The organism is Streptomyces sp. TRM70350 (assembly GCF_019219825.1).
Classification (GTDB): domain Bacteria; phylum Actinomycetota; class Actinomycetes; order Streptomycetales; family Streptomycetaceae; genus Streptomyces.
In genome coordinates this window covers 56702-112990 of the sequence record NZ_JAHUXH010000013.1, presented here as the reverse complement: position 1 = coordinate 112990, position 56289 = coordinate 56702, and the positions used below count along the sequence as shown (strand labels likewise).

At 70.9% G+C, this 56289-nt stretch carries 53 protein-coding genes, 2 pseudogenes and 1 riboswitch (2 of these 56 only partly in view); of the genes and pseudogenes, 12 read left to right on the top strand and 43 right to left on the bottom strand.

All coding sequences use genetic code 11. The features are described from left to right. The 6 genes in view from KWI83_RS21140 to KWI83_RS21115 are tightly spaced (at most 53 nt apart) and all read right to left on the bottom strand, a layout consistent with a single transcriptional unit that may run on beyond the window. Nucleotides 1–1082, bottom strand: partial view of an FAD-binding oxidoreductase gene (locus KWI83_RS21140; RefSeq protein WP_218515931.1) — the 5' portion only. 355 nt of this gene lie to the left of the window's left edge; 1082 of the gene's 1437 nt are visible here — the first part of the coding sequence; it begins with the start codon at nt 1080–1082; its stop codon lies off the left edge, out of view. Nucleotides 1083–1104: 22 nt separating this feature from the next. Beyond that, nucleotides 1105–1905, bottom strand: a complete 801-nt coding sequence (locus KWI83_RS21135) for an ABC transporter permease (RefSeq protein ID WP_218515930.1) — start codon at nt 1903–1905, stop codon at nt 1105–1107. Beyond that, on the bottom strand, nt 1906–2832 hold the full coding sequence (locus KWI83_RS21130; protein ID WP_218515929.1) for an ABC transporter permease: 927 nt from the start codon (nt 2830–2832) through the stop codon (nt 1906–1908). Beyond that, nucleotides 2832–3995, bottom strand: coding sequence for an ABC transporter ATP-binding protein (locus KWI83_RS21125; RefSeq protein WP_218515996.1), 1164 nt, complete (start codon nt 3993–3995; stop codon nt 2832–2834). The genes KWI83_RS21130 and KWI83_RS21125 overlap by 1 nt, the downstream gene beginning before the upstream one ends. An 8-nt stretch (nt 3996–4003) precedes the next feature. Further along, nucleotides 4004–5248 carry a spermidine/putrescine ABC transporter substrate-binding protein gene (locus KWI83_RS21120; RefSeq protein ID WP_218515928.1) on the bottom strand — a complete coding sequence of 415 codons (1245 nt, stop codon included), beginning with the start codon at nt 5246–5248 and terminating at the stop codon, nt 4004–4006. Nucleotides 5249–5301: 53 nt separating this feature from the next. Then, on the bottom strand, nt 5302–6837 hold the full coding sequence (locus KWI83_RS21115) for a gamma-aminobutyraldehyde dehydrogenase (RefSeq protein WP_218515927.1): 1536 nt from the start codon (nt 6835–6837) through the stop codon (nt 5302–5304). A 211-nt stretch (nt 6838–7048) separates the two neighbouring features. Between KWI83_RS21115 and KWI83_RS21110 the strand changes: the two genes are divergently transcribed. Then, on the top strand, nt 7049–7627 hold the full coding sequence (locus tag KWI83_RS21110) for an NADAR family protein (RefSeq protein WP_218515926.1): 579 nt from the start codon (nt 7049–7051) through the stop codon (nt 7625–7627). 48 nt (nt 7628–7675) lie between these two features. Here KWI83_RS21110 and KWI83_RS21105 read toward each other — a convergent pair. Both KWI83_RS21105 and KWI83_RS21100 read right to left on the bottom strand, forming a co-directional pair. Beyond that, nucleotides 7676–7867 (bottom strand): annotated as a pseudogene (locus KWI83_RS21105) (DUF4190 domain-containing protein); the annotation flags it as partial. Beyond that, entirely contained in the window at nt 7861–8517 is a 657-nt protein-coding gene (locus KWI83_RS21100; RefSeq protein WP_218515925.1) for a DUF4190 domain-containing protein, read from the bottom strand. The gene KWI83_RS21100 and the pseudogene KWI83_RS21105, both read right to left, overlap by 7 nt. A gap of 260 nt (nt 8518–8777) precedes the next feature. Between KWI83_RS21100 and KWI83_RS21095 the strand changes: the two genes are divergently transcribed. Further along, nucleotides 8778–9839: an adenosine deaminase gene (locus tag KWI83_RS21095; RefSeq protein WP_374106340.1), complete on the top strand. Its 1062-nt coding sequence runs from the start codon at nt 8778–8780 to the stop codon at nt 9837–9839. Between the two features lie 20 nt (nt 9840–9859). Further along, nucleotides 9860–10573, top strand: a complete 714-nt coding sequence (locus tag KWI83_RS21090) for a glycerophosphodiester phosphodiesterase (RefSeq protein WP_218515923.1) — start codon at nt 9860–9862, stop codon at nt 10571–10573. A gap of 131 nt (nt 10574–10704) precedes the next feature. On the opposite strand, the gene KWI83_RS21085 is transcribed toward KWI83_RS21090, so the two are convergent. The 4 genes and pseudogenes from KWI83_RS21085 to KWI83_RS21070 all read right to left on the bottom strand — a co-directional run bounded on the left by KWI83_RS21085 (nt 10705) and on the right by KWI83_RS21070 (nt 15149). Next, nucleotides 10705–12384, bottom strand: a complete 1680-nt coding sequence (locus tag KWI83_RS21085) for a sigma-70 family RNA polymerase sigma factor (protein WP_218515922.1) — start codon at nt 12382–12384, stop codon at nt 10705–10707. A gap of 286 nt (nt 12385–12670) precedes the next feature. Next, the gene (locus tag KWI83_RS21080) at nt 12671–13180 is read right to left on the bottom strand and encodes a DinB family protein (RefSeq protein ID WP_218515995.1); all 510 of its coding nucleotides are present in this window, start codon (nt 13178–13180) and stop codon (nt 12671–12673) included. Next, nucleotides 13178–13561: pseudogene (locus KWI83_RS21075) on the bottom strand (spermidine/putrescine ABC transporter substrate-binding protein); the annotation flags it as partial. The pseudogene KWI83_RS21075 and the gene KWI83_RS21080, both read right to left, overlap by 3 nt. A 148-nt stretch (nt 13562–13709) precedes the next feature. Then, nucleotides 13710–15149: a gamma-aminobutyraldehyde dehydrogenase gene (locus tag KWI83_RS21070; RefSeq protein ID WP_218515921.1), complete on the bottom strand. Its 1440-nt coding sequence runs from the start codon at nt 15147–15149 to the stop codon at nt 13710–13712. A gap of 165 nt (nt 15150–15314) precedes the next feature. On the opposite strand from KWI83_RS21070, the gene KWI83_RS21065 reads away from it, so the two are divergent. From KWI83_RS21065 to KWI83_RS21035, 7 genes are all read left to right on the top strand, one after another. Beyond that, on the top strand, nt 15315–15812 hold the full coding sequence (locus KWI83_RS21065) for an Lrp/AsnC family transcriptional regulator (RefSeq protein WP_218515920.1): 498 nt from the start codon (nt 15315–15317) through the stop codon (nt 15810–15812). A gap of 2 nt (nt 15813–15814) precedes the next feature. Then, the gene (locus tag KWI83_RS21060; RefSeq protein WP_218515919.1) at nt 15815–17179 is read left to right on the top strand and encodes an aspartate aminotransferase family protein; all 1365 of its coding nucleotides are present in this window, start codon (nt 15815–15817) and stop codon (nt 17177–17179) included. A 193-nt stretch (nt 17180–17372) separates the two neighbouring features. Further along, nucleotides 17373–18113 carry an ABC transporter ATP-binding protein gene (locus KWI83_RS21055; RefSeq protein WP_218515918.1) on the top strand — a complete coding sequence of 247 codons (741 nt, stop codon included), beginning with the start codon at nt 17373–17375 and terminating at the stop codon, nt 18111–18113. Next, nucleotides 18095–19588 carry a hypothetical protein gene (locus tag KWI83_RS21050; protein WP_218515917.1) on the top strand — a complete coding sequence of 498 codons (1494 nt, stop codon included), beginning with the start codon at nt 18095–18097 and terminating at the stop codon, nt 19586–19588. The genes KWI83_RS21055 and KWI83_RS21050 overlap by 19 nt, the downstream gene beginning before the upstream one ends. A 97-nt stretch (nt 19589–19685) precedes the next feature. Beyond that, entirely contained in the window at nt 19686–20093 is a 408-nt protein-coding gene (locus KWI83_RS21045) for a VOC family protein (RefSeq protein WP_218515916.1), read from the top strand. 26 nt (nt 20094–20119) lie between these two features. Then, nucleotides 20120–21250, top strand: a complete 1131-nt coding sequence (locus tag KWI83_RS21040) for an LOG family protein (protein ID WP_218515915.1) — start codon at nt 20120–20122, stop codon at nt 21248–21250. 168 nt (nt 21251–21418) lie between these two features. Continuing rightward, complete coding sequence (locus tag KWI83_RS21035) at nt 21419–22123, top strand: LAETG motif-containing sortase-dependent surface protein (RefSeq protein WP_218515914.1); 705 nt, start codon at nt 21419–21421, stop codon at nt 22121–22123. A 432-nt stretch (nt 22124–22555) separates the two neighbouring features. Here the strand turns inward: KWI83_RS21035 and KWI83_RS21030 are convergent, their stop codons facing one another. The 9 genes from KWI83_RS21030 to rpsB form a co-directional block, all read right to left on the bottom strand. Next, entirely contained in the window at nt 22556–23578 is a 1023-nt protein-coding gene (locus KWI83_RS21030; RefSeq protein ID WP_218515913.1) for an ABC transporter ATP-binding protein, read from the bottom strand. Beyond that, the gene (locus tag KWI83_RS21025) at nt 23578–25251 is read right to left on the bottom strand and encodes an iron ABC transporter permease (protein ID WP_218515912.1); all 1674 of its coding nucleotides are present in this window, start codon (nt 25249–25251) and stop codon (nt 23578–23580) included. Before KWI83_RS21025 ends, KWI83_RS21030 begins: the two co-directional genes overlap by 1 nt. Continuing rightward, complete coding sequence (locus tag KWI83_RS21020) at nt 25227–26309, bottom strand: thiamine ABC transporter substrate binding subunit (protein WP_218515911.1); 1083 nt, start codon at nt 26307–26309, stop codon at nt 25227–25229. The genes KWI83_RS21025 and KWI83_RS21020 overlap by 25 nt, the downstream gene beginning before the upstream one ends. Nucleotides 26310–26387: 78 nt before the next feature. Continuing rightward, a riboswitch (TPP riboswitch) is annotated at nt 26388–26506 on the bottom strand. Nucleotides 26507–26539: 33 nt separating this feature from the next. Next, the gene (gene rlmN / locus KWI83_RS21015) at nt 26540–27646 is read right to left on the bottom strand and encodes a 23S rRNA (adenine(2503)-C(2))-methyltransferase RlmN (RefSeq protein WP_218515910.1); all 1107 of its coding nucleotides are present in this window, start codon (nt 27644–27646) and stop codon (nt 26540–26542) included. Between the two features lie 96 nt (nt 27647–27742). Continuing rightward, nucleotides 27743–28867, bottom strand: coding sequence for a phosphatidate cytidylyltransferase (locus KWI83_RS21010; RefSeq protein WP_218515909.1), 1125 nt, complete (start codon nt 28865–28867; stop codon nt 27743–27745). After that, nucleotides 28867–29424 (bottom strand): ribosome recycling factor, encoded by a 558-nt coding sequence (gene frr, locus KWI83_RS21005; RefSeq protein ID WP_014675285.1) that lies wholly within the window; start codon nt 29422–29424, stop codon nt 28867–28869. Before frr ends, KWI83_RS21010 begins: the two co-directional genes overlap by 1 nt. A gap of 183 nt (nt 29425–29607) precedes the next feature. Continuing rightward, entirely contained in the window at nt 29608–30366 is a 759-nt protein-coding gene (gene pyrH, locus KWI83_RS21000; RefSeq protein ID WP_218515908.1) for a UMP kinase, read from the bottom strand. Nucleotides 30367–30576: 210 nt separating this feature from the next. Continuing rightward, nucleotides 30577–31413 carry a translation elongation factor Ts gene (tsf, locus tag KWI83_RS20995; RefSeq protein WP_218515907.1) on the bottom strand — a complete coding sequence of 279 codons (837 nt, stop codon included), beginning with the start codon at nt 31411–31413 and terminating at the stop codon, nt 30577–30579. 156 nt (nt 31414–31569) lie between these two features. After that, on the bottom strand, nt 31570–32472 hold the full coding sequence (gene rpsB / locus KWI83_RS20990; RefSeq protein ID WP_218515906.1) for a 30S ribosomal protein S2: 903 nt from the start codon (nt 32470–32472) through the stop codon (nt 31570–31572). Between the two features lie 274 nt (nt 32473–32746). Here rpsB and KWI83_RS20985 point away from each other — a divergent pair, with 274 nt between their 5' ends. Beyond that, nucleotides 32747–33334, top strand: a complete 588-nt coding sequence (locus KWI83_RS20985; protein ID WP_218515905.1) for a M23 family metallopeptidase — start codon at nt 32747–32749, stop codon at nt 33332–33334. 312 nt (nt 33335–33646) lie between these two features. Here KWI83_RS20985 and KWI83_RS20980 read toward each other — a convergent pair whose 3' ends face one another. The 17 genes from KWI83_RS20980 to KWI83_RS20900 all read right to left on the bottom strand — a co-directional run bounded on the left by KWI83_RS20980 (nt 33647) and on the right by KWI83_RS20900 (nt 47089). After that, entirely contained in the window at nt 33647–34201 is a 555-nt protein-coding gene (locus KWI83_RS20980; RefSeq protein WP_218515994.1) for a TetR/AcrR family transcriptional regulator, read from the bottom strand. Nucleotides 34202–34295: 94 nt separating this feature from the next. Continuing rightward, nucleotides 34296–35138: an RNA polymerase sigma factor WhiG gene (whiG, locus tag KWI83_RS20975; protein WP_218515904.1), complete on the bottom strand. Its 843-nt coding sequence runs from the start codon at nt 35136–35138 to the stop codon at nt 34296–34298. A gap of 283 nt (nt 35139–35421) precedes the next feature. Then, nucleotides 35422–36582 (bottom strand): DNA-processing protein DprA, encoded by a 1161-nt coding sequence (dprA, locus tag KWI83_RS20970; RefSeq protein WP_218515903.1) that lies wholly within the window; start codon nt 36580–36582, stop codon nt 35422–35424. Continuing rightward, entirely contained in the window at nt 36579–38204 is a 1626-nt protein-coding gene (locus tag KWI83_RS20965) for a YifB family Mg chelatase-like AAA ATPase (RefSeq protein WP_218515902.1), read from the bottom strand. The genes dprA and KWI83_RS20965 overlap by 4 nt, the downstream gene beginning before the upstream one ends. A gap of 1 nt (nt 38205) precedes the next feature. Beyond that, the gene (locus KWI83_RS20960; RefSeq protein ID WP_218515901.1) at nt 38206–38568 is read right to left on the bottom strand and encodes a YraN family protein; all 363 of its coding nucleotides are present in this window, start codon (nt 38566–38568) and stop codon (nt 38206–38208) included. A 129-nt stretch (nt 38569–38697) separates the two neighbouring features. Beyond that, on the bottom strand, nt 38698–39006 hold the full coding sequence (locus tag KWI83_RS20955; protein WP_003993268.1) for a DUF2469 domain-containing protein: 309 nt from the start codon (nt 39004–39006) through the stop codon (nt 38698–38700). A gap of 56 nt (nt 39007–39062) precedes the next feature. Then, complete coding sequence (locus tag KWI83_RS20950) at nt 39063–39584, bottom strand: NUDIX hydrolase (protein ID WP_218515900.1); 522 nt, start codon at nt 39582–39584, stop codon at nt 39063–39065. After that, complete coding sequence (lepB, locus tag KWI83_RS20945) at nt 39574–40338, bottom strand: signal peptidase I (RefSeq protein ID WP_218515899.1); 765 nt, start codon at nt 40336–40338, stop codon at nt 39574–39576. Before lepB (KWI83_RS20945) ends, KWI83_RS20950 begins: the two co-directional genes overlap by 11 nt. Nucleotides 40339–40903: 565 nt before the next feature. Next, nucleotides 40904–41872: a signal peptidase I gene (gene lepB, locus KWI83_RS20940; RefSeq protein WP_218515898.1), complete on the bottom strand. Its 969-nt coding sequence runs from the start codon at nt 41870–41872 to the stop codon at nt 40904–40906. Further along, nucleotides 41760–42854 (bottom strand): signal peptidase I, encoded by a 1095-nt coding sequence (gene lepB / locus KWI83_RS20935; protein WP_218515897.1) that lies wholly within the window; start codon nt 42852–42854, stop codon nt 41760–41762. The genes lepB (KWI83_RS20940) and lepB (KWI83_RS20935) overlap by 113 nt, the downstream gene beginning before the upstream one ends. Next, on the bottom strand, nt 42847–43563 hold the full coding sequence (gene lepB, locus KWI83_RS20930; RefSeq protein WP_218515896.1) for a signal peptidase I: 717 nt from the start codon (nt 43561–43563) through the stop codon (nt 42847–42849). Before lepB (KWI83_RS20930) ends, lepB (KWI83_RS20935) begins: the two co-directional genes overlap by 8 nt. Before the next feature lie 45 nt (nt 43564–43608). After that, nucleotides 43609–43959 (bottom strand): 50S ribosomal protein L19, encoded by a 351-nt coding sequence (gene rplS, locus KWI83_RS20925; RefSeq protein ID WP_141311117.1) that lies wholly within the window; start codon nt 43957–43959, stop codon nt 43609–43611. Between the two features lie 135 nt (nt 43960–44094). Continuing rightward, complete coding sequence (gene trmD, locus KWI83_RS20920; protein ID WP_218515895.1) at nt 44095–44928, bottom strand: tRNA (guanosine(37)-N1)-methyltransferase TrmD; 834 nt, start codon at nt 44926–44928, stop codon at nt 44095–44097. After that, nucleotides 44928–45470 carry a ribosome maturation factor RimM gene (gene rimM, locus KWI83_RS20915; protein WP_218515894.1) on the bottom strand — a complete coding sequence of 181 codons (543 nt, stop codon included), beginning with the start codon at nt 45468–45470 and terminating at the stop codon, nt 44928–44930. The genes trmD and rimM overlap by 1 nt, the downstream gene beginning before the upstream one ends. An 82-nt stretch (nt 45471–45552) precedes the next feature. Further along, entirely contained in the window at nt 45553–45792 is a 240-nt protein-coding gene (locus KWI83_RS20910; RefSeq protein WP_003973401.1) for an RNA-binding protein, read from the bottom strand. A gap of 2 nt (nt 45793–45794) precedes the next feature. Beyond that, nucleotides 45795–46214, bottom strand: coding sequence for a 30S ribosomal protein S16 (rpsP, locus tag KWI83_RS20905; protein ID WP_218515893.1), 420 nt, complete (start codon nt 46212–46214; stop codon nt 45795–45797). Nucleotides 46215–46492: 278 nt separating this feature from the next. After that, nucleotides 46493–47089 (bottom strand): hypothetical protein, encoded by a 597-nt coding sequence (locus KWI83_RS20900; RefSeq protein ID WP_218515892.1) that lies wholly within the window; start codon nt 47087–47089, stop codon nt 46493–46495. Nucleotides 47090–47705: 616 nt separating this feature from the next. Here KWI83_RS20900 and KWI83_RS20895 point away from each other — a divergent pair. Continuing rightward, nucleotides 47706–48587 (top strand): class I SAM-dependent methyltransferase, encoded by an 882-nt coding sequence (locus KWI83_RS20895; protein ID WP_218515891.1) that lies wholly within the window; start codon nt 47706–47708, stop codon nt 48585–48587. A 66-nt stretch (nt 48588–48653) separates the two neighbouring features. On the opposite strand, the gene ftsH is transcribed toward KWI83_RS20895, so the two are convergent. From ftsH to KWI83_RS20870, 5 genes are all read right to left on the bottom strand, one after another. Next, nucleotides 48654–50594, bottom strand: a complete 1941-nt coding sequence (gene ftsH / locus KWI83_RS20890) for an ATP-dependent zinc metalloprotease FtsH (protein ID WP_218515890.1) — start codon at nt 50592–50594, stop codon at nt 48654–48656. Nucleotides 50595–50771: 177 nt separating this feature from the next. Continuing rightward, a complete protein-coding gene (ffh, locus tag KWI83_RS20885) occupies nt 50772–52322 on the bottom strand; it encodes a signal recognition particle protein (RefSeq protein ID WP_218515889.1) in 1551 nt (516 codons plus the stop codon). 82 nt (nt 52323–52404) lie between these two features. Beyond that, nucleotides 52405–54849: a [protein-PII] uridylyltransferase gene (locus KWI83_RS20880; protein ID WP_218515888.1), complete on the bottom strand. Its 2445-nt coding sequence runs from the start codon at nt 54847–54849 to the stop codon at nt 52405–52407. A gap of 25 nt (nt 54850–54874) precedes the next feature. Further along, nucleotides 54875–55213, bottom strand: a complete 339-nt coding sequence (locus tag KWI83_RS20875) for a P-II family nitrogen regulator (protein ID WP_003997576.1) — start codon at nt 55211–55213, stop codon at nt 54875–54877. After that, nucleotides 55210–56289: the 3' portion of an ammonium transporter gene (locus tag KWI83_RS20870; RefSeq protein WP_218515887.1), read on the bottom strand. 261 nt of this gene lie beyond the right edge of the window; only the last 1080 of its 1341 coding nucleotides appear in the window; its start codon lies beyond the right edge, outside the window; the stop codon is at nt 55210–55212. Before KWI83_RS20870 ends, KWI83_RS20875 begins: the two co-directional genes overlap by 4 nt.

Genomic DNA, 56289 nt, shown 5'->3' with positions numbered 1-56289 from the left:
CCCTCCAGCTGCGGAAAGCAGGTGAAGAAGTGCCCGGCGAGCTTGGCGTACGTCTGAGGGCGGTCGTCGTACTCGGCGCGCACCCGGCCGCCGTACGGGTAGATCGCGTCGTAGCCGCCCCACAGGATGCGGTGGTCGGCGGAGAGCCGGAAGTAGTGGAACTGGTTGGCGCTGTCCCCGAGGCCCTGCCGGTTCTTCCAGCCGATCGCCCCGAGTTGCTCGGCGGTGAGCGGTTCGGTCATCAGGGCGTAGTCGTAGACCGGAACGGTGTACGCGCGGACACGTCTGACCAGGCTCGGGAAGATGTTCGTGCCGAGCGCGACCTTGCGGGCGCGGACCTGGCCGTAGGGGGTGCGTACGGCCATCCCGGCGCCGTACGGCTTCAGGGTGAGGGCGGGGGTGTGCTCGTGGACGCGCACGCCGAGGTCGAGGCAGGCCCGCTTCAGGCCCCAGGCGAGCTTGGCGGGGTGGAGCATGGCGACGCCGCGGCGGTCCCAGAGGCCCGCCTGGAAGGTCGGTGAGTCGACCTGTGCCCGTACCGCTTCGGCGTCCAGGAACTCCACGCCGTCGGCGAGGCCCTTGCGCTCCATCTCCTCGTACCGGTCGCGCAGTTCCCACGCCTGGTAGGTCTCGGTGGCGACGTCGAGCTCGCCGGTGCGCTCGAAGTCGCAGTCGATGGAGTAGCGGGCGACCGCCGCCTCGATGCCGTCGAGGTTGCGGGCGCCCAGCTCCTGGAGCTTGTGGATCTCGTCGGGCCAGCGGGTCAGGCCGTTGGGCAGGCCGTGGGTGAGGGAGGCGGCGCAGAAGCCGCCGTTGCGGCCGGAGGCGGCCCATCCCACCTCGCGGCCTTCCAGCAGGACGACATCGCGCCCGGGGTCGCGCTCCTTGGCGTTGAGCGCGGTCCACAGTCCGCTGTAGCCGCCGCCGACGACCAGCAGGTCGCAGGTCTCGGCGCCGGTCAGCGCGGGCTCGGGGTGGGGCCTGCCGGGATCGTCCAGCCAGTACGGGACCGGCTGGGCTTCGGAAAGGGACGTCGTCCAGTTGTCGTTGTCGTTGCCACGGCTCATGGCGCTTGGGGCCATGATTTCAACTCCCTACGATGCGTTACGCCTTCTGGCGCTTTCGGCGGCTGCCGATGGCCATGGAGGCCAGGACGAACAGTACGGCGACGACGAACATGGCCGTACCGATGACATTGATCTGGACGGGCGTGCCGCGCTGTGCCGAGCCCCAGACGAACATGGGGAAGGTGACGGTCGAACCAGCGTTGAAATTGGTGATGATGAAATCGTCGAAGGAGAGCGCGAAGGCGAGCAGCGCGCCCGCGGCGATTCCGGGGGCGGCGATCGGCAGGGTGACCCGGACGAAGGTCTGGAACGGGCCTGCGTACAGATCGCGCGCGGCCTCCTCCAGCCTCGGATCCATCGACATCACGCGCGCCTTGACGGCCGTCACGACGAAACTGAGGCAGAACATGATGTGCGCGATCAGGATCGTCCAGAATCCCAACTGCACCCCCATGTTGAGGAAGAGCGTCAGCAACGAGGCCGCCATCACCACCTCGGGCATCGCCATGGGCAGGAAGATCAGCGAGTTGACGGCGCCCCGCGCGCGGAAGCGGTACCGCACCAGCGCGAAGGCGATCATCGCGCCGAGGACCGTGGCGCCGAGCGTCGCCCAGAGGGCGATCTGCAGGCTCAGGGAGAGCGAGCCGCACAGGTCGGCGACCCCGCACGGATCGGTCCAGGCGGCCGTGGAGAATTCCTGCCACTCGTAGTTGAAACGGCCCTTCGGCTGGTTGAAGGAGAAGACCGTCACGACCACGTTCGGAAGCAGCAGGAATCCGAGCGTGAACAGCCCCGCGACGACGACGAGATGGCGCTTGAGCCAGTTGACGAAGGCCATTTAAACCAGATCCTCCGTGCCGGACTTGCGGATGTAGAGCGTCACCATGATGAGGATCGCGAACATCAGGATGAAGGACAGCGCCGCGGCCGTCGGATAGTCCAGAATCCGCAGGAACTGCGACTGGATGACGTTTCCGATCATGCGGGTGTCGGTGGAGCCGAGCAGATCGGCGTTCACGTAGTCACCGGCGGCCGGGATGAAGGTCAGCAGCGTGCCGGAGACGACACCGGGCATCGACAGCGGGAAGGTGACCTTGCGGAAGGTCGTCCAGGGCTTGGCGTACAGGTCGCCCGCCGCCTCGTGCAGCCTGCTGTCGATGCGCTCCAGCGAGGTGTACAGCGGCAGGATCATGAACGGCAGGAAGTTGTACGTCAGACCGCACACGACCGCCAGCGGGGTGGCCAGCACCCGGTCCCCGGCGGTGATGCCGAGCCAGCTGGTGACGTCCAGGATGTGCAGGGTGTTGAGGGCGCCGACGACCGGGCTGCCGTCCGCGAGGATCGTCTTCCAGGCGAGGGTGCGGATCAGGAAGCTGGTGAAGAACGGCGCGATCACCAGGATCATGATCAGGTTCCGCCAGCGGCCCGCGCGGAACGCGATCAGATACGCCAGCGGATAGCCCAGCAGCAGACACAGGACCGTCGCGGATCCGGCGTACAGCACCGAGCGCAGGAACTGCGGCCAGTACTCGGACAGCGCGTTCCAGTAGGTGGCGAAGTGCCAGGTGACCTCGTAGCCCTCCTCCAGGGAGCCCGTCTGCACGGAGGTGGAGGCCTGGTAGATCATCGGCAGCGCGAAGAAGATCAGCAGCCAGAGGATGCCGGGCAGCAGCAGCCAGTACGGCGTGAGGCGGCCGCGTCTGCGCGCTGGCTTCTTCTCCGGTGCGGGAGCCAGCGGCGGTGGCGCCTCGGTGAGCGTCGACATCAGGCGGCCTCTTCCTCGATGCCCGCGGAGCCCGCTGTCCCGGCAAGCAGGGACTGCGCGGAATCCAGGCCGAAGGTGTGCGCGGGGCTCCAGTGCAGGACGACGTCGGCGCCGGGGGTGAGGCGGCCGTCGCGCTCGACGTTCTGCACATAGACGGCGAGCTCGGGACAGACGGGGCTGTCGACGACGTACTGCGTGGAGACGCCGATGAAACTGGCGTCCGCGATCGTGCCGGTGATCCGGTTGCGGCCCTCCGGGATCTCGCCTGCGTCGTCCGCGTGGACGAGGGAGATCTTCTCGGGGCGCACGCCGACCAGCACCTTGCCGCCGGTCGCGGTGGAGGCGGAGCAGCGCTCGGCGGGGAGCGTGAGCTTGCCGCCGCCCGCCTTGAGGACGATCTCGTCGCCCGTCCTGGTGTCGACCTCGGCCTCGATCAGGTTGGAGGTGCCGAGGAAGTTGGCGACGAAGGTGGTGCGCGGGTTCTCGTACAGCTCGGCGGGGGCGCCGAGTTGCTCGACCCGGCCCGCGTTCATCACGGCGACCGTGTCGGCCATCGTCATGGCCTCCTCCTGGTCGTGCGTGACGTGGACGAAGGTGATCCCGACCTCGGTCTGGATGCGCTTGAGCTCCAGCTGCATCTGGCGGCGCAGCTTCAGGTCGAGGGCGCCGAGCGGCTCGTCCAGGAGCAGCACCTTGGGGTGGTTGATCAGCGCGCGGGCGACCGCGACGCGCTGCTGCTGGCCGCCGGAGAGCTGGTGCGGCTTCTTGCGGGCCTGCTCGCCGAGCTGGACCAGGTCGAGCATCTCCTCGACCTGCTTCTTCACGCTCTTGATGCCGCGCCGGCGCAGGCCGAAGGCGACGTTCTCGAAGATGTCGAGATGCGGGAAGAGGGCGTACGACTGGAAGACCGTGTTCACCGGCCGCTTGTGCGGCGGCAGCGCGGTCACGTCCTGGTCGCCGAGCCGGACGGTGCCGCTCGTCGGCTCCTCAAGTCCCGCGATCATCCGCAGGGTGGTGGTCTTGCCGCAGCCCGAGGCGCCGAGCAGGGCGAAGAAGGAGCCCTGCGGGACGGTCAGGTCCAGCGGGTGTACGGCGGTGAAGGAGCCGTAGGTCTTGCTGATTCCGGAGAGGCGGACGTCGCCGCTGCTGTTCTTCGTCGTCATCGTCGTCGTCACGCCCCTGTGAGCTTCGCGAACTTCTCTTCATAAGCCGTCTCTTCCTTCGAGCTCAGCGAGCGGAAGGCGTGAGACTTGGCGGCCATCTCTTCGTCGGGAATGATCAGCGGGTTGTTCGCCGCGTCCTCGTCGATCCTGGCGAGTTCCGCCTTCACCCCGTCCACCGGGCACACGTAGTTGATGTACGCGGCGAGCTGCGCGGCCGGCCCCGGCTCGTAGTAGAAGTCGATGAGCCGTTCGGCGTTGGTCTTGTGGCGGGCCTTGTTGGGCACCAGCAGGTTGTCCGTCGACGTCATGTAACCGCTGTCGGGGATCACGAAGTCGACGTCCGGGCTGTCCGCCTTCAGCTGGACCACGTCACCGGCCCAGGCGAGGCAGGCCGCGAAGTCGCCCTTGCTGAGGTCCGAGGTGTAGTCGTTGCCGGTGAAACGGCGGATCTGGCCCTTGTCGACGGCCTTCTGCAGACGGGCGATCGCCGCGTCGAAGTCGTCGTCGCTGAACGTGCCCGGGTCCTTGCCCATGTCCAGCAGCGTCATGCCGACGCTGTCGCGCATCTCGGTGAGGAAGCCGACGCGGCCCTTGAGCCTGGGATTGTCGAGCAGGTCGGAGACGGACGTGACCTCGACGCCGTCCAGCGCCTTCTTGTTGTAGGCGATGACCGTGGAGATGCCGGTCCAGGGGTAGGAGTACGCCCGTCCCGGGTCCCAGTCGGGGCTGCGGAACTGCTGGGAGAGGTTGGCGTACGCGGTGGGCAGGTTGGACGCGTCCAGTTTCTGGACCCAGCCGAAGCGGATCAGGCGCGCGGCGAGCCAGTCGGTCACACAGATCAGGTCGCGGCCGGTGTCCTGGCCGGCCGCCAGTTGCGGCTTTATCTTGCCGAAGAACTCGACGTTGTCGTTGATGTCCTCCGTGTACTTGACGGTGATGCCGGTGCGCCTCTTGAACTCGTCGAGCGTCGGATGACGCTTGCCGCTCTCGTCGACGTCCATGTACTCGGTCCAGTTGGAGAAGTTGACCGTCTTCTCCTTCGCCGAGTGGTCCTCGGACGACACTCCGGACGTCTGCGCCGCCGGGGGAATGCCGCAGGCGCTCAGCGCCCCCAGGCCGCCGACCGCGAGCGCGCCGCCGGCGGAGGCGCGCAGCAGCGAACGGCGGGTGAGGGAGGCCCTGCCGCTGCGCAGGCTGCGCCGCATGGCGGCCACCTGGGCCGCGGACGGGCGGTCGGGCTCGTACTGCTCCATGCGCGTGGTGCCCTTTCGGGATGGGCGGCCGCGGTTCGGGCGGCCTGAAGTGGTTATCGGTCCCCGAAGATCGTGCGGTGCCAGTCCTTCCGAGCGACCGCCGTATTGTCGAACATAACGTGCTTGAGCTGCGTGTACTCATCGAACGAGTACACGGACATGTCCTTGCCGAAGCCGGATTGCTGGTATCCGCCGTGCGGCATCTCGCTGATGATCGGGATGTGATCGTTCACCCATACGCAGCCCGCCTTGATCTCGCGGGTGGCGCGGTTCGCACGGTAGACGTCACGGCTCCAGGCGGACGCCGCGAGACCGTACGGGGTGTCGTTGGCGAGCCGGATCCCTTCGTCGTCGGTGTCGAAGGGCAGGACCACGAGGACCGGTCCGAAGATCTCGGACTGGACGATCTCACTGTCCTGGGGCGCGTCCGCGACGAGGGTGGGCCGGTAGTACGCGCCGTTCTTGAGCTCGCCCTGCGGGGCTTGCCCACCGGTGACCACGCGCGCGTAGGCACGCGCCCGGTCGACGAAACCGGCGACGCGGTCGCGCTGGACGTGCGAGATGAGCGGTCCGAGGTCGGTGCCCGGGGTGAAGGGGTCGCCGAGGCGGACGGTTTCCATGAGGGCGGCGGTCTTGTCGACGAACGCCTCGTAGAGAGGCCGCTGCACGTACGCGCGCGTGGCAGCCGTGCAGTCCTGTCCGGTGTTGATCAGCGCGCCCGCGACCGCGCCGTTGACGGCGGCGTCCAGGTCGGCGTCGTCGAACACCACGAAGGGCGCCTTGCCACCCAGCTCCAGATGCAGCCGCTTGACGGTGGCGGTGGCGATCTCGGCGACGCGCTTGCCGACGGCGGTGGAGCCGGTGAAGGACGTCATGGCCACGTCCGGGTGGCCCACGAGGTGCTCACCGGCCTCCTTGCCGGTGCCGGTCACGATGTTGACGACACCGTCCGGGATACCGGCGTCGGTCGCGGCCTGCGCGAACAGCAGCGAGGTCAGCGGGGTCGGCTCGGCGGGCTTCAGCACGATCGTGTTGCCCGCGGCGATCGCCGGGAGGATCTTCCACGCGGCCATCTGGAGGGGGTAGTTCCAGGGCGCGACGGAGCCGACGACGCCGATGGGCTCGCGGCGGACGTACGAGGTGTGGTCGCCGGAGTACTCACCGGCGGACTGCCCTTGGAGGTGCCGGGCGGCCCCCGCGAAGAAGGACGTGTTGTCGATCGTGCCCGGCACGTCGAACTCGCGGGTCAGCTTCAGCGGCTTGCCGCACTGCAGGGACTCCGCGCGGGCGAAATCCTCCGCGCGCTCGGCGAGGACGGCGGCGAAACGGTGCAGCGCGTCGGAACGCTCACCGGGGGTGGCGCCGGCCCACGCCGGGAACGCCGCGCGGGCGGCGGCGACGGCCGCGTCCACGTCGTCCGTGCCCGCCAGGTCGTAGGTGAGGACCTCCTCGCCGGTGGCCGGGTCGACGACCGCGTGGGTCCGGCCCGAGGTGCCCTTCGTGAGGCGGCCCGCGAGGTACTGCGCGCCGTCCGCGAAACGGTCCTGGGCCGGGAATCGTTCCGGGATGGTCTTGCCCGGGTTGTGCATGTCGCTCTCCTCCGCCGTCGCCCCGCTGTCCCTCGGGGCGGGTGGCGTAGCTCCAGCTCGATTTGAGTGCCGATCCTGACAGAGGGGTGGTCGTCCAACAAGTGATTCCGTTGTTGCCTTTTGGTTAAGCGACGGAATCTGTCGACCACGTGTCGAGTCGGCGCCCAAAAGGGGGGACGGAGTGTCAGTAGTGCCTGCCAGACTCGCATGCATGCAGAGGACGGAGGGGGTCAGGGAAGTGATCGATTCCAGGGACGCGCTGGTCAGGGAGGTCCGTGCGGGCGCTCGGATCAGGTATCTGCACTTCTGGGGACACCGGCCGCGGCCGGACGGGCAGGTCGGCGCGAGCTGTCTGAGCCAGTGGTGGCCGTCGCCGTTCACCGTGGACGGGGTGGAGTACGCGACGGCGGAGCACTGGATGATGGCGGGCAAGGCGCGGCTGTTCCGGGACGCGGAGGCGGAGCGGCGTGTGCTGGCGGCCGGGGGTCCCGCCGAGGCGAAGAAGGCGGGGCGGCTGGTGCGGGGCTTCGACGAGGCCGTGTGGGAGCGCGAGCGGTTCGCCATCGTGGTCGAGGGCAGCGTCCACAAGTTCGCCGCGCACGCCGATCTGCGGGAGTTTCTGCTGGGCACCGGGGAGCGGGTGCTGGTGGAGGCGAGTCCGGTGGATCCGGTGTGGGGGATCGGGCTGGCGGCGCAGGACGAGGCCGCGGGGGATCCGGAGCGGTGGCGGGGGCTGAATTTGTTGGGGTTCGCGCTGATGGGGGCGCGGGAGCGGCTGCGCGCGGCATGAGCGAGGGGCCGGTCCGGGGACCGGCCCCGCAGCGCGTCGACGCGGCGTTCAGGCAGCCGCGCCGAGCCGGCCCATGATGCCGGCGAGGAGCAGGAGGCCCAGCAGCGGCAGGATCACGGTGGCGATGATGCCGCAGACGAGCCCGGCGGTCGCCGCGCCCTTGTTGGTGGCCTGACCGCGCGTGGCCTTGCCCCGGCCGATGGCGCCGAAGATGATCGCGAGGATGCCCAGGATCACGCCAGGGCGGTGGCCACGGGGGCCCGGGCGCCGTAGTACGGGTCCTCGTCGTACGACTCGTCGCTGTTGATGGCGGCCATGACCCCGACGGCGATCAGGACGATCACCGCGACGCCGAGGACGATCCCGATGATGCCCATGATCAGGCCTGCCTGGGCCTGACCGTGGTTGGTGGCCACTCCGGCCTCGGCCCGCTTGCGTCCCTTGATACCGAAGACGACGGCGAGGATGCCGGTCACCAGCGAGACCACGCCGTACAAGCAGAACAGGGTGCACGAGACGATGCCCAGCACCATCGCCGCGATGCCCATGCCGTTCTGAGGGGCCATGGGCATACCGGGCCAGCCGTAGCCGCCCTGGGGATAGCCGGGGTAGCCGTAGCCGCCGGTTGCTCCCGGGCCGGTGGGGGCGACGGGCGGGGGTGGGACGGCGGGGCCGGGGCCGGGGCCGGAGTAGTCGAACGGTGTCGTCCCGGCGGGCGGGGTGAAGCCCGCGCTCGGCATCGAGGTGACCGTGGCCTGGTCGTGCACGGAGGGCGGCTGCGGTGTGGACGGTGCGGCGTCGGGCGCCTGGTTCTTGTCGAGCGAACTCTTGTTCCCGGGAGGCGCCCACGGGTCGTGGCCGCCTCCGCCGGACTGCGTCCCGTCCGTCATGTCGCATCCCCCCTGGGTTGATCGTGCCGCCATGCTACGGGGCCGTCCGCCACGGCCCACAGTGCGGGTGCGGGGGGCTGTCGCGCCCACGCGGCGGAGCCGCACATCGGTAGAGCCGCACACCCTGAAAGCGGTGTGCCCCCACCACGCCTGAAAGCGGCGCTGCCCCACCGCCTACGATGACCCGAGTCACCGATCAGCCGATCACCCGCGCCCCGCCCGCCACGCACCGGCAGGGGCGCCGTTCCGGGGAGGAACCCTTGACCGAGCATCTCGTCGACCCCCGCGCCCCACGGGACCTGAAGGCCTTCATCGCCGGACTGCCCAAGGCCGAACTGCACGTCCACCACGTCGGCTCCGCCTCCCCCCGGATCGTCGCCGAACTCGCCGCCCGCCACCCCGACTCCAGGGTCCCCACCGACCCCGAGGCCCTGGTCGACTACTTCGTCTTCACGGACTTCGCCCACTTCATCGAGGTGTACCTGTCCGTCGTCGACCTGATCCGCACCCCGGAGGACGTCCGGCTGCTGACGTACGAGGTGGCCCGGGACATGGCCCGCCAGCAGGTGCGGTACGCCGAGCTGACCATCACCCCCTTCTCCTCCACCCGGCGCGGTGTCGACGAGCAGGCGTTCATGGACGCGATCGAGGACGCCCGCAAGGCGGCCGAGGCCGACTTCGGGACCGTACTGCGCTGGTGCTTCGACATCCCCGGCGAGGCGGGCCTGGAGGCCGCCGAGGAGACGACCCGGCTCGCCACGGACGACAAGCTGCGGCCCGAGGGCCTGGTCTCCTTCGGCCTCGGCGGGCCGGAGATCGGCGTGCCGCGGCCGCAGTTCAAGCCGTACTTCGACCGGGCGAGAGCCGCCGGGCTGCGCTCCGTGCCGCACGCCGGTGAGACGACCGGCCCGGAGACGGTGTGGGACGCCCTCACCCACCTGCGCGCCGAGCGCATCGGCCACGGCACCAGCTCGGCCCAGGACCCGAAGCTGCTGGCGCACCTCGTCGAGCACCGCATCCCGCTGGAGGTGTGCCCCACCTCCAACATCGCCACCCGCGCGGTCCGCACCCTCGACGAACACCCCATCAAGGAGTTCACCCGGGCCGGCGTCCTCGTCACCATCAACTCCGACGACCCGCCGATGTTCGGCACCGACCTCAACAACGAGTACGCCGTCGCCGCCCGGCTGCTCGACCTCGACGAGCGGGGCCTCGCGGACCTCGCGAAGAACGCGGTCGAGGCGTCCTTCCTCGACGAGGCCGGCAAGGTCCGTGTCAAGGACGAGATCGATACCTACACCTCGGCATGGCTCGCGCGCTGACGCCCCACCACAATGGCCCCATGCCGAACGTGACCGCCGTGGCCCACCGCGGTGCCCCCTACCACTTCCGCGAGAACACGATCGACTCGCTGCGTTCCGCGCTCCGACTGGGCGCGGACGCGGTCGAGATCGACGTACGGCTGACCCGGGACGGCGTCCCCGTGCTGCTGCACGACGAGACGCTGAAGCGGTTGTGGGAGCACGACCGGCCGCTGCTGTCGCTGTCGGCGGACGAGGTGCGCGGGCTGACGGCGGGCCGGGTGCCGACGCTCGCGGAGGCGCTCACGGCGACCGACGGACACCGGGTGATGCTCGACCTGCCGGGCACGCCCGACGTCCGGGCGGCACGCCGGGTCGTGGACGTCGTACGGGAGTGCGGGGCGGCGGACCGCGTGTACTACTGCGCGGGCGCCACCGCGATGCTCGCGGTACGGGCCGCCGACCCGGCCGCCGAGATCGCCCTCACCTGGACGACCCTGGCCCCACCGCGCCCGGCCCTGCTGGACGTGGTGCGGCCGCGCTGGCTCAACTACCGCTTCGGCCTGGTGAGCCGCGACCTGTCCGCCCGCGTCCACCAGGACGGCTACCTGCTGTCCGTGTGGACCCCCGACACCCGCCGCACCATGCGCCGCCTGCTCGCCCTGGGCGTCGACTCGATCACCACCAACCGCGTCGACGCCCTGTGCGCCCTGCGCACCGCCCAGCCGCCGGTCGCATGGGCGAGGCGCGGCTAGGACCCCTGGCTCACGCCGCCCCACCACTCAGCGAGCGGTCGAGGCTGTGCGATCAACACCAGCCGGGTGGGAACCGGCCCGGGGGCCTGGGCCTTCGCGCACGGCGGCGAGGTGACGGCCGCGCAGGAGCGTCACACGCGGGAGCGTTGAGGGACCGTCGCCGGGTCGGCCGGGTGGTCGCGGGTGACGTACTGCGGCACGGGCGTGTCGTCCCCGCCGGTGTCGCGGACGAGGCCGTAGCGGATCGCGCCGTCGGGCGGCCCGTGGTTGACGTCCTCGTGCACGTCGTCCCAGGTCGAGGGGAAGACGCTGAGGCCGTAGTCGGCGCCGCGTTCGTTGACGGTGAGGGTGACGGTGCCGTCGACGTAGAAGTACTCGTTCTGCCACATCTGCTGGGTGCCGGGCGGCAGTTCGGCGTAGCCGATGTCCGGGCCGCCCATGCCGGTGGCGTAGCCGTCGGGGCTGCCCCGGAGCGGGTCGTCCATCCGGCGGCCGCCGCCGGAGGCGACGTGGAAGAGCTTGCCGTCGAGGCCGGTCCAGGCGGGCATGACGAGGGCGCCGGGGCGGTACTTCGGCGAGATCTGCCAGCGGACGAGGACATAGCCCCGGCCGGTGAGGGTGACGCTGTCGCCGCGGTGGTTCATCAAGGCGTGCGCACCGCCGGTGCTGGTGAGCCCGGTCTCGGGGCGGCGCGGCAGGGCGGCGGGGCGGGCGTTCGGGCCCGGCGCCCGGTCGACGGCGTCGACGACCGTGCCGTACAGGTCGGTCCGCGTGACCGAAGGTGACGGTGAGGGCGTCGGGGACGGCGAGGCGGTCGGGCTCTGTGGGCCGGGCGTGCTGGTGGCAGTCGGGAGGGCTGGGGCGGCGGCCGTCGGGCGGCGCGGGGTGTCCTCCGGGGTCTGTGTGACGACGTACGCGCCGCCCGCGACGATCGTCGCCCCGGCCGTCACCGCGACGGCCGGTTTGGTGAGCGCGGTCATGACCTTGGCGGACCAGCCGACGGAGGTGGCGGCCACGGCGGTCTTGCCGCCGAACGCCGGCGACAGCGTGAAGCCGACCGGGACGGGGACGAGCGCGATGCCGACGAGCAGCCGTTCCGCCGGTACGACGGACTCGCGGGCGTCCGAGCAGTAGCCGCAGCCCCGGATGTGCCGGGCCAGCCGCTTGCGCCACACGGAGTCGGGCCGTCCGGGCCAGCGGGCGGTCAGCTCGCGCAGGTCGGGGCAGGCGCCGTCGAGGGCGCGGACGATGCCTCGGGCGGTCTCCAGCCGTTCCTTCATCCGCTGGACGCGGACGGCGGCGTGCTGCCGGCTGATGCCGACGGCGGCGGCCAGTTCGCGCCGGGTCAGCTCCCCGGCGACCTCCAGCCACCACAGCGACAGCAGCTGCCGGTCCTCGTCGTCGAGCCACCGCACGGCCTCGGCGACCTCGCGCCGCTGACCCTCCAACTGCAGCCGCAGCACCGTGAGTTCGGCGAAGTCGAAGGCGTCGGAGGGCACCGCGGCGACGGGCGCGGTGGGGCGGCTGCGCCGGGCCCGGTCCCGTATCTGGCGCATGGCGATCGCCACCAGCCAGGACCGGAAGCTGTCCGGGTCGCGCAGCGAGCCCAGGTTGCCGACGGCGCGCAGCATCGTCTCCTGGACCACGTCGTCGACGTCGGCGTGACCGTTCAGCGCGCGGCCGACGATGTTGTAGACCAGCGGCAGCCAGCCCTCGACCAGCTCGTCCAGCGCCCGCCGGTCCCCGGCCTGCGCCGCCGCGATGGTCGACCGCCACTGCCGCCCGTCCACCTCAGTCCTCTCCACCCTCATCCGACGTCCGCACGCACCTTCTCGGTCCGACCCGCGCTGGTGGCCATGCCGGGGGTCGCACCCCCTGTCGGAGACGGAGCGGTGGGCAGGCGGATAACACTTTTTCGGCGGCGGCCCCGCCCGGCGCGTTCCCCTGGAACACTGCCCGCCGGGGTCGGACAGGGGGACGGTGTGTCCGGCGGGGCAGGTCACCGTGGCGGCGGCGGTGTCGATGGCGAAGTCGTCCAGGGTGAAGCCGCCGGGGACGTGCGTACCGGGCTGCGGTGTCGCACGGGCAGTCCCCGTTTCAGCCGTGGCGTGCCGTGCCGCTGAGGATCTGCTCGCGGAGGATGTCGGCGTGGCCGCAGTGCTGGGCCAGTTCGCGCAGCGTGTGGAGGTAGACCCAGCGCAGCGGCAGCGGGCCCCGGCGGTTGCCTCGTACGAGGTCGTCCAGCGTCAGCTGTGCCGTGGCTTGACGGGACGCCGCGCACGCCTGCTGGTGGGCGCGCTGGACTGAGGCGATCGTGTCGCCGTCGTGGAGGTCGAACGACTCGTCGGGCGAGCCGGGAATGCCGATCTCGGTACGGGATCGGCAGGTGATCGCCTCGTCGAACCACACCTTCTCGACGAACGTGGCGTGCTTGACCAGGCCGAGCAGCGTGGTCTTGGACGGGACCAGCGACCGGCGTGCTTGCTCTTCGGTCAGTCCGTTCAGACTGTCGTGCAGGGCGGATCGGTGCTCATCGAGGAATGTCTCGAACTGCTCGCGGAGCGCTGCGTGGAAGACGGCGGGTTCCGTCGACGGCTGGAAGACCATGACCCGGAGCGTACCCAGGCGGCGAAGGCTTCCACAGTCGCGGTCGGTGGGCTGGTGGTTCATCAGGGCGGGGCTGATCTTGCCGAAGAACTCGTCGTTGTCGTTGATCTCCCCGACGTAGTCCACGGCGATCCCGGTGCGCCGCTCGAAGGCCTCCAGTGTGGGCCGCTTCCGCCCGGCGTCGTCGGTGCCGATGTACAGCGGCCGGTTGGCCCACGTCAGCCGCCTCTCGCGGGCCGAGCGGTCGGCGGCGGCCCGGTCGCCGGGCGCCACGTACGCCGCGGGCACCCCGCAACCGGCCAGCGCGCCGAGCGCGGCACCGCCGCCGAGGGCGCGCAGCAGGGATCGGCGGGACAACGCGGGTGTCTTCGAACAGGACAGGGCGGGTGGCCTCGACAGGTGGGAGGCGACGCTGCGTCGAGCCCGCCCGCAAGCGCGGACGCCTTGTCGATCACCGCGGGACAACGCCCGGACAGACCACGGCCCCGGACGGTCCGTCCTCCGTCCGGGGCCGCGAGCCAGGGAGACCTCACGCCTCCAGCGAGGTCATCACGTGCTTGATCCGCGTGTAGTCGTCGAAGCCGTACGCCGACAGGTCCTTGCCGTAGCCGGACTTCTTGAAGCCGCCGTGCGGCATCTCGGCGACCAGCGGGATGTGGGTGTTGATCCACACGCAGCCGAAGTCGAGCTTCTTCGACATCCGCATCGCGCGGCCGTGGTCCTTGGTCCAGACGGAGGACGCGAGGGCGTACTCGACGCCGTTGGCGTACTCGACCGCCTGGTCCTCGTCGCGGAAGGACTGGACGGTGATGACCGGCCCGAAGACCTCCTTCTGGATGATCTCGTCGTCCTGCTTGACGCCCGAGACGACGGTCGGCGCGAAGAAGTAGCCCTTGTCGCCGACGCGCTTGCCGCCGGCCTCCACGCGCGCGTGCGCGGGCAGCCGCTCGATGAAGCCCTCGACCTGCTGGAGCTGGTTGGGGTTGTTCAGCGGCCCGTACAGCACGTCCTCGTCGTCCGGCTGCCCGGTCCTGGTGTCGGCGGCGGCCTTCGCCAGCGCGGCGACGAACTCGTCGTGGATCGCCTCGTGGACCAGGACGCGGCAGGCCGCCGTACAGTCCTGCCCGGCGTTGAAGAAGCCCGCCACGGAGATGTCCTCGACGGCCTTGGCGATGTCGGTGTCCTCGAAGACGACGACCGGCGCCTTGCCGCCCAGCTCCAGGTGGACCCGCTTGACGTCCTTGGCGGCCGACTCGGCGACGGACATGCCCGCGCGCACGGAGCCGGTGATGGAGGCCATCGCCGGGATCGGGTGCTCGACCATCATGCGGCCGGTCTCGCGGTCGCCGCAGATGACGTTGAAGACGCCCTTGGGCAGGATCTCCCCGAGGATCTCCGCGATGAGCACGGTGGACGCCGGGGTGGTGTCCGACGGCTTCAGCACGACCGTGTTGCCCGCCGCGATCGCCGGGGCGAACTTCCACACGGCCATCATCATCGGGTAGTTCCACGGCGCGACCTGCGCGCAGACGCCGACCGGCTCACGGCGGATGATCGAGGTCATCCCGTCCATGTACTCACCGGCCGAGCGGCCCTCCAGCATCCGGGCCGCACCCGCGAAGAAGCGGATCTGGTCGATCATCGGCGGGATCTCCTCGGAGCGGGTCAGCCCCACCGGCTTGCCCGTGTTCTCCACCTCGGCCGCGATCAGGTCCTCGGCGCGCTCCTCGAAGGCGTCCGCGATCTTCAGAAGGGCCTTCTGCCGCTCGGCCGGGGTCGTGTCCCGCCACCCCGGGAACGCGGCCGCGGCGGCCGCCATCGCGGCGTCGACGTCGGCCTGCCCGGACAGCGGGGCGGTGGCGTACGCCTCGCCGGTGGCCGGGTTCACCACCTCGGTGGTCCGTCCGTCGGTGGCGTCCCGGAACTCTCCGTCGATGTAGTTGCGCAGACGACGCAGCTCGGTGCTCACTGCCGGCCCTCCAGGTTCGGGTGTCCAATAACTGAGACACCCACCCTAATCGGTAATCCCACGGTTTCAACACCCCCCGACGCGCCATATCTGCGAAATCCGCAAGGTTCGAACCCACAGACAACGGATTTCATCAATCAAGGCTTGCGAAACTGTCGAGACGTCGTGCACAGTGACCTCGTGGCCAGTCGAAGCGCAGACCCGAGAAACGGCAGTCCCCAGCTGGATGCCGTCTCCCTCGCCATCATCGAGCAGCTCCAGGAGGACGGCCGCCGGCCGTACGCCGCCATCGGCAAGGCCGTCGGCCTGTCCGAGGCTGCCGTGCGCCAGCGCGTGCAGAAGCTGCTCGACCAGGGCGTGATGCAGATCGTCGCCGTCACGGACCCGCTCACCGTGGGCTTCCGCCGGCAGGCGATGGTCGGGATCAACGTCGAGGGCGACACGGAGTCCGTGGCCGACGCGCTGACCGGCATGTCGGAAGTCGAGTACGTGGTGATGACCGCGGGCTCGTTCGACATCCTCGCCGAGATCGTCTGCGAGGACGACGACCACCTGCTGGACGTCATCAACAAACGCATCCGGGCCCTGCCCGGCGTGCGCTCCACCGAGAGCTTCGTCTACCTCAAGCTCAAGAAGCAGACCTACATGTGGGGAACCCGATAACCGTGAGTACCAAGGACCTCAGCAAATCCGCGTACGACCACCTGTGGATGCACTTCACCCGCATGTCCTCGTACGAGAACTCCCCCGTACCGACGATCGTGCGCGGTGAGGGCACCTACATCTACGACGACAAGGGCAAGCGCTACCTCGACGGTCTGGCGGGTCTGTTCGTGGTCCAGGCCGGTCACGGCCGCGTCGAGCTGGCCGAGACCGCGTCCAAGCAGGCCCAGGAGCTGGCGTTCTTCCCGGTCTGGTCCTACGCCCACCCCAAGGCCGTCGAGCTGGCCGAGCGCCTGGCCGACCACGCGCCGGGCGATCTGAACAAGGTCTTCTTCACCACCGGCGGCGGCGAGGCGGTCGAGACCGCCTGGAAGCTCGCCAAGCAGTACTTCAAGCTCCAGGGCAAGCCGGCCAAGTACAAGGTCATCTCCCGCGCCGTCGCCTACCACGGCACCCCGCAGGGCGCCCTGTCCATCACCGGTCTGCCCGCTCTGAAGGCCCCCTTCGAGCCGCTCGTCCCGGGCGCCCACAAGGTCCCGAACACCAACATCTACCGCGCCCCGATCCACGGCGACGACCCCGAGGCCTTCGGCCGCTGGGCCGCCGACCAGATCGAGCAGCAGATCCTCTTCGAGGGCCCGGAGACCGTCGCCGCCGTCTTCCTGGAGCCGGTGCAGAACGCCGGTGGCTGCTTCCCGCCGCCGCCCGGCTACTTCCAGCGGGTGCGTGAGATCTGCGACCAGTACGACGTGCTGCTCGTGTCGGACGAGGTCATCTGCGCCTTCGGCCGCCTCGGCACGATCTTCGCCTGCGACAAGTTCGGCTACGTCCCGGACATGATCACCTGCGCCAAGGGCATGACCTCGGGCTACTCCCCGATCGGGGCGTGCATCGTCTCCGACCGCATCGCCGAGCCGTTCTACAAGGGCGACAACACCTTCCTGCACGGCTACACCTTCGGCGGCCACCCGGTCTCCGCGGCCGTGGGTCTGGCCAACCTCGACCTGTTCGAGCGCGAGAACCTCACCCAGCACGTGCTCGACCACGAGGGCGCCTTCCTCGCCACCCTGCAGAAGCTGCATGACCTGCCGATCGTCGGCGACGTCCGCGGCAACGGCTTCTTCTACGGCATCGAGCTGGTCAAGGACAAGACCACGAAGGAGACCTTCGACGACGAGGAGACCGAGCGCGTCCTGTACGGCTTCCTGTCCAAGGCCCTGTTCGACAACGGCCTGTACTGCCGCGCCGACGACCGCGGCGACCCGGTCGTCCAGCTCGCTCCGCCGCTGATCTCCGACCAGGAGACGTTCGACGAGATAGAGCAGATCCTGCGGGCCACGCTGACGGAGGCGTGGACGAAGCTCTGATCTTCCTCCTGGATGATCAACACCGGCCCCGGTGCGGTCCGTTCGAGTGAGAAACGGCGGCCCGGGGCCGTGTGCTGTCCGGGAGCCCGGTGGCCGCTGCCTAGCGTGCCCAGTGACCGATCGGCCCAGCCTTCGTTCCCCCGCACGAGGGACCTGGCACGGCATATACGGATCCGAACTGAGGTGTTCGCCCATGGTGGCTCCGCCGGACAACGACGTCCTCTGGGCACGCGCCCTGCACTTCCAGCACCCCGACGGCTCCCCCGCGCTCAGCGGCGTCTCGCTGGGCGTCCAGGAGGCCGAGATCCTCGCCGTCACCGGCCCGCGCGGCAGTGGCAAGAGCACCCTCCTGGCCTGTCTGTCCGGCCTGCTGCGCCCCCGCGACGGCGAGGTCTGGTTCAACAGCCTCCCTGTGCACACCATGGGCCCCGTCGCCCGCGAACGGCTGCGCCGCGACCGGTTCGGCTGGATCGACCCCGCCCCCGTCCTCGTACCGGAGCTGAACGTCTGGGAGAACACCGCGCTCCCCCTGATGCTGCGCGGCACCGGCCGGCGGCGCGCCAAGACGGTCGCCCTGGAGTGGCTGGACCGCCTCGACGTCGGCGACTGCGCCGGTCGGCACCCGCAGGAACTCCGTCAGGCCGAGCGGCAGCGGGTGTGCATCGCGCGGGCGCTGGCCCCCGCGCCGACGGTCCTCTTCGCCGACGAGCCCACCGCCCCGCTGCACCACGCCGACCGAGGGCACGTGCTGCGCACGCTCACCACGGCGGCCCGCTCGCACGGCATCACGGTGGTCCTGGCCACCCACGACCCGGACACCGCGGCCCTCGCCGACCGTACGGTCTCCCTGCTGGACGGGCGGTGCGTCACCACCGTGCATCTGCCGCCGGTCCCCGAGTCGGAAGGCCGGGCCGCGTGCTCGCTCTCCGTCTGACCCGCGGCGCCCACCCGGCCGTCCAACTGCGCCGCCTGCTCGTCGCGGCGGCGTCGGCCGGCACGGGCTTTCTGCTGCTGTGCACCCTCGGCTACGCGCTGAGCCATCCCGACGATCCCCCCGCCGCCGTGCTCCGCCTCGCCTGGTGCACGATCCCCCTGGCCGCCACGGTGCACTTCGCCGTCGCCGTCGCCCGCACCGACCCCGGCACCCGCCCCCGTCCCGGACTGTCGGCGATCGGCCTGGGCCCGGCCCGCCTGATGGCCGTCTCGGCCACGACGACGGCCCTGTCCACCACCCTCGGCTCGATGCTGGCCCTCCTCGTCTTCCTCCACCTGCGCGGCGACCTGACCGGCATGCCCTTCGACGGAGCGGCGGCCCAGTTCCTGGCTACGGACCAGCCCGTCCCGGTTCCGGCGACCCTGACCCTGCTGTCCCTGGTCCCGGCAGCCGCGTCCCTGTCGGTGGCCCTGGTCCTGCGCCCACGCGAGACGAGCCCGGCACGGACACCCGGCCCGCGCCGGGCGTTCGGCCGCTTCGGGGCGTACGGGCGCGGGGGGATGCGGGAGACGTTCGGGGCGTACGGGCGTTTCGGCGCGCATCTGAGAAGGGCGGCGGGCAGTGCCGGGACCCGGCCGTCCGGAACCGCCGGGAAACAGCCACCGCCCGGCGACACGGCCGACGAGGCGAGCCCCGGCGCGGGCGGCGACCTCCCCATCGGCCCACGCGTGGCCGCGGCGCTCGGCCACCCCATCGACCGGCGGGCAGTCGTGCCGCCCGGCCCGCAGCAGCACGGCACGCCGCAGACGCCGGGCGGCGCGCCCGCCCCCCTCGCACCGGCGCCGGGCACCCCCCACACCCAGGGCAGGCCCCCCAACCCCACCGCCGCCCTCCCCTGGGCCATCACCACCCTCGCCGCCGGCCTCGCCATGGAGGCCTACGCGGGCCACACCACCCCCACCGCCGACATGCCCGGTGGTCTCACCAGCGGCCCCGTGGGCGTCCTCCTCGGCTGGCTGCTCACCGCCGTCGGCCTCGCCCTGACCGGCCCCGGCATCACCCACCTGTGCGGCCGTCTCCTGCAGACCACCCGCCCCGGCGCCCTCCGCCTGCTCGCCGGTCGCGTCCTGATGGAGGAGTACTCCCGCATCGGCCGCCCCCTCGGCATCGTCTGCGCGGTCGCGTCCGCCGCCTACGCCATGGCCGCCCTGCAGAAGCCCCAGGGCCCCACCTTCGGCCCGCTCACCACCCTCGGCGCACTCCTCGTGGGAGGCTGCACCGTGGCCACCCTGCTCACCGCCGCCGTCGAGGCCAAGCACGCCCGCGCCGACACCACCGCCGCCCTGCTGCGCCTCGGCGCCCCCACGACGATGCTGCGCGCCGCAGCCACCCTGCGCGCCGCCGCGCTGGTCGCGGTGTTCGCCCCGCTGACCCTGGTCGTCGCCGCACTCGCCGCACAGCCGCTGACCCGCTGAAAACCCGTGGGAAAAAAGTCCCCGCCCGGCGATGAGTTCCGCACCGCCCCCGGGTCTACCCCACCGAACGGCACAACACCGATGGGAGAGACCGCAGATGTACCAGCAGATGATCTTCGTGAACCTGCCCGTGAACGACCTCGACGCCTCGAAGAAGTTCTTCACGGCACTCGGCTACTCGATCAACCCGCAGTTCAGCGACGAGAACGCGGCGTCGGTGGTGATCAGCGACACCATCGTCGCGATGCTGCTCACCAAGCCGTTCTACGCGACCTTCACCCAGAAGGAGATCGCGGACGCGACGAAGACCAGCGAGGTGCTGCTGTGCCTGAGCGCGGAGAGCCGCGAGAAGGTCGACGAGCTGGTCGAGAAGGCGGTCGCCGCCGGCGGCACCGCGTCGGAGAAGGTGCAGGACCAGGGTTTCATGTACGGCCGCGCCTTCGACGACCTGGACGGCCACACCTGGGAGGTCGTGTGGATGGACCCGACGGCCATCGAGGGCTGAGCCAGGCGCGCGCCTAGCATGGGCGGGTGCACTCCACACCACCCGCCCACGCCACCCACACCGCCTCCCACGACCGCGAGGTCGAGTCCCTCGCCGAGTTCGACGAGGTCGTCGCCACCCATGGCAGACTCACCCGGTTCCGCGTCCAGGCCGTCGATCTGACGGCCCGTACGGACGTGCTGCTCTCCGTCGACGTCGCCGGCGCCGTCTTCCTCGGCTGCCCCATGACCGACGCCGCGGCCACCCGGGTCGCCGCCGCCGGCGCCCTGGTCTTCCCGCCCATACCGGACCTCCCCTTCGACGCGTACCGCGGCTTCGTCTACACCCCCGACGAGCTGTTCGACGGCCTGGAGAAGGGGTACGAGGGCACCCCGGACGCCCTGTCCTACGCCTGGTTCCAGCAGACGAAGGCCGACGGCGACGTCTTCGCGTCGATGCTCCGCGCCGTCCACGACGACGCCGTCTCCGACGCGCTGGACGAACTCCTCGTCGGCGCCCGCGTGGTGGGTGTCATGGGCGGGCACGCGATGGCGCGCGGCACGGAGGCGTACGCCGGTGCCGCGCGCCTCGGTCGTGAGCTGGCGCGCGCCGGCTTCACCGTCGCGACCGGCGGCGGTCCCGGCGCGATGGAGGCGGCGAACCTCGGCGCGTACGCGGCCCCGCACGCCGACGACATGCTCGACGAGGCGCTCCAACTCCTGGCCAAGACCCCGATGTTCGTCCCGTCGATCACGAACTGGGCCCGCGCCGCCTTCGAGGTGCGCGACCGCTGGCCGGACGGCGGGCCCTCGGTCGGCATCCCGACCTGGTTCTACGGCCACGAGCCGCCGAACGCCTTCGCCGCGCACATCGCCAAGTACTTCGCCAACGCCACCCGCGAGGACGGCCTGCTGGCCCGCTGCACCTCGGGCGTGGTCTTCCTGCCGGGAGCCGCCGGCACCGTACAGGAGATCTTCGACAACGCGACCCCGAACTACTACGAGTCGCGCGGCGAACCCACGCCCATGGTCCTGGTGAACCGCGAGCACTGGACGGACCGGCTCCCGACCTGGCCGCTGCTCCAGGCCCTCGCCCGGGAGCGGTCGATGGAGGCGCGTATCGCCCTGGTCGACGGGATCGAGGAGGCTCCGGCCGCGTTGAAACGTCTCGGCGGTTAATAAGCGGGCAAAGCCAACGGACAGAGCGGGCCTGCGGATTGACACTGCTTATGGAGCGCTTATAAACCTTGAGCCTCCTGGGGAGGATGTGACCCCGGCGGTCGCTGGTGCCTCATCTCCCCCTCAACCCCCCGCAATTCGCGCATCCCATGAAGGACAAACGTGTCCATGACTCGCCGTACCGCACGTCGTTCCGTGCGCATTCTCGGTGTCACCGCCGCCTCCGCCGCGCTCGCGCTCGGCGCCGCGGGCAACGCGCTCGCCTGCACCATCGGTGATTTCTCGGCCGAAGCCACGTGCGACGGCAAGAAGGGCGTCATCACCGTCACGGACGTGGACCCCGCCGGCGTCCCGGCGACCGTCACCGTGTATCTGCAGAACAACAACGCCGACATCAAGAAGGTCGGCGAGCAGGAGGTCAAGGGCTCACGCGAGGGCACCACGATCACCTTCGCCGAGGACTGGCAGCCGAACGCGACCTACCGCATCCACGTCAAGGCCGCGCCCTACGTGGACGCGGACATCGAGCCGAACCTGGTCACCCCGGCCACCGCCTGCACGACCGAGGACACCTCGACGCCGACCCCGACCTCTTCGGAGACGGCACCGGAGCCGTCGGCCACCCCCTCGACCCCGGCCGAGTCCGCTACGCCGACCCCGTCGACCCCGTCGGCCTCCGCGGACGACAGCACCCCGCCCGCGGCCGCCGCGAGCAACGCCCCGTCGCCCGCGGCCGGTGACTCCAACCTCGCCGAGACCGGCGCCGACTCCAACACCGGCCTGATCGCCGGTATCGCGGCGGCCCTGGTGGTCGTGGGCGGCGGCGCGGTGTTCTTCGGCATGCGCCGCCGTGGGGCGGACAGCGACCGCTGACCCCTCGCGCACCGGGTGAGCAACGGTGGCCCGTCCCCTCGCCGGGGGCGGGCCATCGGCCGTACGGCAACTCTCAGCCGAACGTGGCCCGCTCCAGCCAGAACTCCAGCAACTCCCGCTCCCCCAGCACCTCCACCTCCGCACCGCCGGTAGAACGCCGGCAGCACCGGCGGCCAGTGCGGCGTGCACGGTGGACGGTGATCTCGTGGTCATCCGCCGCGCCCAGAACCCGGCGTCGGGCACCCCCGCCCGCCCCCACACCTTGGCATGCGGCCCCGCCTCCCGCAGCGTGCCCACGACCATCTCCCCGGCCGCAGTTCCACCCACATCAGGGCCTGGCCCTGTGCCGCACGCGATGGCGGGCGGCACGCAGGCGTACGCCGGTGCCGCGCATGCGAGTCGCGTCATGCCCGCACTCCACGAGCGCCCGGATCAGCCGAGCACGACGATCTCCGCCGCATCGAACTCGACGCCCACCGTCTCCCCCACCTCCGGCGCCTCGCGCAACGCACACGCCGCCTCCAAGCGGGGCGCGCCATCCACCGGTTGCAGATGTACGGCGACATGGGTGCCCTTGAACGTCCGCGCGGCCACCGTGCACCGCAGCCCGGCGTCCGCGGCCACGAGACGCACACCGGCGGGCCGTACGAGCACCGCCCCCGGCCCCTGCGCCGCGCCCTCCGGCACCGGCAGCTTCCCCCATACCGTGGCCGCGACCTGCCCGCTCACCGTCGCGCCGGCCACGTTGTCGAAGCCGAGGAAGCGCGCCACGAACTCGTCCGCGGGCCGCTGCCACACCTCAAGCGGCGTACCGGACTGCGCGATCCGCCCGTCCCGCATCACCACCACCCGGTCGGCCAGCGCGAAGGCCTCCCCCTGGTCGTGCGTCACCGCGAGCACGGTCGTCCCCAACCGCCCGAACAACTCCCTCAGTTCCACCACCAGCCGCTCCCGCAGCGACCGGTCCAGCTGCCCGAGCGGCTCGTCCAGCATCAGCAGCCGAGGCCTCGGCGCCAGCGCCCGGGCCAGCGCCACCCGCTGCTGCTCACCGCCGGACAGCGCGGCGACCGCCCGGTGTGCGGCTCCGGGCAGCCCGACCAGGTCCAGCAACTCCCGGACCCTGGAGTCCTGTTCGCCACGGGACGCCCCGCGCATGCGCAGCCCGAACGCCACGTTGCCGCCGACATCCCGCTGCGGGAACAGCTGGTGGTCCTGGAACATCAACCCCACCCCCCGCCGGTGTGCGGGCACCCCGGTCTGGTCCCGTCCGTCGAGCAACACCCGCCCGGAGTCCAGCGGTTGCAGCCCGGCCACCGCCCGCAGCAGCGTCGACTTGCCGCTGCCGCTCGGCCCGAGCACGCACACCACCTCGTGCTCGGCGACGGACAGGTCCACCCCGTCCAGCACGGCCCGCCCCCCGAACCGCACGGTCGCCTTCTCCAGGCCGAGCAGCATCAGAACTCCCCCGTCCGGTCGGTCCGCAGCCGCTCCAGCACCAGCAGCGCCACCGCGCACACCACCATCAGAATCGTCGAAAGGGCCATCGCCTGCCCGTAGTTGAGATCACCGGGCCGCCCCAGCAGCCGCGCCACGGCGACCGGCAGCGTCGGACTGTCCGGCCGCGCGATGAACACCGTCGCCCCGAACTCCCCCAGCGACACCGCGAAGGCGAACCCGGCCGCGACCAGCAACGCCCGCCGCACCATCGGCAGATCCACCTCACGCCACGCCCGCCACGGCGACGCCCCGAGCACGGCCGCCGCCTCACGCAGCCGTACGTCCACCGCCCGCAGCACCGGCAGCATGGTCCGTACGACGAACGGCACCCCGACCAGCGCCTGCGCCAGCGGCACCAGAATCCACGAGGCCCGCAGATCCAGCGGCGGTTCGTCGAGCGCGATCAGGAACCCGAACCCGACCGTCACCGCGGACACGCCCAGCGGCAGCATCAGCAGCGCGTCGAACCCGCGCACGAACCGCCCCGCGTCCCGCCGGGTCAGCGCCACGGCGGCGAGCCCGCCGACCAGCACGGCGATCGCGGTGGCGACGACGGCGTACGACAGCGAATTGCCGATCGCGTCGATCGGCGGGACCAGGAAGGTGCCGCCGTCCTCGCTGGTCAGCGCCCGGTAGTAGGCGAACCCGGGCGCGTCCAGCGACCGCTGCACCAGCACGGCCGGCGGCAGCAGAAGCAGTACGGCGACGGTGACCAGGACACCGGCCAGCAACGCCCACTGCCCTGCCCCGCGCGGCCGGCGCGCGGTCACCGACGCGTCCACCAGCCGCAGGGCGGTCTCCCGCCGCCGTACGGTCCAGGCGTGCACGGCGAGCACCGCGCCCACCGCCACGAACTGGACCATCGTCAGCACGGCGGCGGCGGTGAGGTCGAAGATCTCCGTCGTCTGCCGGTAGATCTCCACTTCGAGGGTGGAGAAGGTGGGCCCGCCGAGGATCTGCACCACACCGAAGGAGGTGAAGGTGAACAGGAAGACCATCAGCGCGGCGGCGGCCACGGCGGGCGCGAGCGCGGGCAGGGTGACGGTCCGCCAGGCGGTGAGGCGCGAGGCGCCCAGCATCCGCGCGGCCTCCTCCTGCCGTGGATCGAGCTGCGCCCAGAGCCCGCCGACCGTCCGTACCACGACCGCGTAGTTGAAGAAGACATGCGCGAGCAGGATCGCCCACACGGTGGTGTCCAGCCGTACGCCCCACAGCTCGTCCAGCAGCCCGCCCCGCCCGACCAGCGCCAGGAACGCCGTACCGACGACGACCGTCGGCAGCACGAACGGCACGGTCAGGGCCGCCCGCAGCACCTGCTTGCCGGGGAAGTCGAACCGGGCGAACACATACGCGCCGGGCAGCGCGATCAGCAGCGTCAGCGCGGTCGAGGCGAGCGCCTGCCAGGTGGTGAACCACAGCACGTGCCGGATGCCGGACTGGGTCAGTACGTCGACAAGTCGCCCGAACTGCCAGGTCCCGTCGGCCCTCAGCCCACGGCCGACGATCGCCGCGACGGGGTAGGCGAAGAAGACGGCGAAGAACGCGACGGGCAGGGCGAGAAGCCCGAGCCGCGCCGCGTTCCCGCGTGCCTTGTGGGCTACTTCGGCTACTTCAGTACGAGCGACGTCCACGACTTGACCCACTCGTCACGGTGTTCGGCGATCTTCGCCGGGTCCATGGTCTCGGGATCCTCGGCCTGCGGCCCGTACTTCACGAACTCCTCGGGCACCTGGGCGCCCTCCCGCACCGGGTAGACGAACATGTTCAGCGGCATGTCCTCCTGGAACTGCTCGCTGAGCATGAAGTCGATCAGCGCCTTGCCGCCCTCGGGGTTCTTCGCGTTGCTCAGCAGCCCGGCGTACTCGACCTGCCGGAAGCAGGTGCCGGTGGCCACGCCGGTCGGGGCGGTCTTCGGCTTCGGGTCGGCGAAGACGACCTCGGCGGGCGGCGAGGAGGCGTACGACACGACCAGCGGCCGGTCGCCGCCCGCCTTCTTGCCGCTCGCGGAACCGGAGAACTCCTCGTTGTACGCCTGCTCCCAGCCGTCGACGACCTTCACGCCGTTGGCCTTGAGCTTCTTCCAGTAGTCCGGCCAGCCGTCGTCGCCGTACTTCGCGGCCGTACCGAGCAGGAAGCCGAGGCCGGGTGAGGAGGTGGCGGCGTTCTCGGTGACGAGGAGGTTCTTGTACTGGGGCTTGATCAGGTCGTCGAGGGTCTTCGGCGGGTCCAGCTCGCGCTCGCTGAAGTAGGCCTTGTCGTAGTTGACGCAGATGTCGCCGGTGTCGACGGGCGTGACCCGGTGCTGTGCCTGGTCGGCCCGGTACTCCGGCTCGACCTGGTCGGCGTCCTTGGCCTCGTACGGCTGGAAGAGGTCGTTGTCGAGCGCGCGGGAGAGCAGGGTGTTGTCGACGCCGAAGAGGACGTCGCCCTGCGGGTTGTCCTTGGTCAGGACGGCCTTGTTGACGGCCTGGCCTGCGTCGCCGTCCTTGAGGACCCTGACCTGGTAGCCGGACTGCTTCTCGAAGGCGGCGATCACGCTCTTGGACACGACCCACGAGTCGTGGCTGACGAGGGTGACCGTCCTGGAGTCCCCGGAGCCGCCGCTGCCGGACTCGGCGGACCCGCACGCGGACAGCGTGACGAGGCCCAGCCCGACGACGACGGCTGTGAACTTCTTGGTGTTGCTCACTGATGTCCTCCTGGCTGACCAGGAAGAGACGCGGCCCTGCCCGGGACCTGAAACGGGTTCCCGGGCAGGGCGCAACAGCTTGAGTGACGACCGATCTCCCTACCCAGAATGACCTGGGCGAGGTTCAGAGGGTCTGCGGCTCACCGAAGACATGGCTGCCGCACTCTCAGCGCTGTGGCGCTCCCCTGCCGGAACATGAAGATGACTATGAAGATGTGTACGGCGTCAGACTACCGTTCGGTGGCCGCGAGCTGACCACACGCCCCGTCGATCTCCTGACCACGGGTGTCCCGGATCGTCACCGGTACACCATGCGCGGCGATGGCCTCGACGAACGCCTTCTCGTCCGCGGGCCGGGACGCGGTCCACTTGGACCCGGGCGTCGGGTTGAGCGGGATCAGATTGACGTGCACCGGCCTGCCCTTGAGCAGCCGGCCGAGCCGGTCACCGCGCCAGGCCTGGTCGTTGATGTCCCGGATCAGCGCGTACTCGATGGACAGCCGACGCCCGGACTTGGCGGCGTACTCGAACCCGGCGTCGAGGACCTCGCGCACCTTCCAGCGGGTGTTGACGGGGACGAGGGTGTCGCGCAGCTCGTCGTCGGGGGCGTGCAGCGAGATGGCGAGGCGGCACTTGAAGCCCTCGTCGGCGAACCGGTGGATCGCCGGGACGAGACCGACGGTCGACACGGTGATCCCGCGCTGCGAGAGACCGAGCCCGTCCGGCTCGGGATCGGTGAGCGCGCGGATCGCGCCGACCACCCGCTTGTAGTTGGCGAGGGGCTCCCCCATGCCCATGAAGACGATGTTGGACAGCCGCGCGGGCCCGCCCGGCACCTCGCCGTCGCGCAGCGCGCGCATCCCGTCCACGATCTGGTGCACGATCTCGGCGGTGGACAGGTTCCGATCGAGCCCGGCCTGCCCGGTGGCACAGAAGGGGCAGTTCATACCGCACCCGGCCTGCGAGCTGATGCACATGGTCACCCGGTCCGGGTACCGCATCAGCACCGACTCGACGAGCGTCCCGTCGAACAGCCGCCACAGCGTCTTGCGGGTGGTGCCCTGGTCCGTCGACTGATGCCGTACGACGGTCATCAGCTCGGGGAGCAACGCCTCCCGCAGCTTCCCCCGCGAGGCGGCCGGGATGTCGGTCCACTGTTCCGGCTCGTGCGCGTACCGCGCGAAGTAGTGCTGCGAGAGCTGCTTGGCACGAAACGGCTTCTCACCGATCTCGGCAACGGCTTCCTTGCGCTCGGCAGGCGTGAGATCGGCGAGATGCCGCGGCGGCTTCTTGGCTCCGCGCGGGGCGACGAAAGTGAGTTCTCCGGGCTTAGGCATGGCTCAACCAGTGTCGCAGATCAAATCACCCGCCCGTGCGGCCAAGCCAGAGCCCCCGCCCGGAGAGGGCAGGGGCTCTCCAGCCCACCCGACGGCTCAGCCGGACCCCACGAACAGCACCAGCAACAACCACACCACCGGCGCCGTAGGCAGCAGCGAGTCCAGCCGGTCCATGATGCCGCCGTGCCCCGGCAGCAGCGTGCCCATGTCCTTGATGCCCAGGTCGCGCTTGATCATCGACTCGCCGAGGTCGCCCAGCGTCGCGCTGGCGGCGACCGCGAGGCCCACGAGCAGGCCCTGCCACCACGTGCCGTCGTCGATCAGGAACTGCATGCACAGCGCACCGGCGGCCATGGCGAAGCTGACCGCGCCGACCAGGCCCTCACGGGTCTTGCCGGGACTGATGCGCGGGGCGAGCTTGTGCCGCCCGAAGCGCCAGCCCACGGCGTAGGCGCCCGTGTCGCTGACCACGGTGAGCAGCAGGAACATGAAGACCCGCTGCGGCCCGTCCTGCGCGGTCAGCATCATCGCGACGAACGTCGCCAGGAACGGGACGTAGAAGGCCGCGAAGACCCCGGCCGTGACGTCCTTGAGATAGTTCTCCGGCGGTTCCGTCATCCGCCAGACCAGCACCGCCAGCGCGGTGAGCGCCATCGCCATCCACGCGCCCTCGGCGCCCCGCACATACCCGGCGACGACCATCGCCGCACCACCGACCGCGAGCGGCACCAGCGGCGCGTGAATGCCCTTGCGCTCCTGAAGCCGCTTCGTCAGCTCCCACAGGCCCACCACGACGGCCACCGCCACGACCCCGACGAACACCGCCTTGACGATGAACAGGGACGCGAGGATCACCGCACCGAGCCCGACCCCGACCCCTATCGCCGCACCCAGGTCGCGGCCCGCACTCTTCTTCTGCGGTGCGGGCGCCGGATGCGGGGCGTCGTGCATGGGCTCCGGATTCTGCGGCACCGCACCGTAGGTCGGCGCCGACGGGCTCTCGTCGCGGAACAAGGGGCCGCTCAGCCGAGCGGCCCCCCGGTCGTCATCCTGGTCTCCGCCATGTGCGGATACGTCGGGCACGATGGGCATGGGGCGAGTCTGCTGCGCGTCATGCGCATCGTACGTGGGACCCGCCGGGGCGGCCCGCTGGACAGGCCCCCGGTCGGACGGCCCCCAGTACCCGGCGTGGGGCGGCGCCCCCCAGGGAGAGTCGTTCATCAGACCTCGAGCAGCTCGGCTTCCTTGTGCTTGAGCAGCTCGTCGACCTGGGCGACGTACTTCGCCGTGGTGTCGTCGAGCTCCTTCTCCGCACGACGGCCCTCGTCCTCGCCGACCTCACCGTCCTTGATGAGCTTGTCGATCGCGTCCTTGGCCTTGCGGCGAACGGAGCGGATGGACACCTTGGCGTCCTCGCCCTTGCCCTTGGCGACCTTGATGTACTCGCGCCGGCGCTCCTCGGTCAGCTCGGGGAACACCACACGGATGATGTTGCCGTCGTTGCTCGGGTTGACGCCCAGGTCGGAGTCGCGGATCGCCTGCTCGATGTTGCGCAGCGCGCTCTTGTCGAACGGGGTGACGACGGCCATGCGCGGCTCCGGCACGGAGAACGAAGCCAACTGGTTGATCGGCGTCGGCGCGCCGTAGTAGTCGGCCACGATCTTGTTGAACATCGCCGGGTGCGCACGGCCGGTGCGGATCGCGGCGAAGTCCTCCTTGGCGACCACGACGGCCTTCTCCATTTTCTCCTCGGCCTCGAGGAGGGTCTCTTCGATCACCACTTGCTCCTGCGTGTCTTGAGTAGGCCCGGCTGCGGTTGCTTGGCGGCGGCGGCCGGCTGCGTCGCGTCTTCTTCCTGCACGGTTCCCGACCGACAGGACATTGTCCATCCCCCGGCCAGGCTCCGTCCCGTCCGTCCCCCGGACAGGTGGCGTCCGGCGGACTGCGTGGCTGAAACCCGGTCAGCCCCGGCTGCCCTGCTCACCCACCAGCGTGCCGATCTTCTCACCCTTGACGGCGCGGGCGATGTTGCCCTCCTTCAGCAGCTCGAAGACCACGATCGGCAGCTTGTTGTCGCGGCACAGCGTGATGGCGGTGGCGTCGGCGACCTTCAGGTCGCGGGTGATGACCTCGCCGTAGCCGAGCGAGTCGAACTTGACCGCGTCCGGGTTGGTCTTCGGGTCGGAGTCGTAGACCCCGTCCACCCCGTTCTTGCCCATCAGCAGGGCCTCGGCGTCGATCTCCAGGGCGCGCTGGGCGGCGGTGGTGTCGGTGGAGAAGTACGGCATGCCCATACCGGCGCCGAAGATGACCACGCGGCCCTTCTCCAGGTGCCGTACGGCGCGCAGCGGGATGTACGGTTCGGCGACCTGCCCCATGGTGATGGCGGTCTGCACCCGGCACTGGATGCCCTCCTTCTCCAGGAAGTCCTGGAGGGCGAGGCAGTTCATCACGGTGCCGAGCATGCCCATGTAGTCGGAGCGGGCGCGGTCCATGCCGCGCTGCTGGAGTTCGGCACCGCGGAAGAAGTTGCCGCCGCCGATCACGACCGCGATCTGCGCGCCGTCGCGTACGACGGCGGCGATCTCGCGCGCCATGGCGTGCACCACGTCCGGGTCGACGCCCAGGCCCCCGCCGCCGGAGAAGGCCTCTCCGGACAGCTTCAGCAGAAACCGGCCGCGTACTTTGCCGTCGTCGCTCTTGTGGGGCTTGGTGGTCATGGGGTTCTCGCCTCTTTTACGGGTTGCACATACGAGGAAGGCCATTGCCGGTGGTGGGTTTCTCATCCCCTACGCGGCAATGGCCTCCTCGTCAGATCTGCTGTCGTCCGTCACCCGCGCGTGCGCGCCGGCCCACGTGAGTGACGCGGACGACTGCGGTCGACCCTAGCGGCATTCCGCCCCGGGCCGCGCGTCGATCGCGGTACGGACTCAGATGCCGACCTTGATGCGCGTGAAGCGCTTCAGGGTGACACCGGCCTCGTCCAGGACCTTCTGGACGGACTTCTTGTTGTCCAGGGCGTACGGCTGGCCGAGCAGCGTGGCGTCCTTGAAGAAGCCGTTCAGACGACCCTCGACGATCTTGGCGATCGCGGCCTCGGGCTTGCCCTCGGCGCGGGTGGTCTCCTCGGCGATCCGGCGCTCGGTCTCGACGACCTCGGCCGGGACGTCCTCCTTGGAGAGGTACTTCGGCGCGAAGGCGGCGATGTGCTGCGCGACGCCCTTGGCGACCTCGGCGTTCGGCTTGTCGAACTCGACGAGCACACCGATCTGCGGCGGCAGGTCGGGCATCGTGCGGTGCATGTACGCCGTCACGTAGCCGTCGGAGAACTGCGCGAAGCGGTCCAGGACGATCTTCTCGCCGAGGTTGGCGTTGGCCTCGTCCACGAACGCCTGGACGGTCTTGCCGGGCTCGATCTCGGAGGCGAGCAGGGCCTCGAGGTCGGCCGGGGAGGTCTTGGCGACGTGCTCGGCGATGGCCCGGGCCGCGGCCTGGAACTTCTCGCCCTTGGCGACGAAGTCCGTCTCGCACTTCAGCTCGACCAGGACGCCGGAGGAGTTGTCGTCGGCGATGATGGAGACCACGGCGCCGTTCTCGGCGGAGCGGCCCTCACGCTTGGCGACGCCCTTCTGGCCCTTGATGCGCAGCGCCTCGACGGCCTTCTCGACGTTGCCCTCGGCCTCGTCCAGCGCCTTCTTGCAGTCCATCATGCCGGCGCCGGTGAGCTCGCGGAGCTTCTTGACGTCGGCGGCGGTGTAGTTCGCCATGAGTCTGTGAATCTTTCTCGAAGTCTGGAAGATCGAAGATCTACGGGGTTCGCGCCCCCCATGTAGGCGGGGGGCGCTGTCCTTCCGCTGACCTACGGGTGAACGGCGGGAGCGGACTTCATGTCACCGCCCCCGCCGCAAACCTTCAGGAGGTCGTCAGGCCTGCTCGCCCTCGGCGGCCGGAGCCTCGGCGGCCTCCGCGGCCGGAGCCTCCGCGGCCGGAGCCTCCGCGGCGGGCGCCTCGGCGGCGGGCGCCTCGGCGGCGGCCGGGGCCTCCTCGGCCTTCTTCTCACCCTCGAGCAGGTCGCGCTCCCACTCGGCAAGCGGCTCACCCTCGGCCTTCTCGCCCTTGCCCTCACCGGCACCACCGGAGCGGGCGATCAGGCCCTCGGCGACGGCGTCGGCGATCACGCGGGTGAGCAGGGTGACGGAGCGGATCGCGTCGTCGTTGCCCGGGATCTTGTAGTCGACCTCGTCCGGGTCACAGTTGGTGTCGAGGATGGCGACGACCGGGATGTTCAGCTTCCGGGCCTCACCGACAGCAATGTGCTCCTTCTTGGTGTCCACGATCCAGACGGCGCTGGGCACCTTCTGCATCTCGCGGATACCGCCGAGGGTCTTCTCCAGCTTGGCCTTCTCGCGCGAGAGGACGAGAAGCTCCTTCTTGGTCAGACCGGAGGACGCGACGTCCTCGAAGTCGATCTGCTCAAGCTCCTTCAGGCGCTGCAGACGCTTGTAGACGGTCGAGAAGTTGGTGAGCATGCCGCCCAGCCAGCGCTGGTTGACGTAGGGCATGCCGACGCGGGTGGCCTGCTCGGCGATGGCCTCCTGCGCCTGCTTCTTCGTGCCGACGAACATGACCGTGCCGCCGTGGGCGACGGTCTCCTTGACGAACTCGTAGGCGCGGTCGATGTACGACAGCGACTGGAGCAGGTCGATGATGTAGATGCCGTTGCGCTCGGTGAAGATGAAGCGCTTCATCTTCGGGTTCCAGCGACGGGTCTGGTGACCGAAGTGGACGCCGCTCTCCAGCAGCTCCCGCATCGTGACGACGGCCATGGCCGTATCTCCTTGAATGTTCTCGGTTGTGCCGCGGATGCCGGACGGCTCCCGCGCCTGACGCCCACGTGCGCCGTGCCACGAAGGACCGAGAGGCGCTGATACGGACCGTCTCCGGTGGCCGTATCGGGGCGTGCGAAGTCGACCCGGTGACCCGGATCGCCACCAGAAGTGTACGGGACCGTCGACCCGCCGGGTGACGCCGCTGTCCACAACCCGTCAGTACTCCACAGGCTCGGGCCCGGATCGCGGCTGATACGGCACGGTTCGGTCCATGCGAGCGAAGCGATGCGCACGAGTGACGTGGGCGCTACTCCTGGCCGTGGCGCCGGTGCTCCTGACCCCTGCGGCCGACGCGGCCGACCCACCGACGTCGGCCCCGACGAGGGCGGACGCCCCGGTACCGGCGATCGGCCGCACCTGGCCCGTGGGCACCCGCCCGCCGGTTCTCCGAGGTTGGGAGCCCCCGGCGACGCGCTACGGCCGTGGCCACCGGGGCGTGGACCTGACGGCCCCACCGGGAACACCTGTACGAGCCATCGCCCCGGGCCGGGTCTCGTACGCGGGCCGGGTGGCCGGGAAGGGCGTGGTGTCGGTGGAACTCACGGGAACGGGGGACCCGCCCCTGCGGACGACGTACGAGCCGGTACGGGCGTCGGTGAGGAAGGGCGACGAGGTGGCGGCGGGGGATGTGGTCGGCACGGTGGAGCCGAGGGGCTCCCACTGCACGACCCCGTGCGTCCACTGGGGCCTACGCAGAGGTGATACGTACCTGGACCCGCTGTCCGCACTCCCACCGTGGCTCCTACGACGGGGACCGTCCCGACTGTTGCCCGTACTGGGGGTGCCGCTCCCGACGTAGCCGAGCCCGCGGGCCTGCCAGCCGCAAGGCCGTCAGTCCGTGTCTGTCCAATCCGGCGGGCATGCGCGCCGCCGGGCCGTCAGTCCGTGAATCCCGCGAGCATGCGCGCCGCCAGGCCGTCAGTCCGCGGGCATTCGTGCCGCCAAGGGCGGCACGGGTGGGCGCGGGCGGCACCCCGTAGCGCCGGGCTGCGCACCCCACCCCCGCTCAGCCACAGCCACAGCCACAGCCACAGCCACAGCCACAGCCACAGCCACAGCCACAGCCACAGCCAACGATGAGCCGCGAACGCCGCTCAGCCCCAGCCAACCTTCAGCGGCGCACGCCCCGAAGCACCATCCCGACCGCAGCCTCCGCCACCACCGACGGCTCCTCCACGCCCAGCTCGATCCGCCGCACGGCCGAGTCCACAACGCCCTGCACCAGCATCGCCGCCAGCCGGGGCTCCGCGTGCCCCATCTCCCGCAGCGCCTCCACGATCATCGCCACGAGCCCCCCGTGCGCCGCCCGGATCTTCTCCCGGGCCCCGGCGTCCAGCTCACTCGCGGAGATCGCCACGACAGCTCGGTGCCGCCGGTCCCCCACCAGCGCGAGCTGCGCCCGCACATACGCCTCGACCTTGGCCTCGGCACCGTCCACCGCGGCCATCGCCGCCTCGACCTCCGCCGCCCAGACCGGGAAGTCGACCGCGCACAGCTCCTCGACCACGGCGGCCCGCGACCGGAAGTACTCGTACACGGACGACCGCGCAAGCCCCGTCCGCTCGGCGAGGGCCGGGAAGGTCAGCGCCTCCGTCCCACCCTCGGACAGCAGGGAGCGAGCCGCGTCCAGCAGGGCGGCTCGCTGCATCGACCGGTGCTCGGCCACGGAGGCCGCTCGAATCCTAGGCACGCCGACCACTTTACGGACGCGCCACCCCGGGCGGGAGTGCAGCGCACCATCCCACCGGCGTTCGGCCAGGTCAACGGCCGAACCCGGCCAGTTTCGCGCGCAACTGCAGCACGGACTTGGTGTGGATCTGGCTCACCCGGCTCTCGGTCACCCCCAGCACATTGCCGATCTCGGCGAGCGTGAGCCCCTCGTAGTAGTACAGCGTGACCACGGTCTTCTCCCGCTCGGGCAGCGTGTTGATCGCCCGCGCCAGGAACCGCCGCAGCTCCCGGTCCTCGGCCACCTCCACCGGGTTGTCGGCGGCGGTGTCCTCCAGCGTGTCCATGACGCTCAGTCCGTCGCCGCCGTCGCCCCCGACGTGCAGCAGTTCCTCCAGCGCCACCACGTTGGCCAGCGACAGCTGGCTGAAAACAGCGTGCAGTTCTTCCACCGGGATGCCCAGCTCGGCGGCCACCTCCCCCTCGCTCGGCGTCCGCCGCAGCCGCGCCTCCAGCGTCGCGTACGCCCGCTCCACGTTCCGCGCCTTCTGCCGCACCGACCGCGGGATCCAGTCCAGCGCCCGCAGCTCGTCGATCATCGCGCCCCGGATCCGCGTGATCGCGTACGTCTCGAACTTGATCTCCCGGTCGATGTCGAACTTCTCGATCGCGTCGATCAGCCCGAACACCCCGGACGACACGAAGTCCGCCTGCTCGACATTGGGCGGCAGCCCCACGCTCACCCGCCCGGCCACGTATTTCACCAGCGGGGAGTAGTGCAGAATCAGCTGCTCCCGCAGCCGCTCGTCCCCCGTCTCCTTGTACGTCCGCCAGAGCTCGTCGAGCGTCGAGGGAGCGGGCGGCCGATCGCTGCCACCGTCGCGGGCGGCTGGGGGGATCGCCGCCCTGTCGGACCCGGAGGTGTGCTGGGGCATTCGTCGCCTTGTGCCGTTCTGCCGTGAAGGGTGGTACTGGGTGAGCTGTCGCTCTGGTGTCGAGTTGCCGGACTGTTTGCCGGACTGTGTCGGGGATCCTCGTGAGCGTAGCGTGACTGAAGAGTCGCGGTGTGCGAAGGAAGGGGCGGGCACCGTACGCAGAAACGTTCCACAGAGCGCTCCGCCGCGTCATGACGGTCGCTCTCCGTGACCGCCACGCCCCGCCAACTGCCGGATTTCCCAAGGACATCGGGATTCCCCCGGACGGCCGAACTACGCTCGGTCAGCATCCGTCCCGCCCGCTGCGAAGGGAGATCATCGCCTGGCGTGTCAACTTCCAGCCGTCGCCGTGTCGTTCGACGTAACCAAGTGCCCTGAGTTCGTACAGCCTCGCGATCGCATCGTCCTCGGTCGTCGGCGCGTCGCGCGCGATCTCCTCGGCGGTGGCGGTCCCGCGCCCGGGCAGCGCGGCCAGGACGTGCCGAGTGCCGGGCGCCAGCAGGTCGCGCGGCAGCACCGGCCCGCGCCGGACGGGGGCCAGCTCCCCCATGTCGCCGACCAGCTCGACGACCTCGGCCGCGTCGGTGACCAGCGTCGCCTCGCCGCGCAGCAGCTCGTGCACCCCGGCCGACTGCGCACTGGTGGCCGGGCCGGGCACGCCCATGGTGTGCCGTCCCAGCCGCTGCGCCGCCCGCGCGGTGACGAGGGAACCGCTGCGGTGGGCTGCCTCGACGACCACGGTTCCCCTGGTCAACGCGGCGATAACCCGGTTGCGCACGATGAACCGGCTGGGCGTCGGGTGATCCCCCGGCGGCAGCTCTCCCACGACCAGCCCCTGCTCGGCGATTCTGCCGATGAGCTGGGTGTGCCCGCGTGGATAGGGCCGGTCGACACCACAGGCCAGGACGGCGACGGTGGCACCGCCCGCGCCGAGGGCGCCCCGGTGGGCGGCGCCGTCGACGCCGTAGGCGCCACCGGAGACGACCACCCAGCCGCGCTCGGCGAGGCCGGAGGCGAGGGTGACGGCCATGTGGGCGCCGTACTCGGTGCAGGCCCGGGCGCCCACGACGGCGACGGATCGCAGCGCCCACATCCGCAGACTGGCCCGCCCCCGCACCCAGAGTCCCAGCGGCCGGCCATCCCCCAGGTCGTCGAGCTGTCCCGGCCACTCGGCCTCCCCCGGGCGCACGAACCGCACCCCGGCCGCCCGAGCCACCTCGAGATCCCGCTCCGGCTCGGCCCGCCGAGCCCGCGCCAGCAACCCGGTCCACCGCTTGTCACTCACCCCGACCAACGGCACCCCTCCGCCCCGCAACCGCCGCACCACCTCACCAACCCCCAGCTCCCGCACCCACCGCCCGGCGACCTCGTCACCGGGCTCCAGCACACGCGTGAGGAAGATCCGGCCGAGCAGCTCGTCGTCGCAGTCGTCGCCGCCGGTCACGTCAGCGCCCCGATGGCCATCGGCACACCGCGTGGAACGCCGGTGCGCAGTTGCAGCGCCAGGGCCACGTCCGTCGCGTCCGGCCGGTCGTGTCCCACGAGGTCCGCCACGGTCCAGGCGACCCGCAGGACCCGGTCGAGACCGCGGGCCGTGAGCACGCCCCGCTCCAGATTGCGTTCGGCCTCGTCCATCGCTCCGATCGCGGCGTACCAGCGGCTGCGCAGCTCCCGGCCGGGCACCTCGCTGTTCGTCCGCCACGGAGTGCCCGCGAGGCGAGCGGCCGCCCGTTCCCGGGCCGCGCGCACCCGTTCGGCGACGGCCGCTGTGGGCTCGCCGCGAGCGCCGCGGCCGGTGAGCTCGGCCCGCGTGACACGGTCCACCTCGACGCGGAGGTCGACCCGGTCCAGCAGCGGTCCCGACAGCCGGGCCTGGTAGCGGCGGATCGCCGAGGGTGGGCACTCGCACAGGTCGTCGCGCTGGGAGAAGCGCCCGCACGGGCAGGGGTTGGCGGCGAGGACCATCAGGAACTTCGCCGGGAACCGCACCACGCCCGCGCTGCGGGCGATCACGACATGCCCCGCCTCCAGGGGTTGCCGCAGGGCGTCGAGGGCCTGGCTGTTGAACTCCGGCGTCTCGTCGAGGAACAGCACCCCTCGGTGCGAGAGCGACACCGCGCCGGGCCGGGCGATGCCGGCGCCGCCGCCGACGAGCGCCTGCATGGTGGTCGAGTGGTGCGGGGCGCAGTACGGGGCGACGTCGATCAGCGGCTTGCCGGGCGGCAGCAGCCCGGCCACCGAGTGCACCGCCGTGACCTCCAGCGACTCCTCGCGGGTGAGCCGGGGCAGAATCCCCGGCAGCCGCTCCGCGAGCATCGTCTTGCCGGCGCCGGGCGGTCCCTCCAGGAACAGGTGATGTCCCCCGGCCGCGGCGACCTCCACCGCCGTGCGCGCCGAGATCTGGCCCACGACGTCGGCCAGGTCGTGCCCGTGGTCCTGCTGGGCGGCTCCGACGCTGTGCATGCCCGTGGCCGAGCCGGTGCCCGGGACACGCAGCCCGGCGAGCAGGGGGTCGGGGCGGCCGTGCGCATCCGGTTCCTCTTCCGGCACGGGCTCGTCCGCGAGGACCGCGATCAGCTGCCGCAGACTGCGGACGCCGAGCACGGACACCCCGGGGACCAGTGACGCCTCGGCGGCCGCGCACTCGGGCACGACCACCTGCTCATAGCCCGCGTTCGCCGCCGCCAGCACGGCCGGCAGGATGCCACGCACCGGCCGCACCCGTCCGTCCAGGCCGAGCTCTCCGATCATCACGATGTCGGCGAGCACCCGTGGATCGATCCGCTCACTGGCCCCCAGCACCGCGCAGGCGACGGCCAGGTCGAACCCACTGCCGGCCTTCGGTACGGACGCCGGGCTGAGTCCGACCGTGAGCTTCTTCTGCGGCCACTCGGCGCCGGAATTCACCACAGCCGCCCGCACCCGATCCCGGCTCTCGGTCAGGCTCTTGTCCGGCAGCCCCACCAGTGTGAACGCGGCGACGCCCGGCTCCAGGTCGGCCTGGACCTCCACCACCACGCCCTCGACGCCGACGAGGGCGACGGAGCACGTACGCGCGAAGCCCATCTCAGGCCACCCCCCGCGCGTGTTCGACCACGGGCGCGCCCCGGTCGGGCAGGACGACGCCGATCAGGTCGATGCGGACGCCTCCCGGTGGTGCTCCTCCGTGGGTGTGGATCCAGCGTTCGGCGAGGCCGCGCAGCCGCTCGGCCTTCTCCTGCGGCACCGCCGCCATCGGATGCTGGAACCGGCCGGCCCTGCGTGTCTTCACCTCGCAGACGACCAGGACGTCCCCGTCCCGCGCCACGATGTCGATCTCACCGGTCCTGCCACAGCGCCAGTTGCGCTCCAGGACCGTCATTCCGGCCGCCGCCAGCCGTCGGGCGGCCAGTTCCTCGCCGTACCTGCCGAGTGCGTCTCGTGCGTTCATGTCGGCACCTCCTCCGGCGCCAACGGTCACGCATCCACCACCAAGAAGTGGATCTTGGTGGGCTACTCAGCGGTTGTGGACAACTTCGTCACCCACACGGGCGACGAAGGCCGCGCCAGTCGCGGCTCATCACCCACTCGGCAGTTCGAGATCGCTCTTGTTCAGCTCCTCGATGTTCACGTCCTTGAACGTGAGGACACGCACCTGCTTCACGAACCGAGCCGGTCGGTACATGTCCCACACCCAGGCGTCCGCCATGGACACCTCGAAGAACACCTCTCCCTGGACCGAGTGCACCTGCATCTCGTAGTCGTTGGTCAGGTAGAAGCGCCGCTCGGTCTCGATCACGTATTTGAACAGACCGACGACATCGCGGTACTCCCGGTAGAGCTTGAGCTCCATCTCGGTCTCGTACTTTTCGAGGTCCTCGGCGCTCATGGCATGTTCCCCTTCAGCCGTGCGATCCCACCATTGTGCGCCAGTCCCGTGAGCCCCTAGACGATTTCCGTGTCAAGGATCTCGGGCCTGGCGGGGGGACCTTCGTCGAGCAGCCTGCGCAGCAGCTCGGCGAGTCTGGTCGGATACACAGTCTCATGAGCCCGGGTCAGTTCCTCACATGTCCACCACCGGGCTCCCACGACACTGCGTCGCTCCAGCTCGGTGAGGGCGACGGCCGCCGTCGCCGTCTGAGTGGTGCGGGCCAGGTAGTACCACTCGTCCTGGTCCCAGCGGCGCCCGGCGAACGGGAAGGAGCACATCCGCCGCCACAGCACCGGACCGAGTTGGACCTCTGTGATTCCCGTCTCCTCCGCGAGTTCCCGCAGCGCGGCCTCCTCACGGGTCTCCTCGCCCTCCAGTCCGCCGCCCGGCGTGAACCACCAGTCGTCCGCCGGATCGTCCGGCTCGTGGCCGTGCAGCAGCAGGATCCGGTCGTCCGCGTCGAGCAGCACGACCCGCGCCACCTTGCGCGTACGGTCGCCGACGAGCTCGTACCCCTCCGTGGCCTCAGCGGGCACCGGCGGGCCCCGTCCTCGCCCGGGACCCCAGCCGCTTCGCGACCGGCCCGTACGCGGCGCCACCGAGCACCAGCACGGCGCCTACGACGATCATGGCGCCGATCGTCCGCAGCGGCCCCGGCGCGGACAGACTGCCGAGGGCCTCGAAGCCCGTGGGGCGTGCCAGCATGCCGTTCATGGGCCAGACGACGGCGTCCACCCGGCCGGAGACGTCGTCGCGGGCCACGGTGCCGCTCGCGGCGTCCGTGAGGTGGGCGGTGGAGTCCAGCGAGCCGTGCCGCTCGTCACCGAGCAGGAAGAGCCGCCCCTCGGGCACGGTCACCCCGAAGTTCATGTCCGAGGCCCGCTGTCCCTCGGACAGATACGGTTCGTCGATCTCCTTGCCGTTGACGGTGAGCCTGCCGTCCTGGCAGCAGGCGACCTTGTCGCCGCCGACGGCCACCACCCGCTTGATCAGCGGCGCGTCGCCCCAGGTCTTGTCCTTGAAGACGACGACGTCACCGCGGCGCACATCGGCGCCGTCGACGCGCTGCGCCAGCACCCGGTCGCCCGCGTCGATGGTCGGCGTCATGGAGCCGGTGGGCACGGTGTACGGCAGATAGGTCACCGCTCCCCAGCCGAAGCCGCCCAGGAACAGCACGAGGCCCAGCGCGACCGCCAGTCCGGACAACCGCTGCCCGATCCGGCCGCCCGCCGGGCCCTTGCTCGTCCCACCGTTCCGCGGGGCCGTACGTGTCGCGCTCTCGCCACCCATGGATCCGCACCCTACCCGGCGGTACCAGGGCCGGACAGCCCTTCATCCCGCCCGGCGGACAGCTCCACGAGGACTTCACGCGGGCGGGGATTTCACGCGGGCGGGGACTTCACGCGGGCCGGAACTTCACACGGGCGGGGACTTCACGCGGGCGGGGAGGTCTCGACGGCGATCAATCCACCGACCGAACCGCCACGGCGATCAGACACCGACGGTCAGACCGCCCGGCGATCAGAGGCCAGCCGCCAAACCACCCCGCCGATCAGCCACCGCCCGCCAGACGGCCCAATCGATCAGACACCGCCCACCAGAGCACCCCCCGATCAGAGGCCAGCCGCCAAACCACCACGGGCTTCAGACACCGACCGCCGCACCGCGACGCCGATCAGGCACCGCCCGCCAAACCACCCCACCGATCACAGCCAAGCCGCCAAACCACCGCGGCCATCAGACACAGACCGCCAGACCACCAGACCCCGCACCGCCCCACCACGGCGCCGATCACCCCTCCGGCCGCCAGCCCGCGCCGCCGCTCGGATCCCCGCCCCCGGATCCGCGACGACAATCACTCGCCCGGCCGCCGGCGGCGCCACAGTGCCAGCGGCACGACCCCCGCGAGGGCCAGCGCGTTCGGGGCGTTGGTGAGGGACACGGCCGACTGGTCGTTCAGGCCGGGCTGGTCGAAGGTGTCCGGCACCGGGAGCGTGCCCCAGCGGTTGATCGGCCAGGCCTTCACGATGGCGCGTCCGACGACCTTGTCCACCGGCACCATGCCCTTGTTGACGTCGCCCTGGTTGTAACGGGAGTCCCGGGAGTTCTGCCGGTGGTCGCCCATGACCCAGATGTAGCCCTCGGGGACCTTCACCTTGAACTGGCCGCCCTGGTCGTCGACGGTGCACGGCGTGTTGCCGGGGTACACGTACGACGTCTCGTTCAGCGCCTTGCCGTTGACCCTCAGCGGGCCGGTGCCCTCGCACTCGACCGTGTCGCCGCCGACCCCGATCACCCGCTTGATGAGGTCTTTCTCCTCGGCGGACGGCATCAGGCCGATCCAGCTGAGAAACGTCTGCAGGGCGTTCGGGTCCGCCGCCGGCTGACCCGCCAGCCAGTTGTCCGGGTCGTGGAAGACGACGACCTCGCCGCGCTCCGGCTCGGAGCCGAACCAGGGGGTGAGCTTGTCGACGAGAACGCGGTCGCCCTCCTGCAGGGTGTTCTGCATCGAGTCGGAGGGGATCGAGAACGCCTGCACCAGGAACGTCTTGATCAGCAGCGCCAGCACCAGCGCGATGCCGATCAGGATCGGCAGCTCCTTCCAGAAGGAGCGCTGCTTCTTCGGCTGCTTGCGGGCGGGGCCCTCCGGTCCCTGGTCCCCGGTCTGGCTCTGCTCGTCCGTCACCGTGCCGTCCTCGGCCGCCTGGCCTTCATTCCCAAAGCTTACGGCGCTGTCCGCGGCCTGGGGGGCCGCCTCCACGGGACGTCCGCGGTGCTCCTCGCCGTCGTGTCCGGACCGTGCGCCAACCGCCGCATCCCCCACGCCAACTCCTTACTCTGTGCCGCCGCCTGCCCCACACACGACGCAGGCCCACCACTCCCATAACGAGCGGGAGTTCCGCAGGGCTCGGGAGCTGGATCGTTCCGTTCGAATCGTCGGGGGCAACCCTATGCGACGGCCGGGGGCCCGCGGTCGACCCGCCTGCCGAGTCGGACACGGAAGCGTAGGTTCTCGGTTCGTTCAGCGTGGTCCAGTGGTCCAGCGGCCAGGCGATGACGACGGCCCGGCCCACCACCTCGTCCTCGGAGACGGTGCCGCCGTAGTCGGTGTCCTGGTGGGAGCGGGAGTCCGCGGAGTTGGACCGGTGGTCGCCCATCACCCACAGCCGTCCCTGGGGCACGGTGATGTCGAACGGGATGGCGGACGGCTCGTCGCCCGGGTTCAGATAGTCCTCGTTCAGCGGAACGCCGTTGACCGTGACCCGCCCCTGCGTGTCGCAGCACTGCACCCGGTCACCACCGACGCCGACGACCCGCTTGATGAGGTCCTTCTCGTTGTCGGACGGCAGCAGGCCGATGAAGGTGAGCCCCTCCTTGATCTGCTTGACGACGACGGGGTCGTCCTTCTGCGGGATGGGCTGCTCGTCCTGGAGCCAGCCGCCGGGGTCCTTGAAGACCACGACGTCACCGCGCTTCGGCTTGGCGCCGAACCACGGGGTGAGCTTGTCGACCAGGACCCGGTCGCCGATCTGGATCGTCTGCTCCATGGAGCCCGACGGGATCACGAACGCCTGGACGAGGAACGTCTTCAGGACGAGGGCTATCAGCACGGCCACGCCGACCAGGAGCGGTATCTCCTTTATGGCCGACCGGCGCCGGCGCCGCTTGACCTTCCGCTGCAGCTTGCGCCGCTCGGCGCGGGTGCGCCCGCCGCCGGCCTGGGCGGCGGCACGCCGGGTGCCGGTGGGCAGCAGGTTCTCGGCGGCACTGGCGGGCGTACCGCGCGGCTTGCCGCGACTACCCATGTCCACCGTCCGCCGCGGGCACGCGCGCGTAGGCGCCGGTTCGGTCCAGGCGGGTGGCGTGGGCGAGGGGCCAGACGATCCAGTCGGCCCGGCCGATCACGTCGTCGACGGGGATCATGCCACCGCCGGGTGAGCCCAGGTGGTCACGGGAGTCACTGGAGGCGCTGCGGTGGTCACCGAGGACGAACAGGGTGCCGTCGGGCACGACGACGTCGAAGGGCACCGTGGAGGCGCTGTCGCCGGGGTACAGGAACGTCGACTCGTCGATGGACCGGCCGTTCACCTGGAGCCTCCCCTCCTTGTCGCAGCAGAGCACATGGTCTCCACCCACACCCACGACACGTTTGACGTAGTCGGCGTCCCCGAAGTTTCCGGCGCCGTCGAACACGACCACATCGCCGCGCCGCGGCTGAGCATCGAAACGGTACGCCAACTTGTTCACGAGCACGCGGTCGCCGATCCTCAACCCCCGCTCCATCGACCCGCTGGGGATCCGGAACGGCTGCGCCACGAACGTGTTGAGCAGCAGCGCGAACACCAGGCAGACCAGCAGCGTCAGGGTGATCCGCCCGCCCGGGACCCACTCGGCGACCCGCGCCACCAACGCGAAACGCGACCGGCCCTCCGGTCCCTCTGTGGCCGAGATTCCCTCGGCGTCGGAAGGGTGGGAGGAGCGGTCGCGCTCCGTCGGCTGTGCTTCGGTGTCCATCGGAGCCAGATGTTATCCGGCCCCGCCGTGAACCCCGGGAGGCGCTCAGCTCTCGCGCTTCTCCTTGATCTTCGCCGCCTTGCCGCGCAGGTCGCGCAGGTAGTACAGCTTGGCGCGGCGGACGTCACCCTTGGTGACGAGCTCGATCTTCTCCACGATCGGGGTGTGCACCGGGAAGGTGCGCTCGACGCCGACGGAGAAGGAGACCTTGCGGACCGTGAAGGTCTCGCGCACGCCGGAACCCTGGCGGCGGATCACCACGCCCTTGAACTGCTGCACACGGGAGCGGTTGCCCTCGATGACGCGGACGTGGACGTTGACGGTGTCACCCGGGCGGAAGGCCGGGACGTCGCTGCGCAGCGAGGCGGAGTCGACGGAGTCGAGCAGGTGCGACATTTCGTCTGCTTTCTTCGCTGATGCCACAGGTCATCAACGGAAACTAGGTTTCTGGTACGAGGGTCGTGCGGGTCGGAGCGGGCGTCGTGTCCCCCTGTGGCAGGGGCGCACGCCGGACGGGCGCACAACAGCGGTCTATTCTTCCACGCCCCTGGTCCTGCGCCAAAATCGGCCGTACGGCTCGCCCTCGGGGTCCGGTTCCCAGCCCAGGATGGAGAGCATCTCGCGGTCCTTCTTGTCGAAGGCCTTGGGGTCGCAGCGCTCGATCAGGTCCGGCCGGTTGGCCGTCGTGCGCCGCAGCGCCTCGTCGCGCCGCCAGCGGGCGATCTTCCCGTGGTGCCCGCTGAGCAGCACGTCCGGGATGCCGCGCCCCCGCCACTCGGGCGGCTTGGTGTAGACGGGTCCCTCCAGGAGGTTGGCCATGGCGCCGGGCGCGAAGGAGTCGTCGCGGTGCGACTCGGCGTTCCCGAGGACGCCGGGCAGCAGCCGCGCCACGGCCTCCGTGATGACCAGTACGGCCGCCTCCCCGCCGGCGAGGACGTAGTCGCCGATGGACACCTCGTACACCGGCATCCGGGTGGCGTACTCGTCGATGACCCGCCGGTCGATGCCCTCGTAGCGGGCCGGGGTGAAGATCAGCCACGGGCGCTCGGAGAGCTCCACGGCGAGTTCCTGGGTGAAGGGGCGGCCGCTGGGCGTGGGGACGATGAGGGCGGGCTCGTGGGATCCCGTCTCGTAGCCGTCGGCGAGGACGGAGTCGAGGGCGTCACCCCAGGGCTCGGTCTTCATCACCATGCCGGGGCCGCCGCCGTACGGCGTGTCGTCGACCGTGTGGTGGCGGTCGCAGGTCCAGGTGCGCAGATCATGCACGTGCACCATCAGCTGTCCACGCGCGCGTGCCTTGCCGACCAGCGAGACGTTCAGCGGGTCGAGGTACTCGGGGAAGATCGTGACGACGTCGAGCCGCATCAGGACTCGTCCCTGGACGAGGCGATGTCCGCGCGGTCGTCGATCAGCCCGGGCGGCGGGTCGACGACGGCCCGCTGCTCCTCCAGGTCGATCTCGGTGACGATCTCCGCCACGAACGGGATCATGACCTCGCTGCCGTCCGGGCGCTCCACGATGAACAGGTCCTGCGAGGGCAGGTGCGAGATCTCGGTGATCCGGCCGACCGCCGCCCCGTCCTTGGTGACGACGTCGAGGTCGATCAGCTGGTGGTCGTAGTACTCGTCCTCGCCCTCGGGCAGCTCGTCCGGGTCGATCTCGGCGATCAGGAGGGTGTTGCGCAGGGCCTCGGCGGCGTTGCGGTCGCTCACGCCCTCGAAGCGCAGCAGCAGGCGGCCGCTGTGCACCCGGCCCGTCTCGATCGTCAGCGGACCGACGGAGGCCGGGTCGGTGGCCAGGACGGCGCCGGGTGCGAGCCTGAGCTCCGGCTCGTCGGTACGTACCTCCACGGTGACCTCGCCCTTGATGCCGTGGGCACGGCCGATCCGTGCGACTACCAGCTGCACTTCTGAAGATCTCCTGTCGTACGACTACGGGCCGGGGAGGCCCAGTGGCCCTCCCCGGCCCGAGCCGGTGCTGCGTTCAGCGTCAGCGGACGTGGTCCACGTCGACGAGGTCGACACGGACGCCGCGGCCGCCGATGGCGCCCACGACGGTGCGCAGAGCGCGTGCAGTGCGGCCGTTGCGGCCGATCACCTTGCCGAGGTCGTCGGGGTGGACCCGGACCTCCAGCACACGTCCCCGGCGCAGGTTGCGCGAGGCGACCTGCACATCGTCAGGGTTGTCGACGATGCCCTTCACGAGGTGCTCGAGAGCCTCCTCGAGCATGCTCAGGCCTCGGTCGACTCGGACTCAGCCGCAGCCTCGTCCTTCTTGTCGGCCTTCTTCTTCTGCGTGATGGCCTCGCCCTTGCCCTCGTCGTCGCCACCGAGAGCCTCGAACGACGGACGCGCCTTCTTGGGCTCGGCGGTCAGCAGCGGCGCCGGGGCGGGCTCGCCCTTGAACTTCTGCCAGTCGCCGGTCTTCTTCAGGATGGCGAGCACGGGCTCGGTCGGCTGGGCGCCGACACCGAGCCAGTACGCCACGCGCTCGGCGTCGACCTCGATCACCGACGGGTTGTACGTCGGGTGGTACTTGCCGATCTCCTCGATCGCACGGCCGTCACGGCGGGTGCGGGAGTCGGCGACGACGATGCGGTAGTGAGGCGAACGGATCTTGCCCAGACGCTTCAGCTTGATCTTGACTGCCACGGGAGTGGGTTCTCCTGGATTTGACGTGGTTGGGCACGGCGAGATGGCCGCGTGGGGTTGCGGTACCCGAGTGCCCGATGGACGCGTCAGCCGGAGGAGAGAGGGGTCCTGTGCGGCTGTCGAGTACAGCCAGCCATTCTGCCACACCCCGCGGACCGCTTCAGACCGAGGGTGCGCCGAGGCAGGCCGGAGCGGCACCCGGCGTCCCCGCGACCGACGCCGGGTGCGCGACCCGCGGCACTGCAGGTGCCGCACGGCTGCCACGAGCAGCCGTGCGCTCACCTCGCGCCCGCGCCCACCACCTCGGGGATCCGGAACGGCTTCCCGCAGCCGCCGCACACGATCGGGGCCTGGGCGAGGACCGACGGAACGACCCGTACGTTGCGGCCGCAGTCGCACACCGCCTTGACCCGGACGCCGCCACCGGAGGAACCGTGACGGGCGGCCGGACCGCGGAAGGCGCGCCCGGTGTCGGTGGTGGTGGCGGCGGTGTGGGCCTTCAGGGCGCGCTGCAGGCGCTCGATCGTCGGGCGGTAACGCCGCTTCGCCTCGGGGTTGAGCGTGACCAGCGAGAAGCCGCTGCTGGGGTGCGGCTCCTCGGGGTGGTCCAGGCCCAGCTCCTCGGCGATCGCGAGGAATCTGCGGTTGTGGTACCGGCCGGCGCGGGAGGTGTCGCGGATTCCGCGCGCGGCGGCGATGCCGTGGACTGCCTCATGGAGCAGCCGTTCGAAGGAGAGTTCGTGTCCGCAGGCGGACGACGACTCCCCGATCAGGGACTCGGGCGCGGCAAGGTCCGGCAGCTCGGGGTGGTACCGCTGAATGTCGGCCCACGCCTGTGCCAGCTCTGCGGCGAGAACAGGTGGTGTCGTGCTCACGTAATGACAACGAGCCTGAGTCCCGCTGTGTTCCTATTCCGGGGCATCCCAAATAATTTGCACGTACCCGTCAGTTGCCGCTGATGCGTCCTGAGGAGGGCGGGTGCGCTGATCTGCGGAGAAGCCGCACAGCTCATACCAAGGTGGTGCGTAGCCTGACGTACGACCCGGCGCGTAGAGCATGTCCGCACGCCGGGGGGTGCGGGTCCGCGGGTGCGCAAGGGGGGTTTCGGCCGCCTCGCGCCCTCGCCCGGTATGTGCGCGGTACGACCGTGACCATACCTGGTCCGCCCCCGGGGTCCGCCACCGCCCCGTCCGACCTTGGCCGGAACCCGGCCGCCGCTCCGCCCCGCCACCGACGGTTGTCGCCGACGGCATGAACACGCCACTCACCGGGCCCCTCGGACGGAGGAATTCCGTCGTAAAGAGGGACACCAGCGTTGCCGGAACGTGAATTCTCGCCACTCACAAGGGCAGTCCACAAGCAGGCCGCCGCGACCCCTGGACGCCGCCGCGGGCTCGGAGTTACCTGGCATACGGGGGGAGGGTGGGCGTACGCGACGGGGGGCGACGAACACGGGTACAGCGGCAACTCTCTGCGGATTGGGGCGTTTCGATGACACCTACGCTCGTGCGGCAGCACCTGCCTCACGGGGGACCCGCACCCCGCGTGGACCTGCGGGCACGCGCGCGTGACTGGTCGGAGATCCAGGAGCGGATGCTCGTACCGCTCTACGAGGCCGTCTACGAGCGACTGGACGTGGGACCGGGCACCCGGCTGCTGGGCCTGGGCTGCGGTTCGGGACTCGCCCTGCTGATGGCGGCCTCCCGGGGCGCCGCCGTCACCGGTGTCGAGTCCTCCTCCCGCGAGAGACTGGCCCTCGCGCGCGAACGCCTGCTGCCGGAGGCGACGGAGGCGCAGAGCACGCGCGCGCGTACAGGTGCCCGGCTCGTCGAGGGCTCCCCGGAGGACGCCGTCCCCGAGGACACGTCCGACGCCCAGGCACCGGCGTACACGCTCGTCACCGCCTTCGAGCCCATCGGGTGTCTCGCGGGTGACGCGGAGGGCCTCGGTGGGCTGCTCGGCGCGGCGACACCGCTCGCCGAGCGGGGCGCGCCGGTGGTGCTGGCCGGCTGGGGGCCGCCGGAACGGTGCGCCACGTCGTCGGTGCTGCGGGTGGCCACCAAGCTGGCGGATCCGCTGCGCGGCGGCGGCAGTTGGCGCCCGGCGCTCCGGGACGATCTGGAGGAGGTCGCCGAGCGGGCCGGGCTCAGGCCGGACGGTTCGGGGCGGGTCGCCTGCCCGTTCGGATACGCCGACGTGGACAGCGCGGTGCGCGGGCTGCTGTCGACCGGGCTGTTCGACGCGGCGATCACGGCGACCGACCAGGAGCAGGTCGACAAGGAGCTGACCGAGGCGCTGCATCCGCACCGGCGGCCGGACGGCACGGTGTGGATGCCGAACGTGTTCCGCTACCTGATCGCCCGGACTCCCTGAGCGGGCCCACGCCGCGGGGAACGAAGAGGTGGGGCGCCCCGGGCACTGCCCTCGGGCCAGGGTGCCCTACCCTTCCGGATCCACCTCGGCCAGCCGCGTGATCCCCGCGATGCGGTACGCGTCCGCCTCCTCCAGCGTCTCCCGCTCCAGCAACCCCTCCGCCAGCGCGTCCAGTCGACCGCGGTGGTCGCGCAGCTTGCGGCAGGCCTCCTCGTAGCACTCGTCGACGATCCGGCGCATCTCGCCGTCGATCACATCCAGCGTCTGCGGCGCCGCCGCCAGCCCGTACGCCTGCTGGGCGTCGTCGGGCAGCGCCGACAACCGGCCCACCTGCCGGCTCATGCCCCAGCGGGCAACCATCCCGCGCACGATCCTGGTGACCTGCTCCAGATCGTTTTCCGAGCCGGTCGTGATGACCCCGTAGACGACGTGCTCCGCCGCCATTCCGCCGAGCGCGCCGATGATCCGGCCGCGCAAGTACTCCTCGGTGTACGCGTACTTGTCCGATTCCGGCGTCGACAGTGTCACCCCCAGCGCCCTCCCCCGCGGCACGATGGTGATCTTGCGGACGGGGTCGGCGCCCGGCTGCAGCATGCCCAGCAGGGCGTGTCCGCTCTCGTGGTAGGCGGTGCGCCGGCGTTCCTCCTCGGGCATCACGAGTGCGCGTTCGGCACCCAGTTGGACCTTCTCCAGCGCCTCCGACAGGTCGGACTGCGTCACCGTCGTCTGTCCCCGCTTGACGGCGAGCAGGGCGGCCTCGTTGGCGAGGTTGGCCAGTTCGGCGCCGGTCATCCCAGGGGTCGTACGGGCGACCTGGGCCAGGTCGACGTCCGGGCCGAGCGGGATCTCCCGGGTGTGGATCCTCAGGATGGCCTCGCGGCCGCCCCGGTCCGGCGGCGAGACGTTGACGACCCGGTCGAACCGGCCGGGGCGGGTCAGGGCCGGGTCCAGGACGTCCGCGCGGTTGGTCGCGGCGATCACGATCACGCCCTCGGAACCCGAGAAGCCGTCCATTTCGGTCAGGATCTGGTTCAGGGTCTGCTCGCGCTCGTCGTGCCCGCCCACGCCGGCCCCGCCGCCACGCGCCCGGCCGATGGTGTCGATCTCGTCGATGAAGATGATCGACGGGGCCACCTTCCGCGCCTCCGCGAACAGTTCCCGCACCCGGGACGCGCCCACGCCGACGATCATCTCGATGAACTCCGAGGCGGACGCCGAGAAGAACGGCACCCCCGCCTCCCCCGCCACCGCCCGCGCGAGCAGCGTCTTGCCGGTGCCGGGCGGACCGGCGAGCAGCACACCGCGCGGCATCTTGGCGCCCATCCGCCGATAGGCGTCCGGGTTCTTCAGGAAGTCGACGACGTCGTTGAGCTCGCCCTCCACCTCGTCGATGCCCGCCACGTCCGCGAACGTCGTCCGCTGCTCCCCCGGCTCCAGCTCGACCGGCCTGGGCGGCGGCTTGCGCCCGAACATGCCGCCCGCCCCGCCCAGCCCCGCTCTCATCCGCCGGGCGATGAAGATCCACAGCACGACGAGCAGCAGCAGCGGCGCCAGCGAGATCAGCAGGTTGGTCAGAAAACCACGCTGCTGGACGACCGGTTCCGCGGTGACCGTGACGTTGTGCCGGGTCAGTTCCTCCCAGAGCTGGTCGTCCGCGAAGGCCGGCCGCTGCGTCTTGAACCGGGTGTAGGTGCCCTCGTCCTCGGGGTTGCCCTGGGCCCTCTTCAGCTCGCCCTGGATCGCGTCGCCCTTGGCGTAGATCTTGCTGACGTTTCCGTCGTCGACCTGCCTGCTGAACTCCGTGTACGAGATCGTCGGCTCTGCCTCGTCCAGGAACGACAGCACGAGGTTGGCGATCAGGAACACGGCCAGCGCGGCGACGGCGAGGCCCCACCAGCCGCCGCGCATCCTCCGCCCGCCGGGCGCGGACTTCGGCGGCTCCTCCGGGGCGCCCTCGGTGCGCCAGGGCTGGTCCGGCGACTTGCGTGGCGGCACGGGGTTGGTCATATCGGGACGTTACGCCACACCGGCTCCGCAAGCATGTGCGGATTACGGCGCCGGGGCACCCCTGCGGAGAGGGGCGCCCCGGCGCCGTAACAAGCCGCCACAAGCCGCCACAAGCCACCACAAGCCGCCACTGGACGTCACCAGCCGTGACGAGCAGGAAGCGACGAGCAGGAAGTGCTAGCCCATGAACTTCTTGAACTCGTCCGGCAGCTCGAAGTCCTGCCCGCCCTGCTGCGGCAGCCCGAAGGCGCCTCCGCCCTGAGCGGCTGCCGCGCGGCGGGCGGCCTCCTCCTGCTCCTGCTGCTTGCGCTTCATCGGGTTGCCGGAGCGCTGCTTGCCCTTGGCCTGCTTCTGCTTCTTCTTCGCCCTGCCGGGACCGCCACCCATGCCCGGCATCCCCGGCATCCCCGGCATACCGCCGCCCTGGGCCATGCGGGACATCATCTTGCGGGCCTCGAAGAACCGCTCGACCAGGTTCTTCACCGCGCTGACCTCGACACCGGAACCGCGCGCGATACGGGCGCGGCGCGAGCCGTTGATGATCGTCGGGTCCTGGCGCTCGCCCGGGGTCATCGACTTGATGATCGCGGCGGTGCGGTCGACGTCCCGCTCGTCGAGGTTCTGGATCTGGTCCTTGATCTGGCCCATGCCGGGCAGCATGCCGAGCAGCTTGGAGATGGAGCCCATCTTCCTGACCTGCTCCATCTGGGCCAGGAAGTCGTCGAGGGTGAAGTCCTGGCCCTTCTTGGAGGCCAGCTTCTCGGCCATCTTCTGGGCTTCGGCCTGGTCGAAGGTCTTCTCCGCCTGCTCGATCAGGGTGAGCAGGTCACCCATGTCGAGGATGCGGGAGGCCATCCGGTCCGGGTGGAAGGCGTCGAAGTCGTCGAGCTTCTCGCCGTTCGACGCGAACATGATCGGCTTGCCGGTGATCTGGCGGATCGACAGGGCCGCACCACCACGGGCGTCACCGTCGAGCTTGGAGAGCACCACGCCGTCGAAGCCGACGCCGTCGCGGAAGGCCTCGGCGGTGTTGACCGCGTCCTGACCGATCATCGCGTCGACGACGAACAGGATCTCGTCCGGCGAGACCGCGTCCCGGATGTCGGCGGCCTGCTGCATCATCTCCTGGTCGATGCCGAGACGGCCGGCGGTGTCCACGATCACGATGTCGTGGACCTTGGACTTCGCGAAGCCGATGGAGTCCTTGGCGACCTTGACCGGGTCACCGACGCCGTTGCCCGGCTCCGGCGCGAAGACCGCGACCCCGGCCCGCTCGGCGACGACGCTCAGCTGGTTGACCGCGTTCGGGCGCTGGAGGTCGGCGGCGACCAGCAGCGGCGAGTGGCCCTGCTCCTGGAGCCACTTGCCGAGCTTGCCCGCGAGGGTGGTCTTACCGGCACCCTGCAGACCCGCCAGCATGATCACGGTGGGCGGCTGCTTGGCGAAGCGCAGCCGCCGGGTCTCGCCACCGAGGATCGTCACGAGCTCGTCGTTGACGATCTTCAGCACCTGCTGGGCCGGGTTGAGCGCCCTGGAGACCTCGGCCCCGAGGGCCCGCTCCTTGACGTTCTTGATGAAGCTCCGGACGACAGGCAGCGCCACGTCCGCTTCGAGGAGCGCGATCCGGATCTCGCGCGCGGTGGCGTCGATGTCCGCTTCGGAGAGCCGTCCCTTGCCACGCAGGTTCTTGAAAGTCGCTGAGAGGCGATCGGAGAGAGTATCGAACACGGCGCTCGCGGTCCTCAGGGTCGGTGGCTGGCGGATGAATCGCCCTCCAGGGTATCCCGGCTCCACCGGAGCGGGTCACGGATCAGCCGCGCAATGTCTCCTCCAGCTTCCGCGCCACCGCCGCGGCCTCCTCGCCCGGCAGGGGCGCGCCCTCCGGTCCTGTGACATAGAACGCGTCGACGGCGTTCGCGCCCAGCGTCGACACATGGGAGCTGCGCACCCGCACGCCCGCGTCCTCCAGCGCCCGCCCGATCCGGAACAGCAACCCCGGCGCGTCCTGGGCCCGCACCTCGATCACCGTGGCCAGCCGGGAGGCGGCCGGGTGGACCGACACCCTCGGCGGCGGCGCCACCACACCCCGGCGGCGCGGGTACGCGGCGTCCCGTTCGGCGAGGCGACCCGCGATGTCCAGGGTGCCGTCCAGGGCCCGGACGAGGTCGGCGCGGAGCCGGGCGGCCTGGGGCAGGGAGCCGTACTCGGCGGCGACCCGCCAGTCCAGCAGCAGCACCGAACCCTCGACGCCGTCCGGCAGCTGAAGGGCCCGCAGCTCGGCCGTGCGGACGGTCAGGCGGTGCACGGCGAGGACACCGGACACGGCGGGCAGCACGCCCGGCTGGTCCGGTACGGCGATCAGCAGCTCGACGCCGAGCGGCTCGGGTTCGCCGGACGCCTCCTCGGTGGGCACCTCGGTCTGCGCCCGCAGCGCCAGCACGGGGCTGCCCGTCGCGATCGCCTCGATGGCGAGCCGCTCCTGCTCGGCGGTGGGCGCGGCGGCCTCGGGGTCCTCCGGCTCGTCCCCGGACAGCACCGCCGAGACCCGCTTGACCAGGTCCGCGACCAGCGAACCCCGCCAGGACGACCAGGCGGCCGGCCCGGTGGCCAGTGCGTCGGCCTCGGTGAGCGCGTGCAGCAGCTCCAGCGTGCCCTGCGAACCCACCGCCTCGGCGACCGAACGCACGGTGGCGGGGTCCTCCAGATCACGCCGGGTGGCCGTCTCCACCAGCAGCAGATGGTGTCGTACGAGGGTGGCGAGCACGGCCACGTCGTCGCGGTCGAAGCCGATCCGGCTCGCCACGTCGCGCGCGATGATCTCGCCCGCGACCGAGTGGTCGCCGGGCCAGCCCTTGCCGATGTCGTGCAGCAGCGCGGCGACCAGGAGCAGGTCGGGGCGGCTGACCCGGCGGGTGAACTCGGAGGCGCGGACGGCGGTCTCGATGAGGTGCCGGTCGACGGTCCAGATGTGCACGGCGTTGCGCTGTGGGCGGCAGCGCACCCGCTCCCAGTCGGGGATGAGCCGGGTGATCAGGCCCTCGGCCTCCAGGGCCTCCCAGACCTCGATGGTGGGACGGCCGGAGCCCAGCAGCGTGACGAGTTGTTCCCGCGCCTCGGCAGGCCAGGGCGTGGGCAGGGGGCGTACTCCGGCCGCCATGCGCCGGACAGCATGCAGGGAGAGTGGCAGTCCGGCCTGCGCGGCGGCGGCCGCCGCGCGCAGGGGGAGCACGGGGTCGCGGTCGGGGCGCGCGGCCCGGGCGAGCACCACCTCGCCGTCCTGCTCCACCACACCCTCGGCGAGCGGCGACCTCTCGGCCACCTGCTTTCCTCCGCCCAGCATGGAGCGCAGCCGCGGCCGCACCGCGCGCGACCGCAGCACGCGGCCCACTTCACGCCACGTGACATCACTGGCGTACGAGATGATCCGCGCCGCCTCGTACACCTGCCGCAGCAGCGTGTCGGCGTCGAGCAGGCCCAGCTCGGCGGCGACCTGGTCCTGCTCCTGCAGGGCGAGCCGGTCGGTGGCGCGCCCGGTGGCGAGGTGCAGGGCGTCGCGGACGTCGAGCAGCCGGCGCCGGGCGTCGTCGAGGCCCTCGCGCGGGGCGTCGGCCAGCCAGGACGCGGCGACGGCGCGCAGGGCGGTGGCGTCACGGAGGCCGCCGCGGGCCTCCTTGAGGTCCGGCTCCAGGAGGTACTGCAACTCGCCCTGGCGTTCAGCGCGTTCGGCGCAGAGTTCCTGGAGTTGGGGGAGACGTTTCGGCGCCTGGTTGCGCCAGTCGGCGAGGATCGCTGTCCGCAGTCCCGCCGTCAGGCCGAGGTCGCCCGCGATGTGGCGGGCGTCCAGGAGCCCGAGCTGGACCTTCAGGTCCTCCCCGGCCGTCTTGCGGGCCTCGGCCGGTGTGCGGACGGAGTGGTCCAGGGCGAGACCCAGGTCCCAGACGGGATACCAGATGCGGTCGGCGAGGGCGCCGATCGCGGCGGAGTCGCCCCCGTCATGCAGCAGCAGGAGGTCCAGGTCACTGCGGGGGGACAGCTCACCGCGGCCGTAGCCGCCGACCGCGACGAGCGAGACCCCGCGCAGCCCCTCGGCCCCCGCGTTGAACAGCCCCGCCAGCCAGTCGTCGGTCAGCTCGGCCAGGCCGGCACGGCGCGGCGGCCCGGACCGCGCCCCCTCCGTGAGGAGGCGCAGCCGGGCCGCCGCGTAGCCGCTGGGTCCCGAGTCCTCTGCTTTCGCCGTTACGTCCGTACTCGTCACCCAGCGACTCCTGTTCTTCTGTCGGTCAGAGCGCGTCCGGTCCGCGCTCGCCGGTGCGGACCCGGACGGCGGTCTCGACCGGAAGGGACCAGACCTTGCCGTCACCGATCTTGCCGGTGCGGGCGGCCTTCACGATGACGTCGATCAGCTGCTCGGCGTCGTCGTCCTCGGCCAGCACCTCGATACGGATCTTGGGGACCAGGTCGACCGTGTACTCGGCGCCGCGGTAGACCTCGGTGTGGCCCCGCTGACGACCGTAGCCGCTCGCCTCGGTGACCGTCAGTCCGTGCACTCCGAACGCCTGGAGGGCTTCCTTGATCTCGTCCAGCCGGTGGGGCTTGACGACAGCGGTGATGAGCTTCATGCGTCCACCTTCTTGCTCGCAGCTTCGGCAACCGGGGCGGGGGCGGTGACGGTGCGGGAGGCACCACCGCCGGCGCCGCTGAAGTCGTATGCGGTCTCGGCGTGCTCGGCCTGGTCGATGCCGGCCACCTCGTCGTCCTCGGAGACCCGCATGCCGATCGTCTTGTCGAGCAGGAAGGCGAGGACCGCGGAGGCGACCAGGGAGTAGGCGAGGACCGCGAACACACCGGCGCACTGCTTCCAGAACTGGTCCAGGCCGCCACCGTAGAACAGGCCCTGGACCTCGGACTGGCCCTTGCCGCTGGCGAAGAAGCCGATCAGCAGGGAGCCGACGACACCGCCGACCAGGTGGACGCCGACGACGTCGAGGGAGTCGTCGTAGCCGAACTTGTACTTCAGGCCGACGGCCATGGCGCACAGCAGACCGGCGATGGCGCCGACGGCGATCGCGCCGAGCGGGTCGACCGCGCCACCGGCCGGGGTGATGGCGACCAGACCGGCGACGGCACCGGAGGCGGCGCCCAGCGTGGTGAACGCGCCGTGGCGCAGCTTCTCGTAGATCAGCCAGGCCAGCATGGCGGCGGCGGTGGCGATCTGGGTGTTGACGAACATCAGCGCGCCGACGCCGTCGTCGTTGCCGAGCCAGGAGCCGGCGTTGAAGCCGAACCAGCCGAACCACAGCAGAGCGGCGCCGAGCATGACCAGCGGGAGGCTGTGCGGACGCATCGGGTCCTTCTTGAATCCGATGCGCTTTCCGATCACCAGGATCACGCCGAGCGCCGCGGCACCGGCGTTGATGTGCACCGCCGTACCACCGGCGAAGTCGATCACGCCGAGCTCGAAGGCCCAGCCGCCCGAGCCCCAGACCCAGTGCGCGACCGGGAAGTACACGACCGTGGCCCACAGGGCGACGAACAGCGCCCACGCCGTGAACTTCACGCGGTCCGCGAGGGCACCGCTGATCAGGGCGGGCGTGATGATCGCGAACATCAGCTGGAAGACGGCGAAGACATAAATGGGGATGGTGTAGCCGTCCCACAGGTCGGCGGTACCGATTCCGGTGAAGCCGACGTAGTC

What these genes read in the sequence shown, in the direction of transcription:
- KWI83_RS20875 (WP_003997576.1), bottom strand. Translation starts at nt 55,213, where the DNA reads ATGAAGCTCATCACCGCTGTCGTCAAGCCCCACCGGCTGGACGAGATC.
- lepB (WP_218515899.1), bottom strand. Translation starts at nt 40,338, where the DNA reads ATGGGTGGCGAGAGCGCGACACGTACGGCCCCGCGGAACGGTGGGACG.
- KWI83_RS21055 (WP_218515918.1), top strand. Translation starts at nt 17,373, where the DNA reads ATGGTGGCTCCGCCGGACAACGACGTCCTCTGGGCACGCGCCCTGCAC.
- KWI83_RS21120 (WP_218515928.1), bottom strand. Translation starts at nt 5,248, where the DNA reads ATGGAGCAGTACGAGCCCGACCGCCCGTCCGCGGCCCAGGTGGCCGCC.
- KWI83_RS21085 (WP_218515922.1), bottom strand. Translation starts at nt 12,384, where the DNA reads ATGAGGGTGGAGAGGACTGAGGTGGACGGGCGGCAGTGGCGGTCGACC.
- KWI83_RS21130 (WP_218515929.1), bottom strand. Translation starts at nt 2,832, where the DNA reads ATGTCGACGCTCACCGAGGCGCCACCGCCGCTGGCTCCCGCACCGGAG.
- rlmN (WP_218515910.1), bottom strand. Translation starts at nt 27,646, where the DNA reads ATGCCTAAGCCCGGAGAACTCACTTTCGTCGCCCCGCGCGGAGCCAAG.
- KWI83_RS21100 (WP_218515925.1), bottom strand. Translation starts at nt 8,517, where the DNA reads ATGACGGACGGGACGCAGTCCGGCGGAGGCGGCCACGACCCGTGGGCG.
- KWI83_RS21030 (WP_218515913.1), bottom strand. Translation starts at nt 23,578, where the DNA reads ATGCTGCTCGGCCTGGAGAAGGCGACCGTGCGGTTCGGGGGGCGGGCC.
- rpsB (WP_218515906.1), bottom strand. Translation starts at nt 32,472, where the DNA reads ATGGCCGTCGTCACGATGCGGGAGCTGCTGGAGAGCGGCGTCCACTTC.
- KWI83_RS21090 (WP_218515923.1), top strand. Translation starts at nt 9,860, where the DNA reads ATGCCGAACGTGACCGCCGTGGCCCACCGCGGTGCCCCCTACCACTTC.
- rplS (WP_141311117.1), bottom strand. Translation starts at nt 43,959, where the DNA reads ATGTCGCACCTGCTCGACTCCGTCGACTCCGCCTCGCTGCGCAGCGAC.
- whiG (WP_218515904.1), bottom strand. Translation starts at nt 35,138, where the DNA reads ATGCCCCAGCACACCTCCGGGTCCGACAGGGCGGCGATCCCCCCAGCC.
- trmD (WP_218515895.1), bottom strand. Translation starts at nt 44,928, where the DNA reads ATGCGGCTCGACGTCGTCACGATCTTCCCCGAGTACCTCGACCCGCTG.
- KWI83_RS21010 (WP_218515909.1), bottom strand. Translation starts at nt 28,867, where the DNA reads ATGAACGACTCTCCCTGGGGGGCGCCGCCCCACGCCGGGTACTGGGGG.
- tsf (WP_218515907.1), bottom strand. Translation starts at nt 31,413, where the DNA reads ATGGCGAACTACACCGCCGCCGACGTCAAGAAGCTCCGCGAGCTCACC.
- KWI83_RS21115 (WP_218515927.1), bottom strand. Translation starts at nt 6,837, where the DNA reads ATGCACAACCCGGGCAAGACCATCCCGGAACGATTCCCGGCCCAGGAC.
- KWI83_RS21110 (WP_218515926.1), top strand. Translation starts at nt 7,049, where the DNA reads ATGCAGAGGACGGAGGGGGTCAGGGAAGTGATCGATTCCAGGGACGCG.
- lepB (WP_218515897.1), bottom strand. Translation starts at nt 42,854, where the DNA reads ATGGGTAGTCGCGGCAAGCCGCGCGGTACGCCCGCCAGTGCCGCCGAG.
- ftsH (WP_218515890.1), bottom strand. Translation starts at nt 50,594, where the DNA reads ATGACCAACCCCGTGCCGCCACGCAAGTCGCCGGACCAGCCCTGGCGC.
- KWI83_RS21035 (WP_218515914.1), top strand. Translation starts at nt 21,419, where the DNA reads ATGACTCGCCGTACCGCACGTCGTTCCGTGCGCATTCTCGGTGTCACC.
- KWI83_RS20895 (WP_218515891.1), top strand. Translation starts at nt 47,706, where the DNA reads ATGACACCTACGCTCGTGCGGCAGCACCTGCCTCACGGGGGACCCGCA.
- KWI83_RS21080 (WP_218515995.1), bottom strand. Translation starts at nt 13,180, where the DNA reads ATGGTCTTCCAGCCGTCGACGGAACCCGCCGTCTTCCACGCAGCGCTC.
- KWI83_RS20960 (WP_218515901.1), bottom strand. Translation starts at nt 38,568, where the DNA reads ATGAACGCACGAGACGCACTCGGCAGGTACGGCGAGGAACTGGCCGCC.
- KWI83_RS20955 (WP_003993268.1), bottom strand. Translation starts at nt 39,006, where the DNA reads ATGAGCGCCGAGGACCTCGAAAAGTACGAGACCGAGATGGAGCTCAAG.
- pyrH (WP_218515908.1), bottom strand. Translation starts at nt 30,366, where the DNA reads ATGACCACCAAGCCCCACAAGAGCGACGACGGCAAAGTACGCGGCCGG.
- KWI83_RS21125 (WP_218515996.1), bottom strand. Translation starts at nt 3,995, where the DNA reads ATGACGACGAAGAACAGCAGCGGCGACGTCCGCCTCTCCGGAATCAGC.
- KWI83_RS21135 (WP_218515930.1), bottom strand. Translation starts at nt 1,905, where the DNA reads ATGGCCTTCGTCAACTGGCTCAAGCGCCATCTCGTCGTCGTCGCGGGG.
- KWI83_RS21045 (WP_218515916.1), top strand. Translation starts at nt 19,686, where the DNA reads ATGTACCAGCAGATGATCTTCGTGAACCTGCCCGTGAACGACCTCGAC.
- KWI83_RS20965 (WP_218515902.1), bottom strand. Translation starts at nt 38,204, where the DNA reads ATGGGCTTCGCGCGTACGTGCTCCGTCGCCCTCGTCGGCGTCGAGGGC.
- KWI83_RS20910 (WP_003973401.1), bottom strand. Translation starts at nt 45,792, where the DNA reads ATGCTCGAGGAGGCTCTCGAGCACCTCGTGAAGGGCATCGTCGACAAC.
- KWI83_RS20985 (WP_218515905.1), top strand. Translation starts at nt 32,747, where the DNA reads ATGCGAGCGAAGCGATGCGCACGAGTGACGTGGGCGCTACTCCTGGCC.
- lepB (WP_218515896.1), bottom strand. Translation starts at nt 43,563, where the DNA reads ATGGACACCGAAGCACAGCCGACGGAGCGCGACCGCTCCTCCCACCCT.